This is a genomic window from Halonotius sp. F2-221B, from assembly GCF_046719765.1.
In the GTDB taxonomy this organism is placed as follows: Archaea; Halobacteriota; Halobacteria; order Halobacteriales; family Haloferacaceae; genus Halonotius.
This window is the reverse complement of sequence record NZ_JABEBY010000014.1, coordinates 1-55,527: the sequence shown is the minus strand read 5'-3', so window position 1 is coordinate 55,527 and position 55,527 is coordinate 1. Positions and strand designations below refer to the sequence as shown.

Here is a 55,527-nt window from a genome sequence, read left to right as displayed (position 1 = left end):
CATGAGCTCAAACGAAGAACTCCAAGAGACCAACACCGAAGCCCGATTCGAGTTTAAGAAGGAGGAAGCCTCCGCCTTCAAAAGCGAGAAAGGACTCGACGAGGAGACGATCCGCGTCATCAGCGAGGATAAGGACGAACCCGACTGGATGCTCCAGCGACGCCTTCGCGCGCTGAAGCAGTTCCAGGAGATGCCGATGCCGACCGACTGGCCCGAGGCACCAGATCTCAGCGAGATCGATGTCGACGAGATCGTCCCGTATATCCGCCCGGATATCGATGTTCGCGGCGGTGTCGACGACTGGACAGACCTCCCCGAAGATATCAAAGACACCTTCGACAAACTCGGCATTCCGGAAGCCGAGAAGAACGCCCTCTCGGGCGTCGGCGCGCAGTATGAGTCGGAGATCGTCTACCAGAACATGCAGGAGCAGTGGGAGGAGAAAGGCGTCGTCTTCTGTGACATGGATAAGGCCGTCCAGGAACACGAAGACCTCGTCAAAGAGTACTTCATGACCGAGGCCGTCCCGCCGAGCGACAACAAGTTCGCCGCGCTCCACGGCGCGATCTGGTCGGGCGGCTCCTTCGTCTACGTCCCCGAAGACACCAAAGTCGAGATGCCGATTCAGGCGTACTTCCGGATGAATTCGGAGGGCATGGGCCAGTTCGAGCACACCCTCATCATCGCCGAGGAGGGGTCGGAGGTTCACTACATCGAGGGCTGTTCGGCCCCGAAATACTCCGCGTTCAACCTCCACTGCGGCGGTGTCGAGGTGTTCGTCAAGGAGAACGCTCACGTCCAGTACTCCACGGTGCAAAACTGGTCGAAAAGCACCTACAACCTCAACACCAAACGCGCCATCGCCGAGCGGGACGGCCGCATGGAGTGGGTGTCTGGCTCGATGGGGTCGAAGGCGACGATGCTCTACCCCTCGACGATCCTCAAGGGTCGCGGCGCGTCGGACAACCACATCACCATCGCCTTCGCCGGCGAGGGGCAGGATATCGACACGGGCGCGAAGGTCTATCACAACGCCCCGGAGACGAAGTCGACCATCGAGTCGAAGTCGGTCGCCAAGGATGGCGGTCGCACCAACTACCGCGGCCTCGTCCATATCGCCGACGGCGCGAAGAACTCCTCGACGGCCGTCGAGTGTGACGCGCTGATGTTCGACAACGAGTCGACCTCCGACACCATGCCGTACATGGAAATCGACGAGTCGCAGGTCGATGTCGCCCACGAGGCGACCGTCGGGAAGATCGGCGACGAGGACATCTTCTACCTCCAGAGCCGTGGGCTCGACGACGACGACGCCAAGCAGATGATCGTCTCCGGGTTCATCGAGCCGATCACCGAAGAGTTGCCCATCGAGTACGCGGTCGAACTGAACCGCCTTGTCGAACTGGAGATGGAGGGCTCGCTCGGATGAGCGTGCAGGTTCCAACGACACTCTCCGAGGCGACGGTCGAGGGGATCTCGGCCGCTCGTGACGAACCGGACTGGCTCCTCGAACAGCGGCTCGACGCGCTTGCCGCGCTTGACGATCTTGCGCTCCCGGATGTCATCCAGACGCCGGGCCGTCGCTGGACCGATCTCGAATCGCTCGACTTCGAGTCGCTGGTCGACCCCGACAACCAGTCGGATACGACCGAGCGAAGCGACGCCGAGGGCGCGACCGTCCTCTCGTTTGAGGAGGCCCTCGACGACCACGAGGCGCTCATCAAGGAGCACTTCGGGTCGATCGTCGACCCCAAGCGCAACTACCTCACCGCGCTGTCGGCCGCGCTGTTTACGACCGGCACCGTCGTCTACGTACCGGAGGGTGTCGACGCCGCCGACGTGACGATCCGCGCGGAGATGAACTCCCGGTCGCTGTTCAGCCATACGCTGGTCATCACCGAGCAGTCGGCGTCGGCGACGATCCTCGAATCGATCACCTCCGGCGACAGCGTCCCCGCTGACTCCGACGCTGAGGGTCGCTACTTCAGCAACATCGTCGAGGTCGTTGCCGGCGAGAACAGCTACGTCCAGTACGGCTCGCTGCAGAACCTCGACGAGGACACCTACCACGTGACGCTCAAACACGCCGAGACCGACACCTACGCCACCGCCAACTGGATCGAGGGCAACATCGGCTCGCGGCTCACCCGGTCGGATGTCGAAACCTCTCTGGCCGGCGAGGCCTCCGAGAGCAAGATCGTCGGTGCGTTCTTCGGCCACGAGGATCAGCACCTCGATGTCAACGCCCGCGTCTGGCACGAAAACGAGAACACGACCGCCGACCTCGTCACCCGCGGCGTCCTCGACGACGTTGCGCGCTCGGTGTACGAAGGGGTGCAGGATGTCGGCGAGGATGCGTGGAACACGAACTCCTACCAGCGTGAGAACACGCTCATGCTGTCTGATGAGTCCGAAGCCGACGCCTCCCCGAAGCTGATCATCAACAACCACGACACCGAGGCCAGCCACTCGGCGACCGTCGGGCAGGTCGACGCGGAGGATATGCTGTATATGACTTCCCGGTCGATCGATCCCAACACAGCCCGCAACATGCTCGTTGAGGGCTTCTTCGTGCCGGTGCTCGAAGAGATCGATGTCGAGGAGTTCCGCGAGGATCTCTCCGAGTTGATCATCGAGCGGCTCGACTAACAACCCCCACCGCGCCGATCTGTGCCGCCGCCGACGCTGAGAGGCGAAAGCGGTAAGTCCGCCCACCGACCAGTAGTCGGTATGCGATCATCGGCTGTATGGGGCGACACTCAATGAGCCTCCAACAGCGTGTCGATTCCGACCAACAGCTCGCACGGCTGTTGCAGATCGGAATCGTTCTGGAGGAGGTGGCGGAGGCCCGCGCCAACAACCACCGCGAGTCGCTGCCGGAGCCCGACGCCGACCTGGAGTCGCTGCTGGTTGATGCTGCTGAGCTGTCGGCGGCCCACCGCGACCGGCTTGAGGGCCTCATCGACGAGCTTGCGGCCGACAGCATCCCGTTCGATGAGATCAACGCGCTTGTCGAGGCCAGCTACGGACAGACGAAGCCGGACGATTTCGACGGCGTTCTCTACGACCAACTCTGCAACGAGGAGACGGCCTACAAGTTCTACGACGACATGATCGACGCCATCGACGCCAGCGACGCCACGTTCTCGGTCGACCGGGAACACCTGTTGTCGGTGCTGCGGGAGCTTCGAGATGCTGAACGTGACGCTGTCGAGATAGTGACCACCCATATGGAGGAACGCGAATGAGCCCCTACCAACCCGTGACAGTTCCACCCGAACCGGAGGCCAACCGATGAACACGGCCGACCAATACCTCAAGGCGATCTACCTCATCCAACAGGAGGACAACAGCCCGGCGGCCACCGGTCGCGTCGCCGAGATGTTGGACGTGAGCCCCGCCAGTGCCAACGAGATGATCGGCAAACTCGAATCCCGCGGGCTTGCCGAACACGAGAAGTATAAGGGTGTCTCGCTGACCGACGACGGCATCGTCCAGGCCCGCGACGCGCTGCAGACCTACTGCATCATCGAGCGGTTCCTGATCAACGTCCTCGACGTCGAGGACTTCCGGGGTGAGGCCCAGGCGCTCGAATCCGTCATCGACGGCACCGTCGCCGAGCGGCTGGATACGATCATCGACCGTAAATCCGAGTGTCCGGACTGTTTCGATCCGGAACTCGACGCCTGCGGCTGTCTCGACGTTGAATCACTCGAAGGAGCCGCCGCCGACTGACTGTCGTTTTTCGATTTCGTCGCCTAGTCTCGTCCTGATTGGTTTTCTGAAAACAGTGAAACAATGGTATCTATTCACGTATATCCTGATTGATTAGTATATAAACTAAGTTCCAAATGGTTAATTTTTAGTACTATCTGACACTATTTTCTATCATGAGGAATTCAGACGAGCTTTCAAAACCTAATCAGAATAAATCGGGGATAAAAAACAAAATAAAAAATAAATTAAGCCATAGGCTGGTGTTAACTGTTATGATTGTTGCTTTTTCTGTCGGTGGCCCTGGATGTTTCGGACCTCCTAGTTAAGATTGTATAAACGGTGGGTAACGTTACCTATCCATATTCAGTATAGCATGGATGAAAGTATATCAGATAAATTAAATTTAAACGAATATGAGCACACATTAATAATGTCTAAGACAATAAACAGAGAAAATCTAGATATATCTGATGAAAAGAAAGTTGATGTGCTTATTTCTCACTATGAGCAGATGAGAACAGAGAATCGACAATTTGCAAATGAAAGTCACCGAAGAAATATGCGTGTCATAATTGCCATAGGTGTGATATTGGGCTCAATCTTTGTCAGCCAATCAGCAGTCGCTCTACTCGCTGTAATACCCGTGCTGATTACGTATATATATATAAGACATGCTCAAGCAGCGAGATGGTTGATTAATATAAATAGTCATATAACGAGAATTCAAAATCAGTTATCTATTGAAACGTTTGACTGGGAACAGACTGAAGGATACGGTTCCGGAGATAGTATTCATTCTATTATTAGTATATACGACGTAGCCTTTGTGATATTAATATATTTAATCTCGTGCTTGATTGGAGTTGCAGCTATTGAACAAGCCGAACTGAATCCAATCTTGGGCTTCGGTATTGGACAGAATATCATTTTGATTTTTTATTTCCTCCTTAGTTTAACATGGATCGCGGCAGGAAAATCGGTCATTCAAACTTGGAGAAGCTCAGAGCTATCTGGATAGATTCTTTTGCAATACATATACTCCGCTTGTATGCTAACTTGTGGCAATATAATACAGTTGATTTTCTCTGCACTCAGTCGTTAGGGGGGTTTTGGCTTCTTGGTATCTACTCTTCCTCGTTCACTGCTGCCGTTCCCCCGCCGTGAGCCACCGTTTTCCGTCCCGCCGTCCTCGGCGTTGATATGCCGACACCAGAGGATACCTACATCGAGAACCGACACCGCATCCAGCCGAACCACACCAACAACTACGAGACGGCCCACGGTGGCAACGTCATGAAGTGGATGGATCAGACCGGCGCGCTGTCGGCGATGCGGTTTGCCGGCGAGACCTGTGTCACCGCCAGCATCAACCAGATGAACTTCGAGCGCCCGATCCCGCAGGGTGAGACCGCTGTGATTCAGGCGTACGTCTTCGATCACGGCCGAACGAGCATCAAGGTTCGACTCCGCGCGTTCCGCGAGGATCCCTGCAGTGGAGAGCGTGAGCTCACAACCGAGAGCGTGTTTATTTTCGTCGCTATCGGCGAGGACGGCTCGCCGACCGAGGTACCGGCATTACAGATCGAATCCGACCGCGACACGGAGTTACAGCAGGACGCCCGTGAGTGGGCAAACGCGAACTAGTGCAGCCGATCGCGGATCGTGAGCGTCTCGCCGCAGCGCGGACACGCATAGACCTCGCAGTCGGTTTTTTCGTGGACGATCCAGCGGCCGGTCGGCGGGGCGTGATACTCACAGCCCTGACAGAACAGGACGGTCTTCCGTTCGACCGTCGCTTGCTTCGTGGAGGGTGTTTGATTCATATTGGCGTGTAGGTGTCCAACGGCTATAACCCTGTTTGCGATGATCGTTTAGCCAGTATCATGGTTTGCAACCCTTGTAGCGACTGTTTTGTGTGATGGGAGCACACACCTGGATTCCGGTGTCGATGGTGTGATCGTCGCACACAGCCGAGTTACGTATAATACTCGATCGGCCGAACAGTCGGTGATGACAGAGTTCACCCTGTACGATCGGCCCGACTGCCCGTACTCGAAACGTGTCCGCCGTGTCCTGGATGTGTTGGCCGTCGACTACGAGGAGATCGTCGTCCCGGATGCGAAAGCCGAACGCGAGGAGTTGGAAGCGGTTACCGGTCAGCGCGGCATCCCCGCCCTTGTCGACGACGAACTGCCCGACGGCTACATCGCTGACAGCGGCGAGATCTCCGCGTATCTCAAGGAACACTACAACTGAGCCCCTCGTTGCCGCGGCAGCCGACCCCCGACCGAGCGCAACCGGTAACCGTCTACCGCTCTACGTGTGAGTATGGTGCGTTCGCCGCGAGACGCCCCCACCGACAGCCAGGTGTGGCGATCCGTCTCACCCGCGAGAGCAGCACTTCTGTCGCCGCTTCCGGATAGCGTCGCCGCTGAACTGACACAGTCGGGTGATCGATGAGTCAGCCGGGACGCGATCGATCTGTCAACGTCACCGACGGCGCGCTCCTCAAACCGCTGATCGTCCTTTCGTTGCCGATCGTCCTCACCAATCTCCTCCAGGTTGGCTACAACCTCGCGGATACGTTCTGGGTCGGCCGGATCGGCCAGCCGGCGGTTTCGGCACTGTCGTTTTCGTGGGCGATCGTCTTCCTCGTCATCAGCCTCTCGCTTGGGTTTTCGATCGCCGGCACCGTGCTTGTCGCCCAAAACAAGGGCGCGGGCAACACCGACCGTGTCGGCCACGTTGCCGGCCAGACGATCACGCTCGTCGTTGCCGTCTCGATCCTGTTTTCGATCGTTGGCTACCTGCTGGCTCCCACACTGCTCCAGCTGGTCGGGGCCGTTCCGGAGACGACCGAGTACGGGATGGCCCTCGACTACACACAGACGATGTTTCTTGGCATCCCCTTCGTTTTCAGCTTCTTTGTCTTCCAGTCGTTGCTACAGGGGTGGGGTGACACCCGAACCCCGCTGTATCTGATGGGGCTGGGCGTCGGGCTCAACGTGATCGCCGATCCGTTTTTCATCCTCGGCTTTCAGGATAACGTCCTGTTTGCGTGGGTCGGCCTCGAACCGCTGGAGGCTGCCTTGTTCGATCTCACCGGGTTCACCGGGTTCGGCGTGCAGGGTGCGGCGATCGCCACGATCCTCACCCGGGGGATCGGCGCGGCCATCGGGATCTGGCTGCTGCTCTCCGGGCGTGTCGGTATCACACTCGCTCGCGCCGACTTCCTGCCGGAACGAGAGACGATCACGAAGATATTCCGGATCGGCGCGCCAGCCAGTCTTGAGGTCAGCACCAAAGCCCTCAGCGTGACGATTCTCACCGCCTTGGTGGCGATCACGAGCGTCGAGGCCGTCGCCGCCTACGGGATCGGCACCCGTGTCACCTCGATGGTCGTCCTCCCAGCACTCGGACTGGCTCGCGGCGTCGAAACGGTCGTCGGCCAGAACCTCGGGGCGAACCAGCGCGATCGTGCTGTCGCCGGTGTTCGCGCCGCCATCGGGCTCATCGTCGCCGCCTTTGCGGTCTTCAGCGTGATTGTTTACGTGTTCGCCGGCCCAATCATGGATATCTTTGTCACCGGCACGGGCTCGGCGGCGGTCATCGCCGTCGGCACCGAGTATCTTGAGATCGTTGGCGTCACCTACGTCTTCCTCGGCGTGTTTTACGTGATTCAGGGTGGCTTCCGCGGCAGCGGCCGCACCCGGCTTGCGCTGCTGTTTGCCTTCGTTGGCTACATCGTCCTGCGATCGCTGCTGGCCTACCTGTTTGCGGTGCCGCTGGCTCTCGGCGCGACCGGAATCTGGTACGGCGAGGCGGCCTCGAACGTGCTGATGGCCGCCGCGGTCGGTGCCTACTTCCTGCGTGGAACGTGGACGGGCCGGGTCGTCGACGACGATGCTGGGAAATCGACACCGGGGCCGGTCGATGGGGTCGACCAACCGTCCGAGTCGACACCTGAGACCGACTGACCGACCCCAGCCACCGGATCGCGGGGTGGCGTGGAATCTCGGGATCGCAGGATTACTGGCGGCCGATAGTGAGCGACTCAGTAGATCAGTTCGTCGTTGTTGTCGATCATATACAGCGCGCGGGCGGCGATGTTGACCGCGTGGTCGCCGACGCGTTCGAGATCGCGGATCGTCAACAGGAGCCGGGAGACATCTTCCATGAACGGTTCGATCTCGTTGTCATCTAGCTGCTCGCCCTCGATCAGCTCGCGGACGACGGTGCCGCTGGCGATCTCACATTCCGTGTCGAGGTCGTCGTCGCGGTCGTTGACCGTATAACACAGCTCCCGATCCTCCGCGGCGTAGGCCTCCATCGCGCTGTCCAACATCGCCAGCGTCGTCTCGCCGATCGCTTGGATGTCGACGCTGGGAAAGATGTCGTTGTCGGCGACCTGGGCGTACTCGCCGAGGTTGGTGGCAAGGTCGGCGATCCGTTCGAGGTCGGTGATGATCTTAAACGAGGCGGCGATAAACCGGAGGTCGCCAGCGACGGGCTGTTGGAGGGCGATCAGATCGGTACACTGTTTTTCGAGATCCAAGTAGAGCTGGTTGATCTCATCGTCGCCGTTGATGACCTCCTCGGCAAGCTCCTCGTCGCCGGTTTCGAGGGCGGTCAGCCCCATCTCCAGTCGCTCGGCGACGGTCTCGCTCATAGCGACCACATCCTCGCGGAGCGCGGCGAGTTCGGCCTGATACTCGTTGCGTGGCATATCGGCTATCCGACCAGCCGATAAAAAGGGTTTTCGACCGTTCAGTACCGGATTCCGACCATCAGTACAGCAGTTCGTCGTCGCTATCCAACATGTACAGCGTCCGGGCGGCGATGTTGACCGCGTGGTCGCCGACCCGCTCGATATCCCGCACCGTGAGCAGCCCGCGGGTCGTTGTCTCGGCGGTGCGGGCGCGTTCGTCGTCGTCGCCGTCGGTTCCCAGCAACTCGCGGATGATCCGCTGGGTTGTCGCCGCACAGTCGCTGTCGAGGGTATCGTCGTCGGCAGCGACCCCGCGACAGGCTGTGGGGTCGTCGTTCTCGTAGGCCTCCACCGCGGCGGCGACCATCTCACCGGCCGCCAGCCCGAGCGATCCGAGATCGACCGCGGGATGAACCCCCGCCCCGTACTCGGTTCGCTCGGCGAGGTTGGTGGCGAGATCGGCGATCCGTTCGAGATCGGTGAGGATCTTAAAGGAGGCTGTGATCAATCGAAGGTCGCCCGCGACGGGCTGGTTGCGCGCGATGAGGTCGATACAGTCGCCTTCGAGTTCGAGATACCGGCGGTTGATTTCGTCGTCGCCGCTGACGATCCGGTCGGCGGCCCGGAGGTCGCCGGCCTCGGCGGCAGCAACGGCGCTCTCGTAGCGTTCAACAATGAGCTCGCCAAAGAGGACAACATCGGTGCGGAGGGTCGCCAGTCGGTCGTGGTACCGGTCGCGGGTCATTACCCGAACTTGCCGGTGATGTAGTCCTCAACGCGGTCGTCGGCGGGGTTTTCGAAGATGGTCGTCGTATCGTCGAACTCCACGAGCTCGCCGCCGGTGAGGAAGACGGCGGTCTGATCGGAGATCCGGGCGGCCTGCTGCATGTTGTGGGTGACGATAATGACGGTGTAATCCTCGACCAGCTCGTCGATGAGATCCTCGATCTTCGAGGCGGCGACGGGGTCGAGCGCGGAGGTCGGCTCGTCCATCAGGAGGATCTCCGGATCGGGAGCGATCGCGCGGGCGATACAGAGCCGCTGCTGTTGGCCGCCGGAGAGTTCGAGTCCCGACTGATCGAGTTGATCTTTCACCTCGTCCCAGAGGGCCGCCCCACGGAGGGCCTTTTCGACCCGCTCGTCGGTGACCTCCTTGCCCTGGACTTTCAGCCCGTAGGCGACGTTGTCGTAGATGCTCTTCGGGAACGGGTTGGGTTTCTGGAAGACCATCCCGATCTTCCGGCGCAACGCGACGGGGTCGACGGCGTCGGCGTAGATGTCGGTGCCACGCAGGGTGACCGTCCCGTCGATGCGGGCGATGTCGATCAGGTCGTTCATCCGGTTGAGACACCGGAGGAACGTGGATTTCCCACAGCCGGAGGGGCCGATCAGCGCGGTGACCTGGTTTTCGGGGATCGCAATCGATACGTCATCGAGCGCCTGATCGTCGCCGTAGTAGACATCAAGCTGTTCGGTCTCGACGATCGTTGTCGCCGAACTGGCTGACTCGGCGCTCGTGTCGGGCTGTACGTCGGTTGTGATCAACGATTCGGACTCGGAGTCGATGGTGGATTCGTTCTGTGACATTAGTGTTCACGCTCCAGCCGGTTGCGGATGATGATCGCCGTCCCGTTGAGCGCCAACAGGACGATCAGCAGCGTCACCACGCCGGCGGCGACGACGCCGTACCGGAACTCCGCCTGTGGGTAGTTCGCCCACGCATAGATCTGCATCGGCATCGCGCTGAACCGGCTCCAGATGCCCGAGGGCGCGCTGAAGACCGTCGTTGCCGCCCCGATCATGATGAGCGGCGCGGTCTCGCCGATCGCCCGGCCGAGGGCGAGGATCGTGCCGGTCAGGATCCCCGGCATCGCCTCCGGGAGGACGACGTTTTTGATCGTCTGCCAGCGGGTCGCGCCCATGGCGTACGACCCCTGTCTGAGCTCGTCGGGCACCGACCGGACGGCCTCCTGGGCGGAGATCACCGTGATCGGGAGGATGAGCAGCGACAGCGTCAGCGCGGCCGTCACCGCCGTCCCGAACCCGAAGCCAAGCAGGTTCGCAAACAGCCCCAACCCGAGCAGGCCGTAGACGACCGAGGGAACGGCCGCGAGGTTGGCGATATTGATCTGGAACAGGCGCGTGACCGATCCGAGCCAGCCGCTGCCAGCGGTGTACTCTTCGAGGAAGACGGCCGCGCCGACGCCAAGCACAAAGGAGATGACGGCGACCATGGCGATGATGATGATCGAGCCGACGATCGCCGGATACAGCCCGGCGTCGGCCGCCGTTGAGGAGGGCGCGCTCGTGAGATACTCCGGGGTGAGCCACATCTCCGGTGTCGGAATCCCGACCGTGGCGACGACCGCCGCGCCGGCCAGCGCGCCACCACCGAGGATGACCGGGAGCGTCAGCCCGATCCGCCCCGGTTCGTCGTAGCTGTCGGCGACGAACACCGCCGTCGGCGCGGCGGTCATCGCCAGCACGGCGACGCCGGAGCCGTCCGGGAGCGCGGAGGAGCCGAGCGCGATCCCGACCCCGCCGGCCAGCAGCGTGACACCGCCGACCGCAGCGGCCGCCCGACGGCCGTGGCCGCGGCTGTCGACGAGGGCCGCGCTGCCGACCGCCAGCGGGATGGCGAGCGTCCAGAGGAATTCGAGGCCGGCGGCCGGGTAGATCCCGAGCACCGGTCGCAACAGCACCGCGGCGATGACGCCGAGGACGCCGATCGGGATCGCCGCTGTCCGCAGGCGGTCGCTGTCAGTGTAGCGGCCGTAGGCATAGCTCGCGGTTGCCGGCAGCACACCCAGCGTGTAGGCGAGGAACCACAGCTCAAGATCGCTGACAATGAAGATGATCGCCACCGCAATCCCGAGGCCCGCACCGCCGAGAAGTCGCCCGATAACGCCGAAGCCGGCCGCGCCGACCGGCCGACTGGTCGCGGCGACACTGAGCCGGGCGGTCACAGGGGCAACGACGAGAAAGAGGTAGCCGACGGGCCAACTCAGCCGCGGGATCGGCGCGATAAACGTCTCGATGGCGGCGAAGCCGACGGCGACAGCGACAAGCCCGCCGCCAAGGGCGAGGAGTGTCTGTCGGATCAGCGCGCGATCATTGATGCTGTACAGACAGAAGCCGATAAACGGCACGACGAGCGTCAGGAAATACGTTAACAGCCATTCGGGGCTGGCCGTCGCAAGGCCGAAGGCGTCGACAAAGACGTAGACGAGCAACGCCCCCAACGCGAGCAGGCCGACGACGGAGGCCCCCAGCGAGAGATATTCGAAGACGATCCCTTTGAGCCGGCTGACCTCGCCGAACTCCTCGGGGGTTGTGGTTTCGACAGCCATCAGTAGGCCTCCCGGTAGCGTTCGGCGATGATGTCGCTGAGTACGTTCATAACGAGCGTGATCACAAACAGCGTGAGTCCGAGCGCGAACATCGCATCGTACGGGATCGTGCCGCCGGTGAGGTCACCGCCGGCGATCTGCACCATCGAGACGGTGATCGTCATCCCCGACTCGAACAGTACGTCGCCGGGGGAGATGTAGGGAATCCCGAGCAGGGTCTCCTTGATCGGCGGCATGTTTGCCTGCGAGCCCATGGCGACGACGACGATCATCGTTTCACCGATGGCACGGGAGACCGCCAGAATGTATGAGGAGACGATCCCCGACAGCGCGGCGGGCACGACAACCCCTGTCGAGACCTCGAACTTCGTCGCGCCAAGCCCGTAGCCGGCTTGCCGGAGGGAGTCCGGCACCGCGCTCATGGCGTCCTCGCTGATCGAGGAGACCATCGGGATCGTCATGATGCCGATCATCAGCGACGCCGACAGCGCGTTGAACGTCCCCAACTGCGGGAATATCGTTGCCTTCAGCGCGGGCGTCACATACACCAACGCGAAGTAGCCGTAGACGACTGTCGGAATCCCGGCGAGAATTTCGAGCAGCGGTTTGAGGATCGAGCGCGCTCGGTTCGTCGCGTACTCGCTGAGGTAGATCGCCGTCAGCGTTCCGATGGGGAGGGCGATCACTGCGGCGGTGATGGTCACGGTAACTGTCCCGATCACGAGCGGGACGATCCCGAAGAGCTGGCCGCCGCCGCGTGGGTTCGGACTCCACTCGGTGCCGAGCAGGAACTCGGTCAGCGGAACCTGTGCAAAAAACGCAACCGAGTCCGAGAGCAACGTTGCGAAGATCGCCACCGTCGTCAACAGTGTCACGGCCGCACACAACAAAAAGAGCCCGCCGTAGCCGGATTCCTTGAGGCGTTTGAACCCGCTTGCCCGCTGGAGCTCCGGTGAAACCTCCTCGTTACTCATCGCATACCACCCGGTGTGGTGGCCGGCCGGGCGTGCGTGATTCGCCCGTCGTCTCCCGGCGACTGCATGTTGGTTTCGGCCCGAACGGCGGCTGTGGCCCCGATACGCCTCCCATGCCGATAGCAATCGGTCGCGGCATTATGAATGTGCCTGATTGGCTCAACGCGGTGTGTGCCCGCCGTGTGTGGCGTGTCGCCAATCGGAACACGATTACTCTTGGGCCTCGGCGATCGCGTCTTCGAGCTTCGAGAGCTGTGCGTCCTGGGTCTCCTCGGTCGCCGGCACGTAGCCCACGTCTTCGGCGACAAGCTCCTCGTTGGTGGTCTGCTCGACGAAGTAGCGGGCGAACTCGGCGATGTGTTCCTCGGCCAGCGAACTCATCGACGGGTAGGTGTAGAGGTTCCGCGACAGCGGGGTGTACTCGCCGGAGGAAGCCGTCTCCAGGCTCGGGGTGACGTAGTCCTCGTCGCCGTCGGCGATGGCGACCGCCTGGAGCTGATCGGGGTTCTGGAAGTAGTAGGCGAAGCCGAAGTAGCCGATCGCGTACTGATCGCCTTGGACGCCGGAGGCGATGCTGTTGTCCTGTTCGGTCGCCGAGTAGTCGTCGGTGTGGCCGCGCTCGCCCATGACGTTCTCGATGAAGTAGTCGTAGGTGCCGGAGGTGTCGGCCGCACCGAAGCGGTTGATCTCCTCGTCGGGCCAGTCGCTGTTGACATCGCTCCAGGTCTCGGCGGCGTCGGACTCCCAGATCTGGGCGACCTCCTCGATGGTCATCTCGGTTGCCCAATCGTTGTCGTTGTTGACGACGACGGTGAGGGCGTCGGTGGCGGCGATCAGCTCGATGTACTCGACGCCGCCTTCCTCACACAGCTCCTCTTCTGCGGGCTTGATCTCCCGGCTCGCGTTGTTAAAGTCGGTTCGACCCTCACAGAAGAAGTTGGAGAACCCGCCGCCGGAGCCGGTCGAACTGATGTCGATGCTGACACCGGGGTTTTCGGCCTCGAACTCCTCGCCGATCGCGGACATCAGCGGGAAAACGGTGCTCGACCCGGCGATGCTGATCTCGCCGGAGAGCCCCTCGCTGCTCTCCTCACCGCTCTGGGTACAGCCAGCGAGGCCAACGGCCCCCATGCCTGCAACACTTGCCAGCGCGGTTCGCCGTGTGATACGCCGTTCATCTCCCGCCTGATTGGCTGCCATCACCATTCTGTGATCGAGGTGGAAATAAAAAGAGTGCTAATAGAGCTATACAATACTACCTACTACTCTATAAACTATATAGATTGAGCGACTGTTCGCTATTTCACACGTTCAGTGCTCAAACGATCCGTTCGACGCGCCGTTTTCGGCCGCTATCCGGCAGCAACGGCGGTTGTGTTGTTAGCCACTCGCTCGTTGCAGCACCCGTAGGTCAATAGCCGATCGACTGTGGCTGTGTGTTCGGCTGTAGACCCCACCATAATCGCACCGGCATAGGAGTGGGAACAACGTGTGTTGACTATATATGAGTATTGTTATCAGGGGTTTTGTATGTTAAATACAGAATCTATATCGCATATCTCAGGGCTGGAACGCAAGTATTTTCGGGAAACTGGGATCGAAGAGAATCTAAATAGACCCGTAGATTTATCCGAGCTCTTGTCAAACACACGGACGACTATGGAGACGCGGAAAGTCCAGGTGACCGGCGGCTCGACGTACACCGTTTCGATCCCCAAATCGTGGGCCAACGACAACGACGTGAGCGCGGGCAGCACCGTCGAGTTCTACCCCGAGGGTGACTCGCTGTTCATGACGCCGGTGGGCGGCGACGAACAAACCGAGGGCACGTTGGATATCACCAACCTCGAAGACACCCAGCTGATCCGGGCGGTGATGACGATGTACGTCAGCGGGTTCGACGTGATCGTGCTTGAAAGCGGGCGGATCACCAACGACCAACGCGGGGCGATCCGGGAGGCGACCCAGAGTCTCGTCGGCCTCGAAGTCTTAGAGGAGACCAAAGACGAGATCGTTATCCGCGATCTGCTTGACTCCTCGGAGCTGTCGATCCATAACGCCGTCACCCGGATGCGACTGATCGCCGCGTCGATGCTGGAAGACGCGCTGCTCGCGCTCCGCGATCTCGACCGTGATCTCGCTCATGATGTGATCCAACGCGACGACGACGTTGATCGCCTCTGGATGGTCGTCTCCCGCATCTTCCGGGCGACGCTCCGAACCCCGAAAGCCAGCGAAGAACTCGGCCTGCCGCGGGAGGTCTGTTTTGACTACCATTCGAGTGCCCGCCAACTGGAACGCATCGGCGACCACGCGACGAAGATCGCCCACCTCACCTTGGAGATCGACCAGGAGGTACCCGAGGATGTCGTCGTTGCCATCGAGGAACTCCACGAGGAGGTGGTGTCGGTCATCGACGGCGGGATGGACGCGCTGTTTACCGACGACAGCGAGGAGGCGACCCGGCTGGCCAACGACGTGCGCGAACAGGTTAGAGAGATCGACCAAACCGCCCGCGGGATCGATGAACTGCTGCGCGACCTCGATCCGGCCCACGCCCAACTGGTCGGCCTGATCGTCGACTCGGTGTCCCGAACCGCCGACTACGGCGGCAATATCGCCGAAACCGCCCTCCAGAAAGCCGCGCCGTCGCCGTAACTACTGATAGATATATAGTTCTCATACCAATCTTCATACCGACCGCCATCGACAGGCCGGTATGTCCGAAACCACGGCTGAACTGTTCCAGTTCGGATTCGTCTGTGTCCAAAACGCCGGTCGCAGCCAGATGTCAACCGCCTTCGCCGAGCGCGAGGTCGAACGCCGCGACCTCGATGACCGCGTCGAGATCGTCACCGGCGGCACACACCCGGCCGATCACGTCCACGAGGAGGTCGTCACCGTGATGGACGAGATCGGGATCGACCTCTCCGATCGGACGCCCCGGGAGGTTTCGACCGAGACACTGAACGCCTGTGATGTCGTCGCCACGATGGGCTGTTCGACGCTCGAACTCGATGCCGACAGCGTTGAGGTGCGCGACTGGGCGCTTGACGATCCAGACGGGCAGGATCTCGACGCCGTGCGGGCGATCCGCGATGAGATCGAAGCGCGCGTTAGCGACCTCTTCGACGAATTTGTCGGCGATCGGTAGCTGCGATCGCGTCGTCGTCAGCGGGCGATTGTGGTGGAAGGTGGGCTTGGCGCGCAACGTTATTTCTCGCCACAGGCCGGACAGCTGCCGTTGACCGAGCTATCGTACAGTCGCCCACAGGCCTGACAGCGACACAGCTTTGAGGTGGGTGTTTCAAGTCCTGTCATTGGATTACCGAGGCGGTTCAGCCGGTGGTGCTGTGCCGACAGCGACCGCCCGCCACGTGTTGCCGCGGCCGGGAGCCTGCCGAAGCGAGACGGTTGTTTCGTCGTTGTTGGTCAGCGCGGCCAACTGTCTGGCAACCCGCTGGCTTGCGGCACCGACGATCTGATAGGTCTTTCCGCGGGAGGACTGCACCGTCATCGCCCCGTAGGCGTTGTATTCGGCGATCACAGTGCACTGTTCGTGTCGTTCGGCGGTCTGTGCGCTCATACAGCTATCTGGGGCCGACACCCGTGTAAAATCGACTATGAGGGCTCTATAGGCCTCGCTGAACTATTGATCCGGATCGGTCGTGTCGTCGCTGCCGGCTGGCCGCGCTGTGCGATCGGCCGCGGCCGCCCAACAGTACGCACAGACCGCATCCGGGGCCGCGCCCTCAAACAGCGGCCGCTCGATATCGTGTGCCGCAGCGAACTCCGAAAACGGGACTCGGGTGTCGTGTTTCTGTCGATCCCCGCGCGAACACAGCTTTGTGCCGGGGCGTCCGGGCCGCACCGACCAGCGTGTGCCGGCGGTGTCGGTTGCCGGCCGCATATCGATGATGTGGCCGACACGCCCGGGGCCGCGTTCGATCATGAACCGCTCGGTGTCGGCCTCGGAGTCACCGTCTTGGGTCGCTGTTCGGTAGGCCTGCTCCATCAGCAGCGACTGGGTATCCCGCACCGGTTCGTCGTCGGCCGGCGAGACCTGCTCGTAGCTGCCGTCGGCCTGCAGCAGCCATCGCCGCCGATTATCCGACAACATCGTTTCGAGAATGTACTGGAGTTGTCCGCGAAGCCGGTCGTCTGTCACCGGTGTGACCGCCTCAACCCGGTTGTCAAGGTTGCGCGTCATCCAGTCGGCACTGCCGAGATACCACTCGGGGTCGCCACCGTGTTCGAAATAGAAGATCCGGGAGTGTTCGAGAAATCGCCCCACAACCGAGTGGACGGTGATCGTTTCGCTGATCCCCTCGATCCCCGGCCGCAGCCGACAGATATCTCGGACGATCAGGTCGATGTCGACGCCGGCCATCCCCGCCCGATACAGTTCGGCGACGATATCCGGATCCTCCAGCCCGTTGACCTTGGCGACGATCCGACCGCCCTCGCCGGCTTCGGCCAACGCTCGCTCTCGGCGAATCAGCTCGGTAAACTGGCTGCGCATCGTCACCGGCGCGACCAGGAGCTTTTTGAACTCCTCATCGAGTGTCGGCCCGGTAAAGAAATTAAACAGCTTTACTAGGTCGTGGCCGATCTCCGGGTCGGCGGTCATCATTCCGAGATCGACATACCCCTTGGCGGTCTCAGAGTTGTAGTTGCCGGTGCCGATATGCGAGTAGGTATGGACGCCGTCGGCTTCCTCGCGGACGACGAGGGCGGTTTTGGTGTGTGTTTTGAGCCCGAGGCTGCCGTAGGCGACGTGGATCCCCTCTTCTTCGAGGCGGCGCACCCACTCCAGATTGTTCTGTTCGTCGAACCGGGCTTTCAACTCCACCATCACCGCGACCTCCTTGCCGTTTTCGGCGGCTTCGATCAGGCTTTGGATCACCTTTGAGTCACTGGCGGTGCGGTAGATGGCGACTTTGATCGCCAGCACGTCGGGGTCGCTGGCGGCTGTCTCAAGGAACCGCTGCACGGTGTCCTCAAAGGAATGATAGGGGTGGTGGACGAGGATATCGTCGTCTTTGATCGCCGCAAAGATCGACGTCGCGCTGCCGGCCGTGTTCCGCGGTTCGTCGGTACCGAGCCGAGGGTGTGGCTGTGGCGACCACTCCGGAAGCTTGAGATCCGGGCGGTCGATGTCGACGAGGGCGAAGAAATCCTCGTAATCGATCGGCCCGCTCCGGTAGTAGATCTCCTCGGGGTCGATATCCAGCTGTTCGGTCAGGAGTTCGAGGCTTCGCGCCGGGATGTCATCGGTCACCTCAAGCCGGACGACGTTTGCAAACCGACGCTTCTCGACGACATCCTCGATCACCTCGATCAGATCCTCGGCGACCTCCTCGTTGCGGCCGACCTCGGCGTTGCGTGTCAGCCGGAACGTCGACACGTCAATGATCTCAACGTTCGGCAACAGGAGGTCAAGGTTAGCCTCCATCACGTCCTCCAACAGCACATACTCGTGGGTGTCCTCCGGGCTGTCGAGTTCGATCAACCGCGAGTGGTTTTCGGGCACCTTGATCCGGGTGAACTGCGGTTCGGCCTCGTCGTTGCGCCGGGTCAACACCGCAAGCGACAGCGAGAGATTTGAGATAAACGGAAACGGGTGGGCGGGATCGAACGTGAGCGGCGTCAGCGTCGGCAACACCGTCTCGCGGAAATCCTCACGGAGCGAGGCTTGTGTCTCCGCTGGCAGGTTTTCGTACGCACGAACCCGCACGCCAGCCTCGGCGAGTGCCGGCTCAATCTCGGTTTCCCACGCCCGCGTTTGGCGATCGAACAGCGGCCGAACCGTCTCAAGCACCTCGCTCCACTGCTCGGCCGGTGTTCGCCCGTCGACTGTCGGTTCGGTGACGCCGGCCTCGATCTGCTGTTTCAGCCCGCCGACGCGTTTCATAAAGAATTCGTCGATGTTTTTGGTGACGTAGGCGAGAAACCGGAGTCGCTCCAGCGGCGGGTTGCGGTCGTCTTCGGCCTCATGTAGCACCCGCTCTTGGAACGCAAGCTCCGAGAGCTCCCGGTTCAGATAGTAGTCGTCCGCCGATAGATCTGCCTCGACGGCGTCTGCTGTCTCCGTTGGCTCGCCGGTTGTCGCCGCTGCCGCGGTTGCCGCCCTGTCGGCCGCGTTGGCAGTCGGGTCGTCGTCCGGTGGTGCTGACTCGTCGGTCATTGTGGGCTCCTGTCCAGCGCTGATCGACCACCGCTTGGCCGCTGTTCGCGGCATCCTGTCGCAAGGTGTGACCCCCACAATGTCCTCACCGCGCCGCGCTGCTGCGATTCTCGTCGTGTCTCTGGCACGCTCCAATTTCGAATTTTGGCGTTTTAACCCTTTGGAACGGCCAAATTCTGGGGTTTCAATATATAGACTACATGGTTTCAATAGCCCTATATACACGCCAGCCGGGATGGTTTGACTGTTGATCGAGGGGTGCTCAGCCGGTCGCAGACAGGGGGATCCCCCCTGGTAATCCGGCTCACGACGCTGGTGGCCCGCTATCTGGGGCGCGACGTGGGTTGCAGCGCGCTATATAGTACTGTAGAGGACTCTTACCAGTGTTTACATGCAAGTGTGATCAGACTAGCTATATGGCTCGTTCCGTCGCGTTCGATGTCCAACACCGCCACGTCGACCCGGCCGCGTGGGATGAAATCTACATCGTCGGTGATCCACATGGCTGTCGCGGGGCTGTCGACCGGCTCTGTGATCGGCTGTCGCTCACCGACGCGGATCTCCTCATCTTTGTCGGCGATCTGGTTCGCAAAGGCCCCGACACAAAGGGTGTCGTTGAGCTGGTTCGGTCGGCCCCGAACATGCTCACAGTACGCGGCAACAACGAGGAAAAACTCCTCCGCGGCGAGAAAAGCGTCGATGCGCTCACCGAGGCTGATCTCGACTGGATCGCGGATCGGCCGGCCGTTATCTCGCTGCCGGAGACACTGATCACCCACGCCGGCATCGACCCGCGCAAGCCACGGGCCGATCACACGATCGACGATCTCCAGAACGTTCGCTCGATGGTGCCCGATGCCAGCTACCAACCGCCGTTTTGGTTCGATCGATACGACGGCCCTGAACGCGTCTTTTTCGGCCATACGGTGCTTTCGGAGCCGATCGTCCGCGAGCACGCGGTCGGTCTCGATACCGGCTGTGTGTACGGCAATCAGTTGACGGCCTACGATTGGCGGAACAACGAACTCATCACTGTCGCCGCCACGGAAACCCACGAAGCGCGCCCAGCCGAGAAGTTCATCAGTCCGCCGGTCAGCCACCCACAATGACAGCAGTACGCCTGGGCTCACACTGCACTCGTTTTTCCACATCGACAACGCGGTTCCGGTCGCACCCCTCGCTTATCGACTACTCGTCTTCGCTGTGCTGCCGCTGATCGACCCCTGTGTTATTGTGTCAGTGGGAACCCAAACGGGCGGCGTTCGTGTGGCGATCAGTCAGTAAGGATGACACTACGCCGCCACAACACATCGGAGACGACACCGGCAACCGCGGTCGTGACATCCTCCGCGTCGTGAACGACGCGGCTTCCCGTACCGCAGCGTTGGGATATTTACTGGTCTACGGTACTACTTGCTCTTGTGGGGCTATCTCACCCGTTGATGTATCGAACAAGTAGACCGAAGGCTGTGTCAGGCAGCCGTTACTCCTATCCACAGCAGGATTCGGAGTTATCTTTTGACGGATGTTCTCTGCGCCATTGCAGTCGGCGTTAGCTACCAGTCCGCAGGAATCGCACACGTACAGTCCACGTTCAACACGGTTGCTATCGGCTGTATCACCACACTCACAGCAGGTCTTTGAGGTGTTCCACTCGTTTTCTTTCAGCACCTCAATACCGTGTTCTTCGCCCTTGTAGTTGAGATACTGATACAGCCGGTCGAACGCCCATGTATGCAACCACTTATTCGCCGTTTTCCCAAGGTCGTCCGACCGGATATCTTCGGGCCACCCAACGACGAGTGTCCCAACACCACGATCCACGCACTCCTCAATGATCGTTTTTGTCAGGGTATGGTAGAAGTGCGTCTCACGCCGTTTTCGTTTCTGACGCAAACGTTGGGCTTCTTGTGATGGGCCGTTCTCACCTTTGGTGTCGTATTCTTGCTGCTGAAAGTAGTGATTGTCCTGTTTGATCGTGTTGCCGGGATACAGCACATACTCCTCGGGAAACGCAACAGTAGCGATATTCGACACACCGAGATCGACACCGGCAACACCGTCACCGGGTGAATCAGGCGTCTCTACCGTCTCTTTACAGACGAAATGCACTGTCCACTCGTCACCATTCCAGACTGCTCGGACGTTCTGGACGGTATCAACCTCACTGAGATCGATGTCATTGCGAGTCTCATATTCGCACAACACGAAGTCTCCCCATCCGTCTTTCAGGTTCTCGCCTTTCGAGAGGCGAATCTGATGGTGCTTGGTGTCGACTTTGAAGCCGTCTTCTTTGAACGTGACTGTCGAACGTGGTCGGGCGTCGTACTCCTTACGGTAGCCGGGTGGGTTCGCTGTCTCATCCTTGTGTCGCACGTCAAACCACGACTGGAAGGCGTCTGAAAGTTCTTCGATGACTTTCTGGCTTGATTGTGAGTTGAGATTCTTCCAGCAATCCTTGGTTTTCATATAGGCTTTGAGTGGGCCAACATCGGGTATCTCACCAATGGCGTCCCACACGCGGTCAGCTGTCCATCGTGCGACATTCCAGAGTTTTGAGGCAGCGTCCCCAAGCGCATCCAGATCATCTCGTACCCGTTGCTGGTTTGTGATATGACCAACATAGGTGCGGGTGACCTGAATCGCCATACATAGACTATATTGATTATTCTACTTATCTCTATCGGTGGAATATCCAGTAAGCAGTCGTTCGTGGTTTAGGAAACGCTCATGTCGGATTCACGCCCGGTCGCCAGACTGCGTCTGGCGGGCAACCAGAACGCAGTTCTGGTGACGGCGTAAACGCCGGGATTCTCTCCTTGTTACAGATAGTTCCAACAACGACCGCAGTCTGCCCTACACCAGCGAGTGTCCCTCTCGGTACCATCGTGCGCAGATTGACGGCTGCTGCTGACGCCGTTGCTTACTATCCTTAGGGCCGCCTTATTCGTCCGCCGTCGCTATCAACTACTCTCATCCGCTGCTGCGTGGTGATACACAAACGTCCGAAGCAGTTTGCCCGCCAGGGTGGCGGCCTGGCCGTCGTCGCGGTCGTTGACCTCAACGACATCAAAACCCGCACACGCCGGCGCGACCGTCCGCACCGCGGCCCCCAACTGCTGGGGCGTCAGCCCGCCGGGTTCCATCGTTCCCGTCCCCGGCGCGAACCCCGGATCGGCGGCGTCGATGTCGACGCTGAGATACGCCGATTCGTCGCCGAAATCGGGCGGATCGGCCAGCCAGTCGTCGACGGCGTCGGGTTCGACGACCGTTACGTCGGCCTCGCCGGCGCGCTCCCACTCGGTTTCCGAGCCGGTGCGTGCACCGAGGATGACTGCTTTCTCGGCTGTCTCCAGTGCGTGGTTTGTCACACACGCGTGGCTCCATTCGCTGCCATCGTACGCTTCGCGGAGGTCGAGATGGGCGTCCAGACAGACGAACACATCGGGGTCGACCGCGTTGACAGCCGGAACCGTCACCGTGTGCTCGCCGCCCAGCACGAGCGGGACGGCGTCATCCCAGACAACATCGCGGAGCTGGCCGCCAAGGTAGTCGAGATAGGCTTCAACATCGTCCCACGCCCGTATGTCGCCCGCGTCATAGACGCCAAGCTCGGTGAACTGCTGGTCGGTGTGGTGGTCGTAATCGGCGAAGGAACGAGCGAATCGCCGGATTTCGTCGGGCCCGAATCGGGTACCCGGTTGGAACGTGGTCGTGGCGTCCAGCGGCGCGCCGACGACCACATAGGAAGCAGCTTCGCGGTCGGCGGTCGCGCCCGGAAACATCACACGACCTTTCGCTGGCCCTCGTATTCGAGGTATTCGATATCCTGGTCGCTTTCGAACTCCTCGCCGTCCGGGATCCGCATCGTGAACGTCTCGTAGGTGTCGAGATCCATCACCTGGGCGTCGTCGCCGGTCACCGAGACAACCTGGCCCTGTTTGCGCTCGATGATCGGCACCCAGACCTTCGCGTCAACGGGCTGGCTGAAGCTCCGCTTTTTGTCGTCGAAGACGCCCTTGCCTTCGACGCGGGCCTTTGCGCTGCCGTGTTTGCCCGGCTTGGCCGTGCTGTAGTGGTTGATCTTACACGGCGAATCATCCATCATCACGTAGCTGCCTTCCTGGAGATCACGAACCTGCTTCTGCTCTCGTGGCATGCCCCGATGTTTTCGAGGAGCCAGTATAAACGGTTTGGAACGCGCCGGTGGGGTCGATCAGCACCCTTTTTTTCCCGCTCGGCGATCCTGTGGTATGTCCCCTGCCGACAGCTTCGATCCGGCCCCTGATGCCGACACGATCCCCTCGGCGGTCGACGACGCGCTCGATGCGGCCGCCGCGGCGATTGCACAGGGCAAGGCGGTTGTCTACCCGACTGAAACCGTCTACGGACTGGGAGCCAACGCAACCGATGCCGACGCAGTCAGGCAGGTTTTCGAGATCAAGGGCCGGCCCCGCTCGAAGCCGCTGTCGGTTGGCTTTGCCGACCGCGAGATGCTTGCTGCATCCCTCACGCTGACCGACCGCGAGGCGGCGTTCTGCGACCGCTTTCTCCCGGGGCCGGTGACCGTCCTTGTCGACCGTGATGGCGTGTTTCCCGATATCCTGGTCGACGGCGGCGACATCGTCGGGATTCGCATCCCAGACCACGCTGTCGCCCGCGAGCTAGCCCGCCGTTCCGGCCCGATCACCGCCACCAGCGCGAACGAAAGCGGCACGCCGAGCGTCCGCCGCGTCGACGCGCTTGCGGCGTCGATCACCGACGCGGTCGGTGCTGTCGTCGACACCGGCGAGACGCCGGGCGGCGAAAGCACCGTTGTCAACGTTGCCACCGCCGAGATCCATCGTCGCGGCCCGTTGGCCGATGAGATCGAAGCGTGGCTCGCCGAGCACTGAATCGGTCACAACCCGAGCAGTGATTTTAGCGACCGCGTTGACACCCCACACTCTGTCCGGTACTCACAGGACTCACATCTGTCGTCGTTGACGCGCGGCGGCGGCCCATCCATCGCCCGCACCGTTCGCAACACCCGCCGGTAGGTGGCTGTGCGCCGCGTTGTCAGCGGCACCGCCCGAACGACGCCGACGGCCGGATACTCGACGAGCGTTCGGGGAATCTCCCGTTCTCGCTCCCAGGCCAGAGCTTTGGCGGCGGCGACCGCCCGCACCGTCTGGGGTTTCCAGACGCCCTCATCCGGCGGTTCCCCCGGCGAGATCAGCGTCGGCGTCGGTGGATCACCGGCGAGAATCTTGTGGAGTATTCCGGCACAGTCCTTCCCTTCAACGTAGTAGTCGGTCTCGGCAGGTTCACAGAGCCCCTCCCATACTGGTCGCGTCGACAGCGAATCGAGGGCTTCGCGGTAGCCCGCCGGCGATCGCTCGATCGGCAACGCCGCCAGTGTTTCGTCGTCGGCCGTGCGGAGCTCGCGGTAGCGAGCGGCGAGCTGTTGGATCTCCGCGACCGACGCTGGCGGCTCTTCCTCGTCGTGTTTGCGGGCGTAGTAGAGCTGGCGGGGACAGTATGCCGCCCGGCTCAGTTCGCTGAACGTCGGCACGGCTCCGGGTGGTCGCGGCTTGGTATTTGAATCCTCGGAGAACGATCGGCCCGTTTGAGCAGCCGTCGCGGCTCAGAACGACACGTCGGTTTCCATATCCTCGGTCGCCTCCTGCAGCCCGTCCTCGTGGGCGTCGGCGGCGAGGCGATTCGTGAGATCGGCGTCGGTCAGGAGTTCGGCGAACTCGTCGCGGAACCGGTCGTTGGCCCGCGTCGATCGCCGGTCGGCCGCGGCAACCTCGCTGTACCGGCGGGCGGTTTCGACCGACACGTCGAGCTCCGCTGCTCGCGCTTCGAGCGACGCATCCTCCGCCAGCAGTTGGCGCAGTCGGTCGAACTCGAAGGGCGCGTCACGCTCGGCCTCCCGCACCAGATGGAGGTCGAGTCGGGCCTGTCGCACGGTCGCCGGCTCACAGTCCAGCGTCGCCGCGATCGTCTCGTCGTCCTCACCGTTGTGGAAGCCACGTAACACCGTGATCAGGTCATCGATCTCCAACGCTGTCTCGAAGTCATACTGCTCGGCCATCCGTTCGATGAGCGTCCGCAGTCGATCGCTGACATCCTCCTGCTGGTCGGTCAGCGAGCCCGGCGACTCCGATTGGGTTTCGGTGACGGTATCCGAGTCGGTCGTCTCCATGAAGATGTCCCGGAGTTCCGCCGTCTTCTCGTCCATGGATCGGATGCCAACGGATACGTGTATAAAAACCTGTCTTTGTGGTGTGTTCTCGTGTCGTTCGGGATCGGGCGTCGAGTACGCCTGTTCCGTAAACCAACAGATTAAATCAGGTTGACGACGCCGGGTGGGATATGGCACGCGAAGAGACCGCGTCGATCGACCTCGTCGATGCCGACACCGTCAGACAGCTGAGCGCGGCCGTCATGCTCGCCGCGCTGACCGCGGTACTTGCACAGTTCTCGATCGATCTTCCCGGCGGCGTCCCCTTCTCCTTCCAGCCGTTTGGGATCTTCTTTGCCGGGCTCCTGTTGGGCCCGCTGTGGGGTGGGTTTTCGATCAGCCTGTACGTCCTCGTCGGGTTGGCCGGCGCGCCGGTGTACTCGAATGCGGCTGCCGGCCTTGGCTACGTGTTCGGCCCGACCGGCGGATTTCTCGTCGGCTTTGCGGTCGCCGCTGTTGTCATCGGTGCTGTCGCCCACCGCTCGCTGACGCCGACTCCGATTGACACGCTCTCGGTGGTTCCAACAGCGGCCGCGTTGCTGGCCGGCCTCGTCGCCATCTACCTGATCGGCCTGCCGTGGCTTGCGACCGTCAACGGGTGGACACTCACGCGGGCGGCGTCGTTCATGGCGCTGTTCGCTGCCGGTGATCTGCTCAAAGCGGCGATCACGACCGGGATCGTTGCCGGCGGGACGGAACTCCTGGCTGACCGACGATGATCACCGTTGAGGAGTTGACACACTCCTTCGGCGAGACGACCGCCGTCGACGACGTGTCGCTAACGATCGATGACGGCGAATGGGTCGTTCTTGCCGGCCCGAACGGCAGCGGCAAGACGACACTCGTCCGGCATTTCAACGCCCTGCTCGAACCCGACGACGGCGAGGTTCGTGTCAACGGAACACCTGCGGCCGACCAGCCGGTTGCTGCCCGCACCAGCGTCGGAATGGTGTTTCAGTCGCCGCGGGAGGGGTTTGTCGGCGCGACCGTCGGTGCCGACGTGGCTTTCGGCCCCGAAAACCTTGGACTCGATCACGACGAGATCGACCGCCGCGTTGACGACGCGCTCGCGGCGGTGAATCTGGACGGTCGCCGCGACGAGCGCATCGATTCCTTATCGGGTGGCGAACAGGCCCGGGTCGCTATCGCCGCCGCGGTGGCAATGGAGCCGGATCATCTCGTGCTCGATGAGCCGTTTACCGGCCTCGACTGGCCGTCCCAGCAGTCGGTGCTGGCGCATCTTGACGACCGGTACGCGGCGGGCATGAGCATCATTGTCGTCAGCCACGAGCTTCGTGATCTCCTCGACCGCGCTGATCGCGTTGTTGGGCTCCATGGGGGCTCGGTTCGCTTCGACCTCCCGCCGGACGCGGCCCGAGATCGACTTCCAGAGATTGACGTGCGACCACTGAGATGAACGATGCTCACCTACACGCCCGGCTCAACGCTCGTCCATCGGCTTGATCCACGGACGAAGCTGGCCGTTCAGTTTGCCTTCGCGCTCGTGGCGTTCACAGCGTCGACCGCGCCACACCTGCTCGGGTTGTTCGTCGTCGGACTCGGCTCTCTCCGGCTTGCCCAGCTGTCGGTTCGGGTTGTGCTGCGGGCCTACTGGGTCGTGCTCCTTGTTCTGGCACTTGGGCCGGTGCTTGCTGCGGTGACACTCGGCCCGCCGTGGCTTCGGCTCGATCCCGCGCTCGTCTCGTTGCGTTCGGTCGCGCGGATCGTCCCGATCCTGTTTGTGAGCGCGGCCTACATCCATACCACGCCGATTCGTGCGACGCGGGCGGCGATCCAGCGGACGATCCCTGGACGGCCGGGGCAACTGCTCGGTGTTGGTGTCGCGCTCACGTTCCGCTATGTGCCGGTGTTGCGAGCGGATCTCCGATCGGTTCGGGATGCGATTCGGGCGCGCAACGGCGACACCCGATCGCTGTGGGAACGCAGCCAGCGACTCACGGTGCTGCTGGTCGATCGCGCGCTTCGCCGCTCCGATCAGCTGGCTGTCGCTCTCCAGGCGCGCTGTTTCGCGTGGAATCCGACGCTGCCACGACTCCAGTTCAGCCGACTCGATGTGCCGGCATGGCTCCTGTCGGTCGGCTTCGTCGCGGTTGCTGTTGTCGATCTGCTCGGCCTTTAGCCTCAAAAACAGGAGATAGGGATCGATCGACTACTTCCGGCTGCCATCGACATCGATCGCATCCACCGGACAGATATCAACACAGAGCATACAGTCGATACACTGGGATTCGCGTGTCGGTTCGACTTTCTCGTCGCTTTTCGGGTGTCCGGGGGTATCAACCCAGGTGAACACGTCGACCGGGCAGTTTTCGAGACACGCGCCGTCGGCGATACAGATATCGTAGTCGACGGCGACGTGAGTGCCGTGGATCCCCAACTGCTCGGGCTCGTCGACTGGGCCCCAGACGGTCACCCCGTTTTCCTCGCCGACGCGCTCGCGGTTCTGGTCAAAGTTCGGATCGATCGCCATTGTGCCTATTCGGGGCTGTCGGCTACTTAAGCCCGCCGTCAGGCTGTGGCCTCGGCGCGGTTCTTCTCGGCGGTGACCGCACGAACATACTGCGTAAAGTTCTCGAAGAGCCCCTTGGCCTCGCAGGCCGCCTCGTAGTTGTCGGAGGTAATCGACTCCAAGACGGCGTCGACCTGGGCGTCGCCGACCCGCTCGCGTTTGTCCTCGGCGATCTCGCGGGCGGTCTGCATGTCGTACTCGGGGTGGAACTGGACGCCCCACGCGTGGCCCTTTCGGAAGGCATGGACGCCGTGATCGTTGCGGGCCAGCAGCTCCGCCCCCGGTGGGAGGTCGACCACCGTGTCGCCGTGGCTCGTGAAGACGGTGAACCGCTCGTCGATCCCCGCAAACAGTTCGTCGTCGCCGACGCGTTCGATCTCGTTGTACCCCAACTCGAAGTCGTCCATGCCGGCGACCCGCCCGCCCAACGCTTCCGCGAGTGCCTGGTGGCCGTAACAGACGCCAAGTGCCGGGAGGCCATCGTCGACGGCCGTCGCAATGAACTCGATCAGCGGGTCGATCCATGTCTCATCCCAGTACACTGAGGCCCGTGAGCCGGTGATGACGATCGCGTCGTAGCCGGCTGTCGAGGCCGGAAGGTCGCCGTTGGCGGCGTCGAACTCGACGAGGTCGGCGTCGAGCTCTCGACGGAAGTTTCGGATGTTGTTGTCGTCGTTGTTCGCTGCCTCCAGCAGCGCGATCCGCGGTCGTCGCATTGCCAGCCTCTCGGTCGTCCGGCGGCAAGTGCCTTGCGTCGCCCGCGAGGGCTGCCGCTCCCTCGGAGCCAGCCAGTGTCGCTCAATCACGTGCATTCGCCGACGGGAATCCGTGAACAGCCAAAATTACCGATCGTCGACTGACTCGATAAACCCAAGCAGGAAATCGTTGAGCGCGGCCGACCGCTCGATCGTCACGAGATGACTCGCCTCCGGATACGATGTGAACTCTCCGTTTGGCAACTCCTCGGCCAGCTGCCGGCTCGCCTCGGGGTCGACAACCGGATCCTCCCCGCCGGCAACGACCCGAACCGGGAGCGTCAGCTCATACAGCGGTTCGGGATCGAATCCGTCCAGTGCGGCCAGTTGGGCCTCTCGGGCGGCCGGCGTCGCGTCTTCCTCGCGTCGCCACTCGATGATCTGCTCGATCGGTGCCTCCTCGCGCTCACAAAACGTCGCCGACAGCAGGCTCGTCGTCGACGCCCGCAGGCCAACCTCGTCGCTCGGATCGGCACTGAGTGGCTCGGGATCGAACGCTTCCTCGCTCGGTGGCGTTCCGATCAACGTGAGGCTTTCCGCGCGGTTCGTCCGCCGGGCGGCCGCTACCGCGACCGCGCCGCCCAGCCCACAGCCGACGAGATGAGCTGTTCGGATGTTGCAGTCGGCCAAGACGGCTTCGAGATCGCCCACGAGATCGGCCATCGCGTAGGGGCCAGCGGGGGCGTCCGAGCGGCCCGCGCCGCGGGTGTCGATGACGACGACCCGGCAGGGGCCGGCGAGCGCGCCGTACTGCCAGCTCCACCCCCAGGCGCTGAAGCCGAGATCGCCGAGGAAGACAACGGCTGGCGCGTCGGGGTTCTCGCCAGCCTGTGTGTAGTGGATCGCACCGTCGTCGCCCTCGGCGCATGGCATACCCTGGGGCTGGTCGGCCAGCTACGAAAAGGGCGCGACTCCCGAGTTGGGCGTGTGACTCCCCGGCACTGATCGGCTGTGAGCGAACGTTTAATCCGCGTCTGTCGCCTACCAGCTGACAGCAATGGATCCGTTTGCGGTGCTCGGTGTTGACCGCGATGCTGACGACGAGACAATCAAGCGGGCCTACCGCCGTCGGGCAAAGGAAACCCACCCCGACCGTGGCGGCAACGATGCTGAGTTCAAACGGGTCAAAGACGCCTACGAGGCGATCCAAGCAGGCGAGGTCGATGACGACACCGAGGCATTTGTTGACGATCTCGGCGCGGAGACTGTCGATCAAGAGCCACAGCCCGAGCCGGAGCCTGATACCGAGGTCACCTATCTCAACTACGCGGTACTCGCCGACCACGGCTGGTCGCTCGATGACGACGACCTCTTCGAGAAGGCCGCGGCTGCCGATCTCGACGAAGTCGATTACGGCCACTTCACCGTCGACGACGAGCAGAGTTTGCTTGACGCCGCCGAGGCCAGCGGTCACGCCTGGCCGTTTGCTTGCCGCGGTGGGGCGTGTGCGAACTGCGCGGTCGCTGTTACTGATGGCGAACTCTCACAGCTCGTCGATCATATTCTGCCCGATGAACTCACCGATGAGGGGATCCGGCTCTCCTGTAACGGCAAACCTGAAAGCGACTCCTTGGAGGTCGTCTACAACCTCGAAAAGCGGGATGATCTCGCCGATCTCAAACTCCCGGCTGATCGGTTCAACAAGGCCCGCGCCGACGATTAAATTAGCTTCTTGCTGCGTTGGTGAGGCTTCCTGAGCTGTCAGCTGATCAGACGGCCTTGTAGGTGTTTGTCCACCGTGCCAGTAGGAGTGCTGTTGCAGGCAGGAACACGAACGCGGTTACAAGCGCGAACGTCATTGCGAGGGCAACGGCGATCCCGAAGTTGGCGAGTACCGGGAACTGTGAGATGCCGAGCGCGCCGAAGCCAAACAGCGTGGTCGCCCCGGAGCCGACAACCGGCCGTGATTTCTGCACCATCGCCTCCCACATCGCCTCTGCCGGGGTGGAATCATGGACGTATAGCTCCTCCTTGAACCGTTGGTGAACGTGGATCCCGTATGTGATCCCGGCTCCCAGCGCGATCGACCCTGTCGCCACGGTCAAGGGGTTCCATGGGATGCCAAGCCCATACATTGCCATCGAGATCAACATCACCGCACTGACCGCGACGCTCACAATGAGCAACACCGCCTCACGAGCCGACCGGAGTGCCATCATCAGAAACAGCGTTGCCATCCCGAAGCTCAACACCGTCATCGGGTCGCGCCCGGAGGTGACGTTTTCGATGACGTTTCGGTTGACAACCGGTTTCCCGGTTACGGCTGTCCGTTCGGTTGAGAGATGGCGATCCGCGATCGCCTCCGTATCGTCGATCAGATGCCGAACCTCCTTGCCCTCGATATCAGCGACGAACAACTGAATCAAAACCCGGTTCGGCGTCGCTGCCCGCGAGCCGATCGGCATCAGCTCTGATTCGGCCTGTCTATCGACGATCGTTTCCAGGGTCTCACGATCACGTGGAATACCCCCGTGTGTCATCTCGACGGCCGTGACGGGGCTCATCGCGGCGTTGACATCCTCATGGTCTTCGATCGCGGACTCAAACTCTGCGGCCCGTTTGAACGTTGTTGGTGAGTAGGTGTCCTGTCCCTCGACAACGAGATACATGACGTTCGGGCTTTCAGCGGTCTCTTCGAGGGAGGTCAGATCATCACGCTCCTCGATATCCGGCCAGTAGTCAAGCATCTCCTGGGTCGTTGAAACATCGTGATACACTGTTGCCCCACCGCCGATCGACGCAACCAATAGCAACACCACGAGCACCGGTGAGGCGGCGATCCCGTCGGCGAGATAGCCCACAACCCGCTCAAACAGCGGCTGCTCGGCGGTGGACTGCGATCCGCCGTCAGTCGCTGTCGATGCTCTGTCGCTCGGCGGGTCTGTCGCCTGCCGTTCAGCCGGATACTCGTCGGTATCAAAGTGGACAAGCAAAGCGATAAGCAGTGTCAACGAAAGCCCCGTCGCCGCAATGACACCGAACGCCGCAGTCGCGCCCAACTGTCGGGTTGGTGGCACCGCAGAGACAAGCAACGCGCCGAGCCCGATCGAGGTTGTTGCCATGGCCAACAGCAGCGTGTTGCCTGTTACTCGCGCGGCGGCAGCAGCGGCCTCAACAGGTTGGCGCCCGGCCTCTCGTTCCTCGATATACCGCGTCTGCAACTGGAGACTGAAGTCGATCCCAAGCCCCAGTGCGATCGGCAACACACCGAGCATGATCGCATTGAAGTTGAAGCCGACAACTCCCATCATGCCCAACATATACACAAGTGCAACAAGGGCCGTTCCAACCGGCAGGAATACCTTCCAGGTATGTCGCAACCGACCGCGCATCACGAGGAAGACGACGGTAAAGATAATCGCAAAGGCGACCGCAAACAGTTGGATCATCTCCGGCAACATCAGCCCGAACGCCGCGTTCTCGAAGACCGGCGCGCCGGTGACAGTGACATCCACGTGTGGCGGAATCTGCACATCGTCCGTCTTATCGTTCACCGTGTCGGTGAGGAATCCCGCTGCTGTCCCCGGAAGGAAGCCGAAATACTGATCATTTGCGTCAGGGACATCAGCCTCACCGTACGTCGCAACCAACAGTGCCGTTTCATCATCGGGGTTGACGTTGTTGACCAACGCTTCGGCACTCGTCCCCATCGATTCGACGCGGTCGATTGATCGCCGAACCCCCGTTTTTGTGTTTGGAATGGTGCCGCCATTCCCCCGTCGCACTACATCTGCGAGACTGGTAACGCTAGAGAACTTTTCGGAGTCGGCATAGCTCTGATCGAGTCGATCGATCGTGCGTATTGTCTCCGGACTGTACAGATGATTCGTTTCGACCATGACAAAGACGTTGTTGCCAACGTCGAAGCTGTCATCGGCTTTCACCTCCTGCCAGTTTTGATTCGTCTGTGAGTCGTCATCGATGTACAGCTCCATACCTAGGCTCATCTGGACGGATGCCCCGGCCACAACGAGCGACAGCAGTGCGACGACAGCAACAGCACTAAACACTGTTCGGCGGTTCGTTGCGGAAAACCGGCCGAGTCGTTCGAGCCCGTCACGAAGTGGCTGCGATGGATCGCTCATAGATTACCGATAGCGTATGGCTGGTGGTGAGTCACTAGTATCGACTATTTCGACAGCGTGGGACACAGTGGTTAGCTCCATGGGAGGATCTCCGGTCGCTGCCGGGCGTACACTGCCGCGCCGTATACCGCTGTGGCTGCAGCCAGTAGGACGACGATGACGAGCGGTGAAATCGATCCAAGCTGCATCCCATCATCCGTTTCGACATCGACCGGAAGCTGATAGGTCTCTGACATCCGCGAGATGCCGCGTTCGTCCTCGTAGCTGAAGTCGAGGTCTGCGGCGTACGTTTTCGGGTTGGCATCGGTCGTTGCGGACAGCCCAAACGTTACCGTCGCAGATTCACCGGGGTCGAGTGACGCGATATAGCCATCGTCATCATCGCTATCGAGCGGGGCACTCGTGCCCAAACTCGCTTGGATATCGCTGAGTCGCTGGTCGCGGTTGTTGGTTACGGTGACCGCTACCAGCCGAGCGGAACCGACCGCGACTGTGGAATCTTCGACAGCGACGTTGAAATCGTTACGCTGTGGGCCAACCCTGGCTCCGACTGAGAGATCCTCATCTCGGCCATCGATCCCCTGTTCGTCAGTATACGTGGCATGCCCGTTGAGGTTGTATAATCTCGCTGGAGCACCCGATCCAACCCTGACCTCGTAGGTAACCTCTGTCGTCTCACCCGGTTTGAGTGAATCGATGCGTGAAACAGCACCTGTCCCACTACCAAATCTAATTTCTGGGCTCTGTGAAGAGAGTGACACGGCGATATCCTCCGCAGCTTTACCCCCGGTATTCTCCACAGTTACCGGGAAGAGACTTGTCTCGTCGGCTCGCAACTGCGTATCATCGGCCCGCGTTAGTTCAAACTGTGGGTCGTCGCTGATTTCAAAGGTGATCGTTTCAGTCCGTGTCTCAGTCGCCTCCTGTTCGGTGATATCTCCCATCGTACTCGTGTAGGAGAATTTGATATCAACCGTGGCCTCATACCGTCCTGGTTCGGCGTTTTCAGGCACATCAATCTTAAATTGTGCCGACCTAGGCTTGTTTTCACTTACCGATCCGATGGAGTGCTCCGGCGTTTCAACTGTCACTGGTGTGCCGCCAGCATCAAGTTCGACAACAACATTTCTGGCCATCGTGACCCGATCACGCCTCGTCGGTGCACCAGTATTCACCTGTGCGTCGTTTACAATCTGCACCGAGAGTGTTGTTGTTGTTCCAGGCTCCACCGTTGGTTCCGGTACATATGCCGTTGGATCTGGGTCACCGCTTGGGACAAACGCTGCTCCGATACCAGCGGTACTTCCGATGATAAGCAGTATTGATAGTGTCGTGATTGCAACAATTCGGCCGACTCGTGATCGGTTGTGGTCGTCCATAGTATAGGGACTTAGATACAATACTAACTACACGGTATTAAATCTGCTGCACTGCGTAATCGAAGAGACCATATGCGCTCTATGGACACATTAACCGTTTGAGCACGCGAGAATACCCTCTGAAATAGCTCATAACTCACATCGAACAAATACAACTCGTGCTCTTCACTCCTGTCGCGGACAGATAGTATTGTTCAAAGCAAAAAATATCGCTGCCGCCTACTAGTCAACGTGGTCGCTTTGAGGCCGACTGGACGGTGAGCGTTGCCAAGGCAGCATGCCGTCTTCTACAGCATCCGACTGCATCTTGGATCACTGTGTCAGTTCAAATCTATGACACACTCAAGCGTTCAGCACGCCGCGCAGGATTTCCGGCGCGTCGTCGAGTGCGTCGTCGAGCGCGTCGACATCCGGGCCGCCACCCTGGGCGAAATCCGGCGGGCCGCCACCGCCGCCGCCGACGCGGCCCGCGAGTTCACCGACGACCTCACCGGCGTTGATCCCGGCGTCGTCGGGGACGCCGACGACAAACTGCGCGCTGTCGCCCGCGCCGCTGCCGAGGACGGCGACCGACCCCTCCTCGACGAGGGCGTTGGCGGTCGCCCGGAGCTCATCGATATCGCTGTCGAGTCGCTGGACGACCACGGACTGGCCGTCGATCTTGACTTCCTCAGCCCCGGCGGTCGCCCTCACCTCCGCGAGTTCGTCTTTGAGTCGGTCGAGTTCCTTGCCGCGTTCTTTCCACTCGGTGAAGAACCGCTCGGCAGTATCGGGGACATCCTCGGGGTTGACATCGAGTACGTCGGCCGCCTCGTAGAGGGCGTCCTCCGTTGCCTGGGTTGCTTCGATGGCAGCCTCGCCGGCGGCGAAGGTGATCCGCTCGATCCCGTCCTGTACCGGCTCCGTCGAGAGAATCTTGATCGCGCCGATCTCGCCGGTGCGGCTGACGTGGGTGCCACCGCAGGCCTGGACGTCGTCGCCGACGTGGATGAGTCGGATGTTGGTTCCCGGCGGGATCCCGCCCTGATAGAGATCGAAGCCGTACTCGGCTTCGGCATCGTTGCGGTGGGGCCACTCCTGGCTGACCGAGTGGTTGGCCCGCACCATCTCGTTGGCGACGCGTTCGATCTCTGTGATCTCCTCGCGGCTCAATCGATCGTAGTGTCGCACATCGATGCGGGCGGAGTCGGTGCGTTTCTGGGCTCCGGCCTGCCGGATGTGGTCGCCGACGACCTGCCGGGTGGCGTGGCCGATGATGTGGGTCGCGGTGTGGTGGGCCATGAGCTGCCGGCGGCGGTCGGCGTCGATCTGTCCGCGGACGAACTCGCCTTTGCCGGGATCACTGTCGGTGCGGTGGAGCACCACGTCGTCGACGAGCTGGACATCGGTGACCTCGGCGACCGTCTCATCGCTGGCAAGCGTCCCGTGGTCGGCGGGCTGGCCACCACCTTCGGGGTAGAACATCGTCTGATCGAGGACGACATCGTACCCATCCTCGGCCTCAAAGACGTCGATGACGACGGCCTCGAACTCGGTGCGCTCCTGATTGTCGTAGTAGAGCTTCTCTGTCTCGGGAAGGTCGGCAAACCGCTCGTCGCGGTCGGCGTCGCCGCCATCGTCGCCGGCGTCGTCGTGGCGGGCGGCCACCAGCGAGTAGAAGTCGTCGGGTACCTCGACGGTGGCGTCGGTGTCGTCGGCGATCTCGGCGACCATATCCGGTTGAATCCCGTGGGAGTCGTACAGTTCAAGCAGCTGCTCGGTCGGGATCGGCTCGTCGCTGTCGGCGTACTCGGCGGCCAGCTGTTCGACCTTGCGGCCGCCGCGTTCCAGGGTGTCGCGGTATTTCGCCTCTTCGGTGCGGACGATCTCTCGGATCGTATCCCGATTTTCATACCCCAGTCGCTCGGCTTGCATGTCGACAAGCTCGTCGAGCGGTGCGTCGATCCCGACGTTGTCGACGAGCCGTTTGGTGCGGCGGAGCACCATCCGCGCGAGGTAGCCGGTGCCGACGTTTGAGGGGACGATCTCGTCGCCGAACATGTAGGCGAGGGCCCGGCAGTGGTCGGCGATGGCGTAGATATCCTCCAGTGGCTCCATCAGCGCGGTGAGGTGGTCGACATCGACATCGAGGCGGTCGGCGATCTCCCGGCGGGCGGTCGCCATATCCTCGGCCTCGTCGATATCCATCCGGCCGGCGAGTTTGGCGGTGCGGTGGATCAGTTCGGCTTCGTCGTCCGTGTGGTCGATCCCGGCGTGTTCCTTGAGCACTGAGATCATCTCGGGGTAGACCGCCTCGTAGACGGTTGGCGTCCCCTGGCTCATCCATGTCCAGCGTTCGAGCCCGTAGCCGGTGTCGACAACGTAGGTGTCCATGAAGGAGTAGGTGTTGCCGTCCTTCATCTCGTAGTTGCCGTCGGGATCCTGCTCCATACACATGAAGACCAGCGTCGCCAGCTCCGCGCCCTTGTAGATGACCTCGATGGCCGGGCCGGCGTTGCCGCCGCCGACCCACGGATCCTCGATGTAGGTGATCTCCTCAAGGTCGGCCCCCAATGATTCGAAGAGGCCGTCACAGAATTCGACGGTTTCGTCCTTCCAGTAGACCTCGCCCTCGTAGGCATACTCCTCGTCGGCGTCCTCCCGGACGTTGAACGCGTGGTTGCCCATCATCTCGAAGGCCATCGTGTGTCGGCCCGTCTTGCCGACGTTGTCGATATCCTGCATGCGGATACAGGGCTGGCTGATACAGAGCGGGTTCGCTGGCGGCGGTGTCTGCCCGCTGGTGACCAGCGGCTGGAAGTCGTAGATCGACGCCTGCGTCAACAGCACGTCGTCGCGCCAGCGGTTGGCGGCGACCGGGTAGGGGTCGATGCGCTCGTGGCCGTTGTCCTCGAAATACGAGAGGAAGGCTTCTCGCATTGCTTCGAGGCTGTGTGGCTCCGCGAAGCTTTCCTCGCCGATGAATCGGTAATCCTCACACGGTGGCTCCCCGCAGCGCTCTCGATCGTGGTCGCGTGTCCAGAAGTGCGCCCCACAGGAGGGACACTCCTTTCGGACGAAATCCTCCGCCGCAAAATAATCGAGACGGTACTCCGCTTCGAGATCACTCATTACGCCTGTGTTGGCCTACGATTCGCTAAAAGCATTCCGACGACAGTCGATACGCCCTCTACGATTCAGTATCTTGTTGATATGTTTCGATAGAAAGACCATCGATTCGTTCGAAATGACTGACGTTCTCGGTCAGGACGGGCTCTTCGTGAATCAGTGCTGTCGCGCCGATGATCGTATCGCTCATTCCGATCTCTTCACCGTTTGTCGATAGTCGTCCATCGATTCGTCCTGCTTTTTTCATCACAGCGTCGTCAGCACTGTAGATTGGTTTTGACTCCAACACATCTTCTACGTGTGCAAGCCGCTCGCTCGGATTGTTCACTCGTTCGAGACTATGATAGAGTTCAAACACAGTCACCGCTGACACGTTGAGATCGACGTGTCGTGATTCTAATTCGGCGACTTTTTCGATGGCTCGGGTATCACCCTGGAGGATACGGATGATGATGTTCGTATCAACGATCACTGGTCGAACTGTTCGGTGAGTTGATCGAGTCGGTCACGCGTTCGATCCTCTTGATCTTCGATTGCTTCTCGCATCGCTGCCGCCTCCTCATCCGATAGAATTCCAGCCAACTCAAGCAGTGATCGCTCACCAGCAATTCGTTCGACCGTATCGGAGAACGATTCCCCGGGTTGTTTCCGGCGTTTGAGGTGCTGGTATGCCTCTTCGGTCAGCCGGACGTTTCGATACTCGGTACTTCCCATGTATACAAGTGTGTGCAGCCGCTTATTATTCCTTTCGCCGACCTTTGCAAGAGGGGATGTTTTTGCACTCGGCGACCCACACCCCCGTATGGATCCACGCATCCGCGAGCACGCCGCCACCATCGTCGACCACGCGGTCGACCTGCAGGCCGGCGACCGCGTCGTCATCCAACTCCCGCCCGAGGCCGAGGATCTCGCCGTCGCCCTCTACGAGCAGTGTGGCGACATCGGCGCGATCCCGGTGTGGCTCACCCACTCCGATCGCGCCTCCCGGGCGTACCTCCGGGCGGCCGGCGAGGAGTACGAGACGCCTGACCACCAACTTGCCTTCTACGAGGAAACGGACGCCTTCATCATCGCCCGCGGCGGCGCGAACGTCACCGAGACCAGCGACGTGCCGCCCGCAAACAACGCGGCGTTCAAACGCGCCTACAAGCCCGTCCAGGAGGAACGGCTCTCGAAACGCTGGTGTCTCACCCAGTATCCGACCAGTGGCCACGCCCAACTCGCCGGGATGAGCACCGAGGCCTACCAGGATTTCGTCTGGGACGCCGTGGGTCTCGACTGGGACGCTCAACGCGAGTTTCAGGCCCAGATGGCCGACCGGCTTGAGGACGCCAACGAGGTTCGCATCGTCGCCGGCGACGAGACCGACCTGACGCTCTCGGTCGCGGGCAACCACGCGCTCAACGACTACGGCGAGAAGAACCTCCCCGGTGGCGAAGTCTTCACTGCTCCCGTCGTCGACAGCGTTGATGGCGAGATCCACTTCGATATGCCGCTCTACCGCCAAGGACGAGAAATCCGCGACGTGCGGCTCACCTTTGAGGCCGGCGAGGTCGTCGCCCACAGCGCGGGCCGCAACGAGGAACTGCTGACCGAGATCCTCGACACCGACGACGGCGCGAACCGACTCGGCGAACTCGGGATCGGGATGAACCGCGCGATCGATCAGTTCACCTACAACATGCTGTTCGACGAAAAGATGGGCGAGACGGTGCATCTCGCGGTCGGCGCGGCCTATCCCGAGACCGTCGGCGACGACAACGAGGTTAATGAGTCGGCCGAACACGTCGACATGATCGTCGATATGAGCGAGAACGCCCGACTCGAATTCGACGGCGAGGTTGTCCAGCGAAACGGCACCTTCGTCTTCGAGGACGGCTTCGACGACGCCTGAGCTGGTGGGCTCGACCGATTTTGCTAGCGCGCTGTCGCCTCGGTTGTCACGATCCGGGTGTCGTCCTGATACAGCTCGACGGTCACCGTCGACCCCGGCTTGATCGTCGGCGAGTTTGTCCCGGCGAGCGTCAGACTGGCCGACTCGCCGACCGTCCATTCCGGATCGCTGGCACTGTTGAACGGCCCGGTTGGTCCCGGATCGAAGCCGGATGCTGAAAAGAACGGCACCGGCGGCTGATGGCGGAGCGGCTCGCCGTCGACGCTGACGACCATCCGGAGGGCCCGTACATCGAGCGGGTCGCCGTGGGTGTGGGTCAACGTCAGTGTCTCCCCGTCGACCGCGAGGCTCATCGCGGCCGTCGGCGTCGGCTCCGCGCGCTCGTAGAGGCCTGTCAACCCTCCAGCGACCACCGATGCGAGGATAACAGTTAGCCCACAGAGCACGACAACGGCGACAACGGCACTCGCGCCGCGGCTGTCATCACACCTCGCTCCTTGGCTGTCACCGTCCCTCGCGCCACAGCTGTCACCACATGCGCGGCTGCCGCCACCCATGGGGGTCGCTGGCTGTGGCTTCCGATAAAAATCCTCGCTGCCGACTACAGCACGCTATCGGCGTCCTGTGGGGTGAGTTCGACGAACGCCGCCGAGTCGTCTTCGGCCAGGATCGTGAGCGTGAACGTCCCCTGCGGCGTCAGCGTCCACACGCTACCGCCGTCACCTGTTGTCCCGACAGAGACACTTTCCTGGCCGTTCTGTCCGACCGACACATCGGCGGCGACCGGTTGGCCGGTGTCGGCGTCGACGACGCGCACATCCAGCGGGCCGCCGACGTAGGTGCGGTCGACGGTCACGGCCAACCCATCCTGTCGTTTCGTCGTTCGTGTTACGGGAACGATCTCGTCCAACGTGATCTGCTGGTGTTCGACGAAGCGTTGCTCGGTCGTCCCGTCGATAAACGTCCGCAGCGAGCCCTCATCGATCTCGATCGAGACGAGCGATAGCGAGCCCGGCCCGCCGATGCTCCAGGTGCCGCTGCCGCGTTGCTCCCAGAACCACGGATACTGCTCGGCGACGATCTCCTCGGCGGTCGCCGCGGTGATCTGAGCGCCGGTCGCGCGATTGTCAAACCGGTAGGCCTCTCGGAGGTACGCTCCATCCTCGATGGCTGTGAGCTCAAAGTTCTCCGCGCCGGCCTGAATCGACACCCGGCCGGCCGGGCGCTCGCCGCGGATCACGGCCGCAGCGTAGGAACGAACCGGCCCATCGAGCATCCGGAGCTCGTAGTCGATGGCGGTGAGTCGATCGCTCAGTTCGCGTTGGCTGTCGTCGCTGGCGGTTTCGATCCGGGCGTCGATCACGTCGGCCCGCTCTCGCAGCCGGTCGGCAGTTTGGCCGATCACCACCAACTCTTCGAGGAGGGCCTTCGGCTCACGGTCGCCGGCGGCGAAGGCGTCGATGGCGGCGGCCTCGCGTTGGCGAAGCCGCTCAGTCGTCGCTGCTATGGCGTCGACGTTGGCGGCGAGACGGTCGTTGTCAACCGTGTCGGTTGAGAGGTTTTGTTCGATCGCCCCGGTCGCAAGCTGATCGGTTGCGGCGGCGGTCTCAAAGCCGGCGGCCGGGCCGATGTCGACGTGGTGTCGGCGCAGGCTACTCCGGTCGATTGTGTTCGCTCCGAGCGGCAACACGTTTCGTGGGGTCGCGTTGGCCGTCTCAGTCGTGCGGTCGCCGGCGGTCGTAGCCTGTAGCGGACTGGTCGTGGCTTGTAGCGGTGTTGGTGCGGTCGCACTAGCAGCGGGGGTAGTGTCGCTATCGGCTGCCGCCACACCGGTGGTGTCGCTGTCGACGGGTACCACCACGGCGGCACCGACCGTCGCCGTTACCAACAGCGCGGCGAGCAACAGCGGGAGGGCTCTCATTCATCGGCACTCTCTGCCGGATCGACAAAAATCCATCTACAGGCGACAGATCTCGCTGTGCTCCTGTCACGGCGTCGGCGTGATAGAAAGCGTTTTCCGCGGCGACTGTGAGGCTCCGGTAATGCGGTTTGTTGTCCTCGGGGTGGTTTTCCTCGTTTGCCTCGCTGTCGCCCCTCCAGCCGCCGCGGCCGCTGTGCCGCCCGACGCCGGGGCGGCCGCGTCGCCGACATCGATCGACACAGCGGTCGCCCCCACCGCAACCGCGCCGATCGCTCAGACGACCTCGGATGGTGCCGCGTTGGCTGCCGAGGGGGTTTCCGAGCCGACGACGACGATGGAGGTGGCCCTCCAGCCGGATCGGAGTGCCGACTGGACGGTGACAGTCGCCTATGATCTCCGAACCGACGACCAGCAGACTGCCTTCGACGAGCTTGCGGCCGCCTACCGCGACGGCGAGGCTGATTTTGGCCCGACCGCCGCGCTGTATGAGAATCTCGCCACCCGCGCCAGCGCGGCCACCGACCGGGAGATGACCGTCGAGAACCCGAGCTACGACGCGGTTCGCCGCGGGACGACCGGTCGGCTTGAGCTGACGTTCACGTGGACAAACTTCCTCGCCGACGCGGGCGACGAACAGCTCGTGTTCAACGATGCACTGAGCACCCCAAGCGGCACGTGGCTGTCGACCCTTGAGGATGGCCAGGTGCTGCGTATCACCACGCCCCGCGGCTACGCGATCACGAGCGCGAACGTTCCGTTCGCCGACAACACCGTCGAGATCGAGGGGCCGCGAAGGTTTAGCGCCGACGACCACATCCGGATCACCTTCGAGGAGTCGGTGTTGGGTGCCGGCTCGCTTCGGTTCGTTGGGATCGCGGTGATCCTCGCCGCGCTGATCATCGGCGTCGCCGTTCTGTTGCGCCGCAACGACAGTATCGCCGTCCGCGAGCGTGTCCTGCCGGGTGACGGTGACGACGACCCCGCGGCGGCCGCGCCGACCGAGGAACCAACTGAGCCCGACCCACCCGAGGAAGATCTCTCGTTGTTGGCCGACGACGAGCGGGTCGAACGCCTGCTTGAGCGCAACGGCGGGCGGATGCGGCAGGCCGCCATCGTCGAGGAGACAAACTGGTCGGATGCAAAGGTCTCACAGCTGCTGTCGTCGATGGCCGACGAGGATCGCGTCTCGAAGCTCCGGATCGGCCGGGAGAACCTGATCACGCTGCCGGGTGTCGATGCCACCGGCGACAACGATCAATCAGGTGACGACGAGCAGGCAGATGACGACGAGCAGTCTGACGATGCTGCCAGCGACACGTCGGCCCCTGACGACAGCGACCCACCGTCGTAGCTCCGACCGGTATCCTTCCGTCACCTACTTTGCCGCAGGTCGACTACCCAACCTATGGAGTATCTGGAGCGTCGGGTTGGGCTGGTCAACGACCGGCTGGAGGCGGTCATCGACGCCGCAGATCCCGACGCCCTGTCCGACCAACTCGGTCATGTCGTCCTCGCCGGCGGCAAGCGGGTGCGGCCGGCGGTGACGATCCTTTCCTGTGAGGCTGTCGGCGGCGACCGCGAGCAGGCGATTGATTTCGCGGCCGGCATCGAGCTTGTCCACAACGCCTCCTTGGTCATCGACGACATCATCGACCGCTCGGATACCCGCCGGGGGACGCCGAGTGCGTGGGCGGAGTACGGCTACGGGCCGGCGATCATCGCCAGCGACGGGCTGCTCGGGGAGGCGTTCGCGCTGTTTGCCGGCAACGAGCGCGCCATGGAGATCGTCGCCGATGCGATGGTCGAACTCGGGGAAGGCGAGGCGACCGAGCTCGCGGCGCGGCCAACGACCGAGACTGAATACATGACACTCGCGCGCCGAAAGACGGGCGCGCTGTTTCGTGCCTCGGCCGAACTCGGCGCGGTCGCCGGCGGTGCCGACCCGGAAACGGTCGAGGCCTTCGGCGAGTACGCCGAACGGGTCGGGGTTGCCTTCCAGATCCGCGATGACGTGTTGGATGCGACCGCCAGCAGCGCTGCTCTCGGGAAGCCCGCCGGCCAAGACGAGACGATGGATCGCCCGTCGCTGATCCAGATCACGGAGCTGACGGCTGCGGAAGGCGATCAGCGCGCCCGCGAGCAGTCCGACCGCGCCCTGGAGGCTCTCGATGCTGTCGATCTTCCGGAGACTGATGCCGCGGCGTATCTCCGGGATCTCGCGGAGTTTGTCGTCGTCCGCGAGCGATAGCGGCGACACCGCACAATGGAAACGCTCTTTTGACTATCGCCCGCAGTGTGTGACATATGAGCAACGGCGACGACGCGACCGACGAGGCCGACACCGCGTCAACCGACGCTGACGACGTGACTGACGAGGCGTCGACCGAGTTGGCAACGACCGAGGATATCGAGGAGCGGCTCGATGCCGCCGCCGAGACGCTCGATGACGCAGCAACGGAGGCCGAGCTCGACGACGTTGCGGCGACGCTGGACGCCATCGACGACGCCATTCCGCCGGTGCCGGAGGCTGACGAGGACGACGAGGAGCCCGACGACCCTCACGAGGAAGCTCGCTCCCAGCTTGCCGATCTCCGCGATGACCTCGAATCGGCACGCGGCCCCTACGCTGACGACGTGACTGACGCTATCGAGTCGGCGACAGCCGCCATCGACGACGGCGACTGGACCGAACAGGGCGAAGGCGAGGTCGTCGACGCCGTCGCCGCGTTTGTTGACGCCGTCGCCGAGCAGGTCGACACCGACGCAGGCAAGCCTGAAACCATCGCCGACACCGACGACGCGCTTGACGCGCTGGCCGATGCCGTGTCGGGAGCCGATCTCGACCCCGATGCCGACGACGAGACGATCGCCGCGCTGATCGAGGCAACCGACACACTCGACAGTGACATTGAGGCCGCCGAGGAGTGGGCCGACCTCTCGGTGCGGGAGACACTGCAGTCGGAAGGGTACTACGACGTGCTCGGCCACACCAAAGATTTCCCCATGGAGTGGGCCGCGCTCAAGGAACACGAAAAGCGCGGCAACACGGACATGGTTCTCATGGCTCTCGACAGTCTCGATTCGGACTTCATGGAGGAACACTGTCTTGATTCGCTTGAACGCATGGGACCGGTTGCCGCGACCGACGAGGCCATCGAGACGATGCTTGCTCGCGCCGAAAAACGCGACAAACCCGCCATTCGGATTCTCGGCAAGATGGGTGCGACCGAGGCCGTCGAGACGCTGATCGAGTACGTCGACGCCGACAGCGACGCGCCGCTGCAGAAAGTCACCTTTCGCGCGCTCGGCGAGATCGGCGACGAGCGGGCTGTCCAGCCGCTGGCCGACAAGCTGCTGATGGACAACGACGTGGTTCGCCCACAGGCCGCCCGCGCGCTCGGCCTCATCGGCGACACCCGCGCGATCAAGCCGCTGTCGGAGACGCTGAAAGCCGACGACGACCCCAACGTCCGCGCCCAAGCCGCGTGGGCCCTCCGACAGATCGGCACCAAACGCGCTCTTGAGGCTGTCGTCGACCACGGGGGCGATGAGACGTTTGTTGTGCAGACCGAACTCGACAAGGCACGCGAGGAACTCGACGCCGCGGTGCCGAACGCCTAACCCGACTGCTCGGTACTGTGACTTCGCGCTGCTGGGCTCGTCCCGGAAGCTGTCAGTTATGCCGAACCGCCGCTTTTTACGCCGGAGTGCATACAACGAGTGATGGCAAACGCACTATTCGTCGTTAGCGAACACGGCTACTGGGGCGAGGAATGTATCGAACCGCTGCTCCGGCTTGATGAGGCCGGCGTCGAGGTTGACGTGGCGACCCCGACCGGCGAGCCGCCGGTCGTCGATGAGCGATCGGTCGACCCCGCGGAGGTCGGCGAGGAACTCGCCGAACGGGTACTGGAATGCGATGGCAGCGACGACCGCCTCCAGAACCCGGTGTCGATCACCACCGTCGACGCCGCCGACTACGACGCTGTCGTCTTCCCCGGCGGCCACGGGACGATGTGGGACATCAACATGGATCGCCACGCCCGCGACCTCTTGGCTGACGCCGTCGCCGGCGACGAGGGAACCGCGCTTGTTGTCTGTCACGCTGTCGGGCTGCTCGGCTTCACCCGAACCGACGACGGCGAGTATCTCGTCGACGGCCGTGATGTGACCGGGTTCCCCAACGAGTGGGAGGAGGGGATCGTCGACGACCACGACCTGATGGATGACGGCCGAAAACTCCCCTACTGGGTCGAAGATGAGGTCATCGACGCCGGCGCGAACTGGGACGCCGAACTCGATGCCGACACCAGTGTCACCATCGACGGCGATCTGATCACCGCCCGTGGCCCGGGCTCTTCCGGGGCGGCCGCCGAGACGCTTCTGGCAGCGCTTGGTGTCGAGACGACAGCCTGAGCGTCGGCACCGGCGCGCACCGACCGGTTTTCGTTATTCTGCGTCGATCTTGAAGACCGCTTCCTCGATATTTTCGCTGCGGCACTCCGGACAGCGTGAGGGATAGTTGATCGGATCATCGTAGCCGCTGAACCCACAGTTCACACACTCCGGAGGCGCGACGAGAAACTCCCGCTCCTCGGCGTAGCGCGTCGATCGGGCGACGTGTTGGATGTCGGTGTAGATCGTCGAGACCGGGGTGTCGAGCTCGTCGGCAAGTTCGCTGGCGGTTGCTGGCCCCTCGCCGAGGCGGTCGGCCAGTTGTTCACGACGCGTCGAATCGGTCATACACGGTTCCACGGCTCGCAGGAACAAAAACGCATCTCGCAGACTCAGGGCGGTAGATGTCGGTCGTAGATCGTGCTGCGGTGACCGACGGCTTCGACACGCAGGATCTCATCGTTGCGATCCCACGAGATGATGGCGCGATAGTCGCCGATACGGAGTTTGTAGTACGGAAATCCACGAAGTGATGTCAGGTGATGATCCGGCCACTCGGCTGCATCGTCGACCTTCGACAGTATTCGATCCGCGGTCTGGGTTTCCAGTCTGTCCAACTGGTCGATAGCTTTCTCGGTGTAGCTGACCTCAGTCATCGAGCCCTAATCGCTCGCGTGCCTCCGCGGCCGACACTGTTTCGCCGGTATCGACCTGCTCGCGGCTCGTTTCGAGTGCAGCCAGTGTCTCCTCGGAGAGTGCTGCCGGGTCGTTGACCCACTCACGGAGCGCGTCGCGGATCGCCTCGGATTTGCTGGCGTAACCGCGCTGTTTCCACGCCGAGTCGATCTGCTCAAGGAGCGATTCCGGCACCCGAACGTTGATCTTCGCCATTCGATCGTCGCCCTGCTCGCTCTCGGTGCTCATATGCTGTGATACAACGGTATCACATAAAAACGTTCGCTGGACTGATTTTTCCTGACTCGGTCACTCGACCAACTTCGCGTCAGTGATCCGCACGCGCCCGCTGTCGCCGTTCCACTCTGTGTCGTACTCCAACTCAATGCGCCGATTCATATGCGGGCCATTAGTGACAAAGGTCTCGAACTCGCCGCCCTCGCCGAGCAGGTGGACGCCGTACTCGTCGTTGAGTTCGCGGAGGTCGTCGATGGCGTCGGCGTCGAGCGTGCGACCGAGCCACGATTCGTCGAGGCCGTAGGCCGCGACCTGGAGGATCGTGATCTCGAAGCCAGCGTCCAGCATGTCGGCGGCCAGTTCCTCGGGATCGCGCTGCCATAAGGGGGCAAAGAGATCGATCCCGAGGCGGTCGCACATCGCCTGAATCCGATTCGTTTGAAACTCGCTTTCGATGGCTCCGGCGGTGACACCCGCGAGGTCAATGTCGTCTGTGAGGTCAGTAAGGGCCGCTTCCAGCGGTTCGAGTTCGGCATCGCCCTGTGCCGCGGAGTCGTCGGCGTCGCCGGCCGCGAGATCGCCGGGATCGACTTCGACGAGATCGATGCCGATGCTCTCGGCGGCAACGCTGGCGAGTTGTGTTTCGGGGACATGGTACATATACGAGTCCTCGGAGGGATGCACCGTCAGCAGTCGCTCGACGTGCAACCCCTCTTCGAGAGCCTGATACAGTGCCCACGAGGAGTCCTTGCCGCCAGAAAAGAGGCTCACCCACGCATCTGTCATACAGTTAGGGACGGCAGCCGGGGTAATACCGGCTTTGATCCGGCCTACAGGATGATCGACTTCTTGCGGAGCATCTGCTCGATGGCCGCATGGATGCCCTCACGGTTGATCCCGGAGGCGTCGTTGCCGCCGAAGGGGATATCACCGAGGCCGTGGGAGGGCGCGCCGTTGATCCGGACGCCGCCGGCGTCGATCCGCTTGGCGACCCGCATCGCGCGGTCGTGATCGCTCGTGAACACCGAGGCGTCGAGAGCGTATTTGTCGGCGTTGGCGAGGTCGATCGCCTCGCTTTCTTCCTCGAAGGTCGTCACCGCAGCGACGGGGCCGAACTGCTCCTTGTGGATGATTTCGGCGTCCTGTGGGACGTTGCCCAACACCGTCGGCTCGACGAACGCGCCCTCGCGCTCACCGCCCAACACGAGGTTCGCGCCGGTGTCGACGGCGTCGTCGATGAGTCCCTTGACCTCCGTGGCGTGGTCTTCGTCGATGAGCGGGCCGAAATCGGTCTCCTCCTCGAAGATGTCGCCGACGACCCACCCCTCCATCGTCAGCCGGATCCGTTTGACGATCTCGTCGTGGACGGACTCGTGGGCCAGCACCCGGGAGACGGCCGAACACCGCTGGCCGCCGAACTTAACGGAGCCGGCCGTACAGGCTCCGGCAGCGTCTTCGAGGGCTGCGTCGGGGAAGATGATCGCCGGGGCGTTGCCGCCGAGTTCCATCACGAGGTTGACCATGCCAGACTCCTTGGCGACGTGAGTGCCGGCCCCCGAGGAGCCGGTCATGGCGATGGTGTCGACACGGTCGTCGCCGGCCAGCGTGTCGCCGATCTCGCGGCTGTGGCCGGGCACGAAGTTGACCGCGCCGTCCGGGAGGTCGACCGCCGAGGTGATCACGTCCGTCAGCAGGGCCGCCGTCGTCGGCGTCTTGCTCGACGGTTTGAGGACGACGCTGTTGCCGGCAGCGAGGGCGGGGGCGATCTGGAGGGTGGTCGTCTGCAGGGGGTAGTTGTACGGCGCGATACAGAGCACGGTGCCGATGGGTTCAGGTTTGACGATCGCCGTCCACCCCTCGTGGCCCGGGGTCGAGCCCTCGCGGTACTCGCCGTACGTTTTGGCCAGATCGCGGGCCTCTGCGGCCGCAAACCGGAACCGCCGGGCCGCACTCGGTGGTGCACCACTCGCCGCGGAGATCGGTTTCCCCGCTTCGCGGACGATCCGCTCGGTGAACTCCTCGGCTCTGGCTTCGAGTTCGTCGGCGATAGCCTCCAGCCAGTCGGCGCGTTCGACCGGCGTCGTCTCCCGCATCGCGTCCTGTGCGTCTGCTGCGGCCGCGAGTGCCTCATCAGCCTGGTCGCTGCTGGCGGCAGCCACAGTTGCAACGGTGCCGCCGTCGGCAAGATCACGAACAGTGATCGTGTCGTCTCCGTCGCGCCACCCGCCGTCGATGTAGAGCTGTTCGCTGTATGGGTTGTCGGCCATACACCCGCATCACTGACCACCCACAAGAGCGTTCGGCGCGTGCCCACGCTGCGTACAGGGCCGGTGTCCGTGGCTGTCGCTGCGAAAAACAACGGTCAGCGCAAAAACGCCGTTGTGATGGCGAACGGTCGTCCCGAACGCTACATGTAGCCGAGATCGCGCAGTCGCTCCATCAGATCCTCCTTATCCTGGGCGCGACCGGCGCGTTCGGTTGTGTTGTCGAGATCCTGCAGCCATGCGGGCTCGTCGGTCGTCTTTTCGGTACTGACTTCGCTGCCGAGACTCCGGAAGCCGGCGAAGTACTTCGGTGAAATTGGCACGTCCGACTGCTCGACGCCGTCCGGCAGGTCGTCGGCCGACTCGGGCACGTAGCCGTCCTCGGGGAACGCCTCGACGGTGTCCGGGACGACGTAGTTCCAGAACACGTCCCACACGTCGCCCTCGTCGAACTGGAGGATCGGCTGCACCCGGTCGTGCGGCGGGTAGATGTCGGGGTCGTGGCGCGCGCTGAAGAACGTCTCGTCGGCGCGGGCCTCCTGTTCGTCCCAGCGGACACCCGAGATCACGCCGTCGATGCCGTGGGTTTCGAGGGCGTCGTTGAGCGCGACCGTTTTCAGCAGGTGGTTGCCAACGTAGGTGTCCAGCAGGAACGGGAAGGTGTCTTCCTCGTATTCGAGGATCTCCCGAACGTGGTGTTGGTTGTGCTCGGAGAGTGCCGACACCGGGATGTCGTCGCCGGGTTCGAGGCCGTGTTCATCAACGTAGTTGCCTACGTCCTCGTTGCGGGCGTAGACGAGGTCGATATCCCACTCCTCGGCCCAGTGTTCGATGAAGTCGGTGATCTCGTCGAAGTGCTGGTAGTGGTCGATGAAGACGGCCGTTGGCTTCTCGTAGCCGTACTTCTCGGCGACCTGATTGATGAAGTACAGCGTCAGCGTCGAGTCCTTGCCGCCGGTCCACATGACCGCCGGGTTCTCATACTGTTCGAGACCGGCTCTGGTCACGTCGATCGCCTTTTCGATCTTATCGGGCAGCCGTGGATAGTCGGCTGGATCTTCGCCCTCGCCGTCGGTGTAATCGACATCGAGGTAGTCAGGGAAGTCTGCTGACATCGTGTAATGACATCTAATTAGGCGAAATAAAGGTCTTATGACAGCCGCTTTCGGTGTCAGTGGTTGCCACACGTCGCAGGCGATCCCGGGCTGAATCGGTGTCGACCGCGCCGCACGCGCGTCGTCGATATCGGAGCCACGCCCGTTTTCCCACTGGCGCACATCGACTGATCGATGGCATCGCTTGATCCCCGCTCGATTGCGACCGGCAGCCTTGTTGGAACGCTCCCGTGGCTCGCCGGCTACGCGATCACATACCTCCTCGTCGCACCGAATCTCCGGGACTCACCGCTCACCCGGATCATCGAAACGCTTGACGGCGCGCCGGCGACCCACGAGCTGGTCGGCTGGGTGTTCTACAACGCGCATTTTGTGGATGTCGTCCTCGATATCCCGGTTCTCGGCAGCCAGACGACGGCCTACATCGGTGGCGACACCGGGTTCACCGCGGCGTTGTATCTGGTTCCGGTGGTACTCTTGATCGCTGGTGGCGCGCTCATCGCTCGACAGCAGGCCGCTACCGATCCCACAGACGGCGGCCTCGCCGGGCTGACGCTGCTGCCGGGCTATCTGCTGTTGACCGTGGTTGGTGGGTTGCTGTTTGAGATCACTGTCGGGGGCGCCACCGGCGGCCCGGATCTCACGGCCGCGGTCATCCTTGCCGGCGTCCTCTATCCGGCTGTGTTTGCCGTACTCGGCGGTGCTGGCTGGGCGGTTTTCGAAACCAACCGGTAGGTTGCCCTGTCGCCGGGTCGACTACGTTGCCACCGACGACGACTCACTCAAACAGCCCGGAGACATCCTCTCGCTTTGCCTGCCGACGCTCAACGTTCTGTCGAAGCCGATCGTAGACAATGCCACGGTGTTCGCGGTCGTCGACAAACGAGGTCAGAAGCCGGATAAACTGCGCCTGTGAGCCGGTGGTCTCTTCGCGGGCGTAGTCGATTGCGGTCTCGACGATCGCCGTATCGTAGGCCTCGTCCTCCGTGGCAACGACGCTGGCGGCGGCGGTGATCCCGTCGATTTCGAGGTCGGCCGCGGTCAGTTTGCGGCCTCGGTAGCGCAGTGGCGGACTCGGTTCGCGTTCGACCCGCTCAGGGTCGGCTTCGAGCCCCCGGAGCGCCGCCACCACGCTGTCGCTGTCGATACCACGGTAGGGGGTTGGCACCGCGGTGAGATACGACTGGGCCTGTTCGGCGAGGCCGACCGCGCCGTCCCAGTTGCGCCCGCGGGCGTGATAGACGGCCGCGGTGAACTGGATCAGCCCCTGCAGGAGCTGTTTGTCGTCGCCGGCAGGCAGCTGTAGCCACGTCTCCTCCCATGGCTCGTGGGCGGCGTGGTAGTCGCCGGCGGCGTAGAGAGCGATACCAGCCCGCAGGGCGTCGTCCATACAGGTGTTTGTGACGGGCGATACAAACCCTTACCGTCCAGACAGCCGATCCCGCAAGTAACAAGATTTTTTGGGTGTTGCGTGGGTGTTCAGGTATGACTGAGGCTGCGAAGACGATCCTTATCGTCGACGACGAGGCCGATCTCGCGGAGTCGTACGCCCTCCGCCTTGCGGATCACTACGAGACGAAGGTCGCAACGAGCGGTGGGGAGGCACTCACCAAACTCGGCCCGGATGTCGATCTGGTGTTGTTGGATCGCCGGATGCCCGGAATGGCTGGTGACGACGTGATCAAACGGATCGATGAGTGGGAGCTTGAGTTTCAGGTCATCCTCGTCTCGGCGATCGACCCCGACACGGACATCATCGATCTGCCGTTTGATGGCTATCTCACGAAATCAGTCTCGACAGATGAACTGCTGGATGCCGTCGAGCAAGCGTTCCTGAAACGGCGATACGAGGAGCTTGTCGCCGAGTACAACGCGGCCGCCGAGACCTACGATGTGCTCCGGGAGGCCCATACCCAAACAGAACTCGACGACAACGAGGAGTTCGCCGAGCTTGAATCCCGCCTGACGGAGCTCAAAGACGAGTTTGACGAGACGGTCGCCGCGCTTGACGACAGCAGCGTCACGGATCTACTGGAGTAGTTGCGGGGTCGGTCGAACCACGATCTGTTGCTCCCGAAGGGTCGGTCGAACTGCGATATATCGGACCCAAAGCATACTTACCCGCAGCCGGGCGATATATCGCCAATGAGTACGGACGCCGACGAGCAGGCCGGCGACGACCGGCGAAAATACGAGTTCAAGAAGGTTATCGAGGAACTCCAGGAGTTCGAAGGCTCCGGCACCCAGCTCGTCACGATCTACATCCCCGACGACAAGCAGATCTCCTCTGTTGTCGAACATGTCATCCAGGAGCACTCTGAGGCGTCGAATATCAAATCCAAACAGACGCGAACGAACGTCCAAGACGCCCTGACCTCGATCAAAGACCGCCTGCGATACTACGACACCTTCCCACCCGAAAACGGGATCGTCATCTTCTCCGGGGCGGTCGACTCCGGCGGCGGCCAAACCGAGATGATCACGCGCGTGCTCGAATCGCCATCCGAGCCGATCCAGTCGTTCCGCTATCACTGCGATTCGGAGTTTCTGACCGAGCCGCTAGAGAACATGCTGCTCGACAAGGGCCTTTTTGGACTTATTGTCCTCGACCGCCGGGAGGCCAACGTCGGCTGGCTGAAGGGCAAGCGCGTCGAGCCGGTGAAATCCGCCTCCTCACTCGTTCCGGGCAAGCAGCGAAAGGGTGGCCAGTCCGCCCAGCGATTCGCCCGCCTGCGCTTAGAGGCCATCGACAACTTCTATCAGGAGATCGCTGAGATGGCCGACGAGCTGATGGTGCCGAAACGGCACGAGCTCGACGGCATCCTCATCGGCGGCCCCTCGCCGACGAAAGACGAGTTCGTTGACGGCGACTATCTCCACCACGAGCTACAGGATATGGTGCTCGGGAAGTTCGACGTGGCCTACACCGACGAGTCCGGCCTCCACGATCTGGTTGACGCCGCCAGTGACGTGCTGGCCGACCAGGAGGTCGTCAAGGACAAAAACCAGATGGAGGAGTTCTTCGAGAACCTCCACGACGGCGACGAGGCGACCTACGGCTTCGAGCCGACGCGGCGAAACCTCGTGATGGGGTCGGTCGACCGACTGCTCATCTCCGAGGATCTCCGGCAGGACGTGGTCGTCTACGATTGTGACGGCACCGAGGAGTACGAACTTGTCGACCGCCGCCATGACACCCCCGACCACGAGTGTGACGACGGCGCGGATGCGGAGGTCGTTGAGCGCGAGGACGTGATCGACCACCTGATCGAGATCGCCGAACAGCGCGGCACCGAGGTCAAGTTCATCTCCAGTGACTTCGAGAAAGGCGAACAGCTCTACAACGCCTTCGGCGGGATCGCTGGCATCCTGCGGTATTCGACCGGCGTATAGTTACGCTGTGTTGGGTGTCTTCTCAGTACTCTCGTTCCCCTCAGAGCTGTTCATCTCCTCGTCGTTGAAGAATTTCCCACGGTAGAACGTCGCCAACGCCATATCGAAGTCGCTGAACTGCAGGATGTCGCCCTCGTCGTAGGCGTCAAACGACTCGGTAAACGCGAGGGCGTCCTCACGCGTCGCAAACGGTGTCGGATTTTTCATCATGATATCGTCGACGTGGTCAGGGTTCGCCACCCGCACGAAGAACGCCTCGCTCGCCTGGATGAAGGATTCCGTCTCGTACTCGGTCACCCACGCCGTGTCGATCGCAGAATCCGGCCCCTCAAACCGCGGTGGCTCGGCGGTGTAGGCTGCCAGACAGCCCGCCGAGCAGAAATACGCGTCCTCTCCGGTGTCGTGGGTGAGTTGGGCGTTCCACGCCGGATAGTCGCCGGCGACCATGTTGCAGACCTCGCAGTTCGCATCCGCCGGGATCGCTGCCGGCTGTGTGGCTGTCTCGTCGTCGGTCGCCTCGTCGTTCGCCTCGTCGTCGGTTGTGTTGCCGTCGTCTGTGGGATCAGTCGATATACACCCTGCAACCCCGAGGATCGCGCCGGTTGCGGCCGTTCGAACCACCGTCCGTCTATCCGTGAGAGCAGATCGTGCCATGGGTGGCTGTTTGGTCGATTCGAGATTAATTTCTCTGGTGTAATTTCCGAAACAATACCGAAACCGGTGGGCTGTCCGCAGCCGCTCGTCGGTTTGAGTGTCGATACTGTCGCCACCGGTAGTACTTCATCGATCCGGTTTGAATCGTTCACCATGACCCAGCCCGCAGCCGATCCAAAGCTGTATCCGAACCGTGGGCGCGACGATGGCGTCCCGGCGGGCCTGTCGCGTCGCCACCTGCTGGCCAGCGGGGCTACCGCGAGCGCGGTCGCTGCCGCGGGTTGTGCCGGCGATGGCAGCAGCCAGGCCGGCGACGACACAGCGGCGTCGACAGGACAGCCGACCGTCTTCGTGTTCAACACCGGCGATGGGACGGTGAGCCTGATCGATCCCGCGAGCAATGAGGTCGTTGGCTCCCGCGGGGTCAATCTTTCGTCGTCGTTCCCGTCGAACCAGTACACCCCTGCTCTGACCGACGAGTCCGAGGACGCGCTGTGGCTCAACGTCGAGCGGGGCGTCCGCGCGCTGACGGCCGGCGGGCTGGAGGCGGTCGCTCGCGTCGACACCGGCTCCGGGGCGAACTGGCAGGAGCAAACGCCCGACGGCAGCCACGTCATCGTCAGCGCACGCGAGCCAAGCCACACCAACTACCGGGTCGATGCCGACCGCGACTCCGAGACGTTCGGCGAGGTGACGGGCGAACTTGAACGGGTCGACGAAGGCGGCCGCGGCGACACCGACGGCCCCGGGCCGTGTGACGTGACGATCCACCCCGACGGCGAGTACGCCTACGTGCCGGATCTCTTCGGCGACTCGCTGACCGTCCTCAGCGTCGACCCCTTCGAAATCGAGACACAGATCGACGTTGCGGGCGTCGCCGCCGACGCGGCCGCGCCGTGGATGGCGACGATCGCCCCCGACGGCGAGACGATGCTGGTCGAACACAACGAAGGCGAGGGCACCGAAAGCATCTGGGACTGCAGCGACCCCGCCAACCCGACCGAGCGAACCCGGCTGACGACCGACGACGGCCTCGGCCGCGGCGCGCTGACCAGCGAGATTGGCCCCGACAGCGAGACCGGCTATGTGTTCACCCCCGGTAGCAACGACGTGAGCGTGATCGACCTCGTCGCCGGCACCGTTACCGACCGCCTCGATCTCGGCGGTTCGGGGTTTGTCGGGACGTGGATCTCGGCGAAAACGAAGCTCTACGTTCCGATCCAGACGAACGACGAGGTAGCGGTCATCGACCACGCGGCGGGTGAGATCGTCGACCGGATCGACGTGGGCCCGAGCCCCTACGGCGCGACCGCCGCGACGGTGCGGCCGCCGACCGATTCGACCGCGGCCGCGGCTGTCGCGCTCGCCCGACTCGGGCTTGCGGCGTCGACAGCGGAAACGACGTACTGTATCGGGAAGTGTGCGTGTGGACACGAGCTTTGAGAGGAATCAGTCATGACTAACAACACGCTCAAGATCACGTTCAAACGAGCCGACGAGCACCGCGAGGCTGCCCGCGAGCGACTGCGTCGCGCCGAGGCCGGCGAGACCGGTTCGGGCATCGACCAAGACGAGCGATTCATCCTCAACTTTGAGACGTACGACGATCTCGACCGCCTCATGCGAACCGCGAATCTCGAACTCATCGAGGCTATCGTCGACGACCAGCCGGCAAGCATCCGCGACACAGCGACCGCTGTCGATCGGGACTACCGGGAGGTACATCGGAACCTCAAAGAACTCGAATCGCTGGGCGTCGTCGAGTTCGAAGATGACGGCCAACGCAAACGGCCGATCCTGCGGGCGGGAGCCGAGGCCATCGATTTCTCGATCCAGTTTCCGGGCTCACCAGAGGGCGAGGGTCGTTCGGGTGTCTCCGTCTGATAGTGTTTAATCAAGATATTTACCGATAGACGTAGTAGATTTGGTAATGGGTCGGCTTGAAGAGGTTGCGCTT

58 protein-coding genes are annotated in these 55,527 nt (G+C 62.2%); 26 read left to right on the top strand and 32 right to left on the bottom strand.

All coding sequences use genetic code 11. The features are described from left to right. The first annotated feature begins 1 nt into the window (after window position 1). The 6 genes from sufB to HKK80_RS11175 all read left to right on the top strand — a co-directional run bounded on the left by sufB (window position 2) and on the right by HKK80_RS11175 (window position 5,361). Window positions 2-1,429: a Fe-S cluster assembly protein SufB gene (sufB, locus tag HKK80_RS11200; protein ID WP_411799687.1), complete on the top strand. Its 1,428-nt coding sequence runs from the start codon at window positions 2-4 to the stop codon at window positions 1,427-1,429. Then, window positions 1,426-2,649 carry a Fe-S cluster assembly protein SufD gene (gene sufD / locus HKK80_RS11195; protein ID WP_411799686.1) on the top strand — a complete coding sequence of 408 codons (1,224 nt, stop codon included), beginning with the start codon at window positions 1,426-1,428 and terminating at the stop codon, window positions 2,647-2,649. Before sufB ends, sufD begins: the two co-directional genes overlap by 4 nt. Before the next feature lie 113 nt (window positions 2,650-2,762). After that, the gene (locus HKK80_RS11190) at window positions 2,763-3,248 is read left to right on the top strand and encodes a ferritin-like domain-containing protein (protein WP_411799685.1); all 486 of its coding nucleotides are present in this window, start codon (window positions 2,763-2,765) and stop codon (window positions 3,246-3,248) included. Between the two features lie 46 nt (window positions 3,249-3,294). Continuing rightward, on the top strand, window positions 3,295-3,735 hold the full coding sequence (locus tag HKK80_RS11185; protein ID WP_411799684.1) for a metal-dependent transcriptional regulator: 441 nt from the start codon (window positions 3,295-3,297) through the stop codon (window positions 3,733-3,735). Window positions 3,736-4,090: 355 nt separating this feature from the next. Then, window positions 4,091-4,735, top strand: coding sequence for a hypothetical protein (locus tag HKK80_RS11180; protein WP_411799683.1), 645 nt, complete (start codon window positions 4,091-4,093; stop codon window positions 4,733-4,735). A gap of 182 nt (window positions 4,736-4,917) precedes the next feature. After that, window positions 4,918-5,361, top strand: a complete 444-nt coding sequence (locus tag HKK80_RS11175) for an acyl-CoA thioesterase (RefSeq protein ID WP_411799682.1) — start codon at window positions 4,918-4,920, stop codon at window positions 5,359-5,361. Here HKK80_RS11175 and HKK80_RS11170 read toward each other — a convergent pair. Beyond that, window positions 5,358-5,540, bottom strand: coding sequence for a hypothetical protein (locus HKK80_RS11170; protein WP_411799681.1), 183 nt, complete (start codon window positions 5,538-5,540; stop codon window positions 5,358-5,360). The genes HKK80_RS11175 and HKK80_RS11170 overlap by 4 nt on opposite strands. A 187-nt stretch (window positions 5,541-5,727) precedes the next feature. Here HKK80_RS11170 and HKK80_RS11165 point away from each other — a divergent pair, with 187 nt between their 5' ends. Together HKK80_RS11165 and HKK80_RS11160 are read left to right on the top strand one after the other, a co-directional pair. Continuing rightward, window positions 5,728-5,973, top strand: coding sequence for a glutaredoxin family protein (locus HKK80_RS11165; protein ID WP_411799680.1), 246 nt, complete (start codon window positions 5,728-5,730; stop codon window positions 5,971-5,973). 200 nt (window positions 5,974-6,173) lie between these two features. Next, the gene (locus HKK80_RS11160; protein ID WP_411799679.1) at window positions 6,174-7,694 is read left to right on the top strand and encodes an MATE family efflux transporter; all 1,521 of its coding nucleotides are present in this window, start codon (window positions 6,174-6,176) and stop codon (window positions 7,692-7,694) included. A 77-nt stretch (window positions 7,695-7,771) separates the two neighbouring features. Here the strand turns inward: HKK80_RS11160 and phoU (HKK80_RS11155) are convergent, their stop codons facing one another. The 6 genes from phoU (HKK80_RS11155) to HKK80_RS11130 form a co-directional block, all read right to left on the bottom strand. Next, complete coding sequence (gene phoU / locus HKK80_RS11155) at window positions 7,772-8,443, bottom strand: phosphate signaling complex protein PhoU (protein ID WP_411799678.1); 672 nt, start codon at window positions 8,441-8,443, stop codon at window positions 7,772-7,774. A 61-nt stretch (window positions 8,444-8,504) separates the two neighbouring features. Next, window positions 8,505-9,170: a phosphate signaling complex protein PhoU gene (gene phoU, locus HKK80_RS11150; RefSeq protein WP_411799677.1), complete on the bottom strand. Its 666-nt coding sequence runs from the start codon at window positions 9,168-9,170 to the stop codon at window positions 8,505-8,507. Beyond that, window positions 9,170-10,012 carry a phosphate ABC transporter ATP-binding protein PstB gene (gene pstB, locus HKK80_RS11145; protein WP_411799676.1) on the bottom strand — a complete coding sequence of 281 codons (843 nt, stop codon included), beginning with the start codon at window positions 10,010-10,012 and terminating at the stop codon, window positions 9,170-9,172. Before pstB ends, phoU (HKK80_RS11150) begins: the two co-directional genes overlap by 1 nt. Beyond that, a complete protein-coding gene (gene pstA, locus HKK80_RS11140; RefSeq protein ID WP_411799675.1) occupies window positions 10,012-11,775 on the bottom strand; it encodes a phosphate ABC transporter permease PstA in 1,764 nt (587 codons plus the stop codon). The genes pstB and pstA overlap by 1 nt, the downstream gene beginning before the upstream one ends. Then, window positions 11,775-12,749: a phosphate ABC transporter permease subunit PstC gene (gene pstC / locus HKK80_RS11135; protein WP_411799674.1), complete on the bottom strand. Its 975-nt coding sequence runs from the start codon at window positions 12,747-12,749 to the stop codon at window positions 11,775-11,777. Before pstC ends, pstA begins: the two co-directional genes overlap by 1 nt. 210 nt (window positions 12,750-12,959) lie before the next feature. After that, on the bottom strand, window positions 12,960-13,949 hold the full coding sequence (locus HKK80_RS11130; RefSeq protein ID WP_411799673.1) for a PstS family phosphate ABC transporter substrate-binding protein: 990 nt from the start codon (window positions 13,947-13,949) through the stop codon (window positions 12,960-12,962). Window positions 13,950-14,408: 459 nt separating this feature from the next. On the opposite strand from HKK80_RS11130, the gene HKK80_RS11125 reads away from it, so the two are divergent. Beyond that, complete coding sequence (locus HKK80_RS11125) at window positions 14,409-15,407, top strand: PhoU domain-containing protein (protein WP_411799672.1); 999 nt, start codon at window positions 14,409-14,411, stop codon at window positions 15,405-15,407. A 61-nt stretch (window positions 15,408-15,468) separates the two neighbouring features. Then, window positions 15,469-15,903, top strand: coding sequence for a low molecular weight phosphatase family protein (locus tag HKK80_RS11120; RefSeq protein WP_411799671.1), 435 nt, complete (start codon window positions 15,469-15,471; stop codon window positions 15,901-15,903). Between the two features lie 171 nt (window positions 15,904-16,074). Here the strand turns inward: HKK80_RS11120 and HKK80_RS11115 are convergent, their stop codons facing one another. Both HKK80_RS11115 and ppk1 read right to left on the bottom strand, forming a co-directional pair. Further along, complete coding sequence (locus tag HKK80_RS11115; RefSeq protein ID WP_411799670.1) at window positions 16,075-16,335, bottom strand: hypothetical protein; 261 nt, start codon at window positions 16,333-16,335, stop codon at window positions 16,075-16,077. A gap of 63 nt (window positions 16,336-16,398) precedes the next feature. Then, a complete protein-coding gene (ppk1, locus tag HKK80_RS11110) occupies window positions 16,399-18,936 on the bottom strand; it encodes a polyphosphate kinase 1 (protein WP_411799669.1) in 2,538 nt (845 codons plus the stop codon). 416 nt (window positions 18,937-19,352) lie between these two features. Between ppk1 and HKK80_RS11105 the strand changes: the two genes are divergently transcribed. Continuing rightward, complete coding sequence (locus HKK80_RS11105; protein ID WP_411799668.1) at window positions 19,353-20,045, top strand: metallophosphoesterase family protein; 693 nt, start codon at window positions 19,353-19,355, stop codon at window positions 20,043-20,045. Between the two features lie 292 nt (window positions 20,046-20,337). Here the strand turns inward: HKK80_RS11105 and HKK80_RS11100 are convergent, their stop codons facing one another. From HKK80_RS11100 to HKK80_RS11090, 3 genes are all read right to left on the bottom strand, one after another. After that, window positions 20,338-21,585, bottom strand: coding sequence for an RNA-guided endonuclease InsQ/TnpB family protein (locus tag HKK80_RS11100; protein ID WP_411799667.1), 1,248 nt, complete (start codon window positions 21,583-21,585; stop codon window positions 20,338-20,340). 314 nt (window positions 21,586-21,899) lie between these two features. Then, complete coding sequence (speB, locus tag HKK80_RS11095) at window positions 21,900-22,721, bottom strand: agmatinase (RefSeq protein ID WP_411799666.1); 822 nt, start codon at window positions 22,719-22,721, stop codon at window positions 21,900-21,902. After that, a complete protein-coding gene (locus tag HKK80_RS11090) occupies window positions 22,721-23,095 on the bottom strand; it encodes a translation initiation factor IF-5A (RefSeq protein ID WP_411799665.1) in 375 nt (124 codons plus the stop codon). The genes speB and HKK80_RS11090 overlap by 1 nt, the downstream gene beginning before the upstream one ends. 94 nt (window positions 23,096-23,189) lie before the next feature. On the opposite strand from HKK80_RS11090, the gene HKK80_RS11085 reads away from it, so the two are divergent. Then, window positions 23,190-23,831, top strand: coding sequence for an L-threonylcarbamoyladenylate synthase (locus HKK80_RS11085; RefSeq protein ID WP_411799664.1), 642 nt, complete (start codon window positions 23,190-23,192; stop codon window positions 23,829-23,831). Window positions 23,832-23,836: 5 nt separating this feature from the next. On the opposite strand, the gene HKK80_RS11080 is transcribed toward HKK80_RS11085, so the two are convergent. Beyond that, the gene (locus HKK80_RS11080; protein ID WP_411799663.1) at window positions 23,837-24,490 is read right to left on the bottom strand and encodes a hypothetical protein; all 654 of its coding nucleotides are present in this window, start codon (window positions 24,488-24,490) and stop codon (window positions 23,837-23,839) included. Between the two features lie 72 nt (window positions 24,491-24,562). Next, window positions 24,563-25,162: a conditioned medium-induced protein 4 gene (locus tag HKK80_RS11075; RefSeq protein ID WP_411799662.1), complete on the bottom strand. Its 600-nt coding sequence runs from the start codon at window positions 25,160-25,162 to the stop codon at window positions 24,563-24,565. A 134-nt stretch (window positions 25,163-25,296) separates the two neighbouring features. Between HKK80_RS11075 and HKK80_RS11070 the strand changes: the two genes are divergently transcribed. From HKK80_RS11070 to HKK80_RS11060, 3 genes are read left to right on the top strand one after another with little or no spacing between them, the layout of a single operon-like run. Beyond that, window positions 25,297-25,884: a biotin transporter BioY gene (locus HKK80_RS11070; protein ID WP_411799661.1), complete on the top strand. Its 588-nt coding sequence runs from the start codon at window positions 25,297-25,299 to the stop codon at window positions 25,882-25,884. Then, window positions 25,881-26,582 (top strand): energy-coupling factor ABC transporter ATP-binding protein, encoded by a 702-nt coding sequence (locus tag HKK80_RS11065; RefSeq protein WP_411799660.1) that lies wholly within the window; start codon window positions 25,881-25,883, stop codon window positions 26,580-26,582. Before HKK80_RS11070 ends, HKK80_RS11065 begins: the two co-directional genes overlap by 4 nt. A 3-nt stretch (window positions 26,583-26,585) precedes the next feature. Further along, window positions 26,586-27,305, top strand: coding sequence for an energy-coupling factor transporter transmembrane component T family protein (locus tag HKK80_RS11060; protein WP_411799659.1), 720 nt, complete (start codon window positions 26,586-26,588; stop codon window positions 27,303-27,305). Between the two features lie 30 nt (window positions 27,306-27,335). On the opposite strand, the gene HKK80_RS11055 is transcribed toward HKK80_RS11060, so the two are convergent. The 3 genes from HKK80_RS11055 to HKK80_RS11045 form a co-directional block, all read right to left on the bottom strand. Then, window positions 27,336-27,656 carry a ferredoxin family protein gene (locus HKK80_RS11055; RefSeq protein WP_411799658.1) on the bottom strand — a complete coding sequence of 107 codons (321 nt, stop codon included), beginning with the start codon at window positions 27,654-27,656 and terminating at the stop codon, window positions 27,336-27,338. A 38-nt stretch (window positions 27,657-27,694) separates the two neighbouring features. Next, on the bottom strand, window positions 27,695-28,411 hold the full coding sequence (locus HKK80_RS11050) for a type 1 glutamine amidotransferase (protein WP_411799657.1): 717 nt from the start codon (window positions 28,409-28,411) through the stop codon (window positions 27,695-27,697). Between the two features lie 126 nt (window positions 28,412-28,537). Continuing rightward, complete coding sequence (locus tag HKK80_RS11045; RefSeq protein ID WP_411799656.1) at window positions 28,538-29,323, bottom strand: alpha/beta fold hydrolase; 786 nt, start codon at window positions 29,321-29,323, stop codon at window positions 28,538-28,540. Between the two features lie 124 nt (window positions 29,324-29,447). Here HKK80_RS11045 and fer point away from each other — a divergent pair, with 124 nt between their 5' ends. After that, a complete protein-coding gene (gene fer / locus HKK80_RS11040) occupies window positions 29,448-30,113 on the top strand; it encodes a ferredoxin Fer (protein ID WP_411799655.1) in 666 nt (221 codons plus the stop codon). A gap of 46 nt (window positions 30,114-30,159) precedes the next feature. Here fer and HKK80_RS11035 read toward each other — a convergent pair whose 3' ends face one another. From HKK80_RS11035 to HKK80_RS11015, 5 genes are all read right to left on the bottom strand, one after another. Next, window positions 30,160-32,535: an efflux RND transporter permease subunit gene (locus tag HKK80_RS11035; RefSeq protein ID WP_411799654.1), complete on the bottom strand. Its 2,376-nt coding sequence runs from the start codon at window positions 32,533-32,535 to the stop codon at window positions 30,160-30,162. Window positions 32,536-32,606: 71 nt separating this feature from the next. Next, window positions 32,607-33,479, bottom strand: a complete 873-nt coding sequence (locus HKK80_RS11030; protein WP_411799653.1) for a COG1361 S-layer family protein — start codon at window positions 33,477-33,479, stop codon at window positions 32,607-32,609. A 777-nt stretch (window positions 33,480-34,256) separates the two neighbouring features. Beyond that, on the bottom strand, window positions 34,257-37,025 hold the full coding sequence (alaS, locus tag HKK80_RS11025; RefSeq protein WP_411799652.1) for an alanine--tRNA ligase: 2,769 nt from the start codon (window positions 37,023-37,025) through the stop codon (window positions 34,257-34,259). Window positions 37,026-37,083: 58 nt separating this feature from the next. Further along, window positions 37,084-37,494: a type II toxin-antitoxin system VapC family toxin gene (locus HKK80_RS11020; protein WP_411799651.1), complete on the bottom strand. Its 411-nt coding sequence runs from the start codon at window positions 37,492-37,494 to the stop codon at window positions 37,084-37,086. Then, entirely contained in the window at window positions 37,491-37,736 is a 246-nt protein-coding gene (locus HKK80_RS11015; protein WP_411799650.1) for an antitoxin VapB family protein, read from the bottom strand. Before HKK80_RS11015 ends, HKK80_RS11020 begins: the two co-directional genes overlap by 4 nt. Before the next feature lie 88 nt (window positions 37,737-37,824). On the opposite strand from HKK80_RS11015, the gene HKK80_RS11010 reads away from it, so the two are divergent. Then, window positions 37,825-38,916 carry an aminopeptidase gene (locus HKK80_RS11010; RefSeq protein ID WP_411799649.1) on the top strand — a complete coding sequence of 364 codons (1,092 nt, stop codon included), beginning with the start codon at window positions 37,825-37,827 and terminating at the stop codon, window positions 38,914-38,916. A gap of 23 nt (window positions 38,917-38,939) precedes the next feature. On the opposite strand, the gene HKK80_RS11005 is transcribed toward HKK80_RS11010, so the two are convergent. Together HKK80_RS11005 and HKK80_RS11000 are read right to left on the bottom strand one after the other, a co-directional pair. Next, window positions 38,940-39,473: a type IV pilin N-terminal domain-containing protein gene (locus tag HKK80_RS11005; RefSeq protein ID WP_411799648.1), complete on the bottom strand. Its 534-nt coding sequence runs from the start codon at window positions 39,471-39,473 to the stop codon at window positions 38,940-38,942. Between the two features lie 44 nt (window positions 39,474-39,517). Beyond that, window positions 39,518-40,837 (bottom strand): hypothetical protein, encoded by a 1,320-nt coding sequence (locus HKK80_RS11000; RefSeq protein WP_411799647.1) that lies wholly within the window; start codon window positions 40,835-40,837, stop codon window positions 39,518-39,520. A 121-nt stretch (window positions 40,838-40,958) separates the two neighbouring features. Between HKK80_RS11000 and HKK80_RS10995 the strand changes: the two genes are divergently transcribed. From HKK80_RS10995 to HKK80_RS10980, 4 genes are all read left to right on the top strand, one after another. After that, window positions 40,959-42,188: a helix-turn-helix transcriptional regulator gene (locus HKK80_RS10995; RefSeq protein WP_411799646.1), complete on the top strand. Its 1,230-nt coding sequence runs from the start codon at window positions 40,959-40,961 to the stop codon at window positions 42,186-42,188. 54 nt (window positions 42,189-42,242) lie between these two features. Further along, window positions 42,243-43,085: a polyprenyl synthetase family protein gene (locus HKK80_RS10990; RefSeq protein WP_411799645.1), complete on the top strand. Its 843-nt coding sequence runs from the start codon at window positions 42,243-42,245 to the stop codon at window positions 43,083-43,085. A 56-nt stretch (window positions 43,086-43,141) separates the two neighbouring features. After that, entirely contained in the window at window positions 43,142-44,458 is a 1,317-nt protein-coding gene (locus tag HKK80_RS10985) for a HEAT repeat domain-containing protein (RefSeq protein WP_411799644.1), read from the top strand. Between the two features lie 102 nt (window positions 44,459-44,560). Continuing rightward, on the top strand, window positions 44,561-45,253 hold the full coding sequence (locus tag HKK80_RS10980) for a type 1 glutamine amidotransferase domain-containing protein (protein ID WP_411799643.1): 693 nt from the start codon (window positions 44,561-44,563) through the stop codon (window positions 45,251-45,253). 33 nt (window positions 45,254-45,286) lie between these two features. On the opposite strand, the gene HKK80_RS10975 is transcribed toward HKK80_RS10980, so the two are convergent. The 6 genes from HKK80_RS10975 to HKK80_RS10950 all read right to left on the bottom strand — a co-directional run bounded on the left by HKK80_RS10975 (window position 45,287) and on the right by HKK80_RS10950 (window position 49,523). Beyond that, on the bottom strand, window positions 45,287-45,580 hold the full coding sequence (locus HKK80_RS10975; protein WP_411799642.1) for a transcriptional regulator: 294 nt from the start codon (window positions 45,578-45,580) through the stop codon (window positions 45,287-45,289). Between the two features lie 44 nt (window positions 45,581-45,624). Beyond that, entirely contained in the window at window positions 45,625-45,888 is a 264-nt protein-coding gene (locus HKK80_RS10970; protein ID WP_411799641.1) for a type II toxin-antitoxin system RelE family toxin, read from the bottom strand. Further along, a complete protein-coding gene (locus HKK80_RS10965) occupies window positions 45,881-46,156 on the bottom strand; it encodes a ribbon-helix-helix domain-containing protein (protein WP_411799640.1) in 276 nt (91 codons plus the stop codon). The genes HKK80_RS10970 and HKK80_RS10965 overlap by 8 nt, the downstream gene beginning before the upstream one ends. Before the next feature lie 60 nt (window positions 46,157-46,216). Next, window positions 46,217-46,930 (bottom strand): diphthine--ammonia ligase, encoded by a 714-nt coding sequence (locus tag HKK80_RS10960; protein WP_411799639.1) that lies wholly within the window; start codon window positions 46,928-46,930, stop codon window positions 46,217-46,219. Window positions 46,931-46,974: 44 nt separating this feature from the next. Next, window positions 46,975-48,411 (bottom strand): aldehyde dehydrogenase family protein, encoded by a 1,437-nt coding sequence (locus HKK80_RS10955; protein ID WP_411799638.1) that lies wholly within the window; start codon window positions 48,409-48,411, stop codon window positions 46,975-46,977. 140 nt (window positions 48,412-48,551) lie between these two features. Continuing rightward, the gene (locus HKK80_RS10950) at window positions 48,552-49,523 is read right to left on the bottom strand and encodes a phosphoadenosine phosphosulfate reductase family protein (protein WP_411799637.1); all 972 of its coding nucleotides are present in this window, start codon (window positions 49,521-49,523) and stop codon (window positions 48,552-48,554) included. A gap of 174 nt (window positions 49,524-49,697) precedes the next feature. Here HKK80_RS10950 and HKK80_RS10945 point away from each other — a divergent pair, with 174 nt between their 5' ends. Next, window positions 49,698-50,258, top strand: coding sequence for a hypothetical protein (locus HKK80_RS10945; protein WP_411799636.1), 561 nt, complete (start codon window positions 49,698-49,700; stop codon window positions 50,256-50,258). 43 nt (window positions 50,259-50,301) lie between these two features. Here the strand turns inward: HKK80_RS10945 and HKK80_RS10940 are convergent, their stop codons facing one another. After that, complete coding sequence (locus tag HKK80_RS10940; protein WP_411799635.1) at window positions 50,302-50,913, bottom strand: DUF309 domain-containing protein; 612 nt, start codon at window positions 50,911-50,913, stop codon at window positions 50,302-50,304. 95 nt (window positions 50,914-51,008) lie between these two features. Between HKK80_RS10940 and HKK80_RS10935 the strand changes: the two genes are divergently transcribed. Further along, entirely contained in the window at window positions 51,009-51,563 is a 555-nt protein-coding gene (locus tag HKK80_RS10935; protein ID WP_411799634.1) for a response regulator, read from the top strand. 105 nt (window positions 51,564-51,668) lie between these two features. Further along, window positions 51,669-52,916 (top strand): peptide chain release factor aRF-1, encoded by a 1,248-nt coding sequence (prf1, locus tag HKK80_RS10930; RefSeq protein WP_411799633.1) that lies wholly within the window; start codon window positions 51,669-51,671, stop codon window positions 52,914-52,916. Here prf1 and HKK80_RS10925 read toward each other — a convergent pair whose 3' ends face one another. Continuing rightward, window positions 52,917-53,570 (bottom strand): nitrous oxide reductase accessory protein NosL, encoded by a 654-nt coding sequence (locus HKK80_RS10925; RefSeq protein ID WP_411799632.1) that lies wholly within the window; start codon window positions 53,568-53,570, stop codon window positions 52,917-52,919. Between the two features lie 153 nt (window positions 53,571-53,723). Here HKK80_RS10925 and HKK80_RS10920 point away from each other — a divergent pair, with 153 nt between their 5' ends. Together HKK80_RS10920 and HKK80_RS10915 are read left to right on the top strand one after the other, a co-directional pair. Continuing rightward, a complete protein-coding gene (locus HKK80_RS10920) occupies window positions 53,724-55,013 on the top strand; it encodes a hypothetical protein (protein ID WP_411799631.1) in 1,290 nt (429 codons plus the stop codon). 12 nt (window positions 55,014-55,025) lie between these two features. Further along, a complete protein-coding gene (locus tag HKK80_RS10915) occupies window positions 55,026-55,454 on the top strand; it encodes a transcriptional regulator (RefSeq protein WP_411799630.1) in 429 nt (142 codons plus the stop codon). The last annotated feature ends 73 nt before the right edge of the window (window positions 55,455-55,527 follow it).

Bases quoted from the DNA above. Each gene is read 5' to 3' on its own strand.
- HKK80_RS10915 (WP_411799630.1), top strand. From the start codon at position 55,026: ATGACTAACAACACGCTCAAGATCACGTTCAAACGAGCCGACGAGCAC.
- sufB (WP_411799687.1), top strand. From the start codon at position 2: ATGAGCTCAAACGAAGAACTCCAAGAGACCAACACCGAAGCCCGATTC.
- HKK80_RS11175 (WP_411799682.1), top strand. From the start codon at position 4,918: ATGCCGACACCAGAGGATACCTACATCGAGAACCGACACCGCATCCAG.
- sufD (WP_411799686.1), top strand. From the start codon at position 1,426: ATGAGCGTGCAGGTTCCAACGACACTCTCCGAGGCGACGGTCGAGGGG.
- HKK80_RS10995 (WP_411799646.1), top strand. From the start codon at position 40,959: ATGCGGTTTGTTGTCCTCGGGGTGGTTTTCCTCGTTTGCCTCGCTGTC.
- HKK80_RS11065 (WP_411799660.1), top strand. From the start codon at position 25,881: ATGATCACCGTTGAGGAGTTGACACACTCCTTCGGCGAGACGACCGCC.
- HKK80_RS11035 (WP_411799654.1), bottom strand. From the start codon at position 32,535: ATGAGCGATCCATCGCAGCCACTTCGTGACGGGCTCGAACGACTCGGC.
- HKK80_RS11055 (WP_411799658.1), bottom strand. From the start codon at position 27,656: ATGGCGATCGATCCGAACTTTGACCAGAACCGCGAGCGCGTCGGCGAG.
- HKK80_RS11000 (WP_411799647.1), bottom strand. From the start codon at position 40,837: ATGAGAGCCCTCCCGCTGTTGCTCGCCGCGCTGTTGGTAACGGCGACG.
- HKK80_RS11050 (WP_411799657.1), bottom strand. From the start codon at position 28,411: ATGCGACGACCGCGGATCGCGCTGCTGGAGGCAGCGAACAACGACGAC.
- alaS (WP_411799652.1), bottom strand. From the start codon at position 37,025: ATGAGTGATCTCGAAGCGGAGTACCGTCTCGATTATTTTGCGGCGGAG.
- HKK80_RS11105 (WP_411799668.1), top strand. From the start codon at position 19,353: ATGGCTCGTTCCGTCGCGTTCGATGTCCAACACCGCCACGTCGACCCG.
- HKK80_RS11085 (WP_411799664.1), top strand. From the start codon at position 23,190: ATGTCCCCTGCCGACAGCTTCGATCCGGCCCCTGATGCCGACACGATC.
- HKK80_RS11160 (WP_411799679.1), top strand. From the start codon at position 6,174: ATGAGTCAGCCGGGACGCGATCGATCTGTCAACGTCACCGACGGCGCG.
- phoU (WP_411799677.1), bottom strand. From the start codon at position 9,170: ATGACCCGCGACCGGTACCACGACCGACTGGCGACCCTCCGCACCGAT.
- HKK80_RS10970 (WP_411799641.1), bottom strand. From the start codon at position 45,888: ATGACTGAGGTCAGCTACACCGAGAAAGCTATCGACCAGTTGGACAGA.
- HKK80_RS11190 (WP_411799685.1), top strand. From the start codon at position 2,763: ATGAGCCTCCAACAGCGTGTCGATTCCGACCAACAGCTCGCACGGCTG.
- HKK80_RS11045 (WP_411799656.1), bottom strand. From the start codon at position 29,323: ATGCCATGCGCCGAGGGCGACGACGGTGCGATCCACTACACACAGGCT.
- HKK80_RS11090 (WP_411799665.1), bottom strand. From the start codon at position 23,095: ATGCCACGAGAGCAGAAGCAGGTTCGTGATCTCCAGGAAGGCAGCTAC.
- pstB (WP_411799676.1), bottom strand. From the start codon at position 10,012: ATGTCACAGAACGAATCCACCATCGACTCCGAGTCCGAATCGTTGATC.
- HKK80_RS11030 (WP_411799653.1), bottom strand. From the start codon at position 33,479: ATGGGAGATATCACCGAACAGGAGGCGACTGAGACACGGACTGAAACG.
- pstA (WP_411799675.1), bottom strand. From the start codon at position 11,775: ATGGCTGTCGAAACCACAACCCCCGAGGAGTTCGGCGAGGTCAGCCGG.
- HKK80_RS11170 (WP_411799681.1), bottom strand. From the start codon at position 5,540: ATGAATCAAACACCCTCCACGAAGCAAGCGACGGTCGAACGGAAGACC.
- HKK80_RS10940 (WP_411799635.1), bottom strand. From the start codon at position 50,913: ATGGACGACGCCCTGCGGGCTGGTATCGCTCTCTACGCCGCCGGCGAC.
- HKK80_RS10980 (WP_411799643.1), top strand. From the start codon at position 44,561: ATGGCAAACGCACTATTCGTCGTTAGCGAACACGGCTACTGGGGCGAG.
- HKK80_RS10935 (WP_411799634.1), top strand. From the start codon at position 51,009: ATGACTGAGGCTGCGAAGACGATCCTTATCGTCGACGACGAGGCCGAT.
- HKK80_RS10965 (WP_411799640.1), bottom strand. From the start codon at position 46,156: ATGAGCACCGAGAGCGAGCAGGGCGACGATCGAATGGCGAAGATCAAC.
- HKK80_RS11185 (WP_411799684.1), top strand. From the start codon at position 3,295: ATGAACACGGCCGACCAATACCTCAAGGCGATCTACCTCATCCAACAG.
- HKK80_RS11010 (WP_411799649.1), top strand. From the start codon at position 37,825: ATGGATCCACGCATCCGCGAGCACGCCGCCACCATCGTCGACCACGCG.
- ppk1 (WP_411799669.1), bottom strand. From the start codon at position 18,936: ATGACCGACGAGTCAGCACCACCGGACGACGACCCGACTGCCAACGCG.
- HKK80_RS10955 (WP_411799638.1), bottom strand. From the start codon at position 48,411: ATGGCCGACAACCCATACAGCGAACAGCTCTACATCGACGGCGGGTGG.
- HKK80_RS11125 (WP_411799672.1), top strand. From the start codon at position 14,409: ATGGAGACGCGGAAAGTCCAGGTGACCGGCGGCTCGACGTACACCGTT.
- HKK80_RS11100 (WP_411799667.1), bottom strand. From the start codon at position 21,585: ATGGCGATTCAGGTCACCCGCACCTATGTTGGTCATATCACAAACCAG.
- HKK80_RS11180 (WP_411799683.1), top strand. From the start codon at position 4,091: ATGGATGAAAGTATATCAGATAAATTAAATTTAAACGAATATGAGCAC.
- HKK80_RS10945 (WP_411799636.1), top strand. From the start codon at position 49,698: ATGGCATCGCTTGATCCCCGCTCGATTGCGACCGGCAGCCTTGTTGGA.
- speB (WP_411799666.1), bottom strand. From the start codon at position 22,721: ATGTTTCCGGGCGCGACCGCCGACCGCGAAGCTGCTTCCTATGTGGTC.
- prf1 (WP_411799633.1), top strand. From the start codon at position 51,669: ATGAGTACGGACGCCGACGAGCAGGCCGGCGACGACCGGCGAAAATAC.
- HKK80_RS11075 (WP_411799662.1), bottom strand. From the start codon at position 25,162: ATGGACGAGAAGACGGCGGAACTCCGGGACATCTTCATGGAGACGACC.
- HKK80_RS10960 (WP_411799639.1), bottom strand. From the start codon at position 46,930: ATGACAGATGCGTGGGTGAGCCTCTTTTCTGGCGGCAAGGACTCCTCG.
- HKK80_RS10985 (WP_411799644.1), top strand. From the start codon at position 43,142: ATGAGCAACGGCGACGACGCGACCGACGAGGCCGACACCGCGTCAACC.
- HKK80_RS10990 (WP_411799645.1), top strand. From the start codon at position 42,243: ATGGAGTATCTGGAGCGTCGGGTTGGGCTGGTCAACGACCGGCTGGAG.
- HKK80_RS10950 (WP_411799637.1), bottom strand. From the start codon at position 49,523: ATGTCAGCAGACTTCCCTGACTACCTCGATGTCGATTACACCGACGGC.
- HKK80_RS10975 (WP_411799642.1), bottom strand. From the start codon at position 45,580: ATGACCGATTCGACGCGTCGTGAACAACTGGCCGACCGCCTCGGCGAG.
- HKK80_RS11120 (WP_411799671.1), top strand. From the start codon at position 15,469: ATGTCCGAAACCACGGCTGAACTGTTCCAGTTCGGATTCGTCTGTGTC.
- HKK80_RS11005 (WP_411799648.1), bottom strand. From the start codon at position 39,473: ATGGGTGGCGGCAGCCGCGCATGTGGTGACAGCTGTGGCGCGAGGGAC.
- fer (WP_411799655.1), top strand. From the start codon at position 29,448: ATGGATCCGTTTGCGGTGCTCGGTGTTGACCGCGATGCTGACGACGAG.
- phoU (WP_411799678.1), bottom strand. From the start codon at position 8,443: ATGCCACGCAACGAGTATCAGGCCGAACTCGCCGCGCTCCGCGAGGAT.
- HKK80_RS11165 (WP_411799680.1), top strand. From the start codon at position 5,728: ATGACAGAGTTCACCCTGTACGATCGGCCCGACTGCCCGTACTCGAAA.
- HKK80_RS11130 (WP_411799673.1), bottom strand. From the start codon at position 13,949: ATGGCAGCCAATCAGGCGGGAGATGAACGGCGTATCACACGGCGAACC.
- HKK80_RS10925 (WP_411799632.1), bottom strand. From the start codon at position 53,570: ATGGCACGATCTGCTCTCACGGATAGACGGACGGTGGTTCGAACGGCC.
- HKK80_RS11070 (WP_411799661.1), top strand. From the start codon at position 25,297: ATGGCACGCGAAGAGACCGCGTCGATCGACCTCGTCGATGCCGACACC.
- HKK80_RS11115 (WP_411799670.1), bottom strand. From the start codon at position 16,335: ATGAGCGCACAGACCGCCGAACGACACGAACAGTGCACTGTGATCGCC.
- HKK80_RS11060 (WP_411799659.1), top strand. From the start codon at position 26,586: ATGCTCACCTACACGCCCGGCTCAACGCTCGTCCATCGGCTTGATCCA.
- pstC (WP_411799674.1), bottom strand. From the start codon at position 12,749: ATGAGTAACGAGGAGGTTTCACCGGAGCTCCAGCGGGCAAGCGGGTTC.
- HKK80_RS11015 (WP_411799650.1), bottom strand. From the start codon at position 37,736: ATGGGAAGTACCGAGTATCGAAACGTCCGGCTGACCGAAGAGGCATAC.
- HKK80_RS10920 (WP_411799631.1), top strand. From the start codon at position 53,724: ATGACCCAGCCCGCAGCCGATCCAAAGCTGTATCCGAACCGTGGGCGC.